This window comes from uncultured Coprobacter sp., assembly GCF_947855755.1.
In the GTDB taxonomy this organism is placed as follows: Bacteria; Bacteroidota; Bacteroidia; order Bacteroidales; family Coprobacteraceae; genus Coprobacter.
In genome coordinates, this window is the sequence record NZ_CANUAR010000025.1 from 1 (window position 1) to 57,671 (window position 57,671).

43 protein-coding genes, 5 tRNA genes and 2 pseudogenes (1 of these 50 running past the window's edge) are annotated in these 57,671 nt (G+C 38.7%); 31 read left to right on the forward strand and 19 right to left on the reverse strand.

What is annotated here, in order from left to right:
• The coding region (locus Q0093_RS12005) for a UDP-glucuronic acid decarboxylase family protein (protein WP_297930805.1) at positions 1-856 on the reverse strand (856 nt) is incomplete at its 3' end.
• Between the two features lie 132 nt (positions 857-988).
• Between Q0093_RS12005 and radC the strand changes: the two genes are divergently transcribed.
• Positions 989-1,687 (forward strand): DNA repair protein RadC, encoded by a 699-nt coding sequence (radC, locus tag Q0093_RS12010; protein ID WP_294176255.1) that lies wholly within the window; start codon positions 989-991, stop codon positions 1,685-1,687.
• A gap of 83 nt (positions 1,688-1,770) precedes the next feature.
• Here radC and Q0093_RS12015 read toward each other — a convergent pair whose 3' ends face one another.
• Positions 1,771-2,292, reverse strand: a complete 522-nt coding sequence (locus Q0093_RS12015) for a gamma carbonic anhydrase family protein (protein WP_294176253.1) — start codon at positions 2,290-2,292, stop codon at positions 1,771-1,773.
• Positions 2,293-2,302: 10 nt separating this feature from the next.
• Entirely contained in the window at positions 2,303-4,090 is a 1,788-nt protein-coding gene (locus tag Q0093_RS12020; RefSeq protein ID WP_297930810.1) for an aminopeptidase P family protein, read from the reverse strand.
• Between the two features lie 506 nt (positions 4,091-4,596).
• Here Q0093_RS12020 and rpsU point away from each other — a divergent pair.
• The 17 genes and pseudogenes from rpsU to rpoC all read left to right on the forward strand — a co-directional run bounded on the left by rpsU (position 4,597) and on the right by rpoC (position 19,027).
• Complete coding sequence (gene rpsU, locus Q0093_RS12025; RefSeq protein WP_009318008.1) at positions 4,597-4,788, forward strand: 30S ribosomal protein S21; 192 nt, start codon at positions 4,597-4,599, stop codon at positions 4,786-4,788.
• A 73-nt stretch (positions 4,789-4,861) separates the two neighbouring features.
• A pseudogene (xerC, locus tag Q0093_RS12030) lies at positions 4,862-5,743 on the forward strand (tyrosine recombinase XerC); the annotation flags it as partial.
• 78 nt (positions 5,744-5,821) lie between these two features.
• Positions 5,822-6,064 (forward strand): annotated as a pseudogene (locus tag Q0093_RS14880) (HPF/RaiA family ribosome-associated protein); the annotation flags it as partial.
• A gap of 94 nt (positions 6,065-6,158) precedes the next feature.
• A tRNA-Thr gene (locus Q0093_RS12035) sits at positions 6,159-6,232 on the forward strand.
• An 11-nt stretch (positions 6,233-6,243) separates the two neighbouring features.
• Positions 6,244-6,326 (forward strand) — tRNA-Tyr (locus Q0093_RS12040).
• Positions 6,327-6,335: 9 nt separating this feature from the next.
• A tRNA-Gly gene (locus Q0093_RS12045) sits at positions 6,336-6,408 on the forward strand.
• A 6-nt stretch (positions 6,409-6,414) separates the two neighbouring features.
• A tRNA-Thr gene (locus Q0093_RS12050) sits at positions 6,415-6,486 on the forward strand.
• A gap of 49 nt (positions 6,487-6,535) precedes the next feature.
• Positions 6,536-7,723 (forward strand): elongation factor Tu, encoded by a 1,188-nt coding sequence (gene tuf, locus Q0093_RS12055; RefSeq protein WP_009318002.1) that lies wholly within the window; start codon positions 6,536-6,538, stop codon positions 7,721-7,723.
• A 40-nt stretch (positions 7,724-7,763) separates the two neighbouring features.
• Positions 7,764-7,836 (forward strand) — tRNA-Trp (locus Q0093_RS12060).
• A 15-nt stretch (positions 7,837-7,851) separates the two neighbouring features.
• On the forward strand, positions 7,852-8,046 hold the full coding sequence (gene secE, locus Q0093_RS12065; RefSeq protein WP_031258964.1) for a preprotein translocase subunit SecE: 195 nt from the start codon (positions 7,852-7,854) through the stop codon (positions 8,044-8,046).
• Between the two features lie 15 nt (positions 8,047-8,061).
• A complete protein-coding gene (gene nusG, locus Q0093_RS12070) occupies positions 8,062-8,604 on the forward strand; it encodes a transcription termination/antitermination protein NusG (RefSeq protein WP_022390109.1) in 543 nt (180 codons plus the stop codon).
• Between the two features lie 60 nt (positions 8,605-8,664).
• Positions 8,665-9,108, forward strand: coding sequence for a 50S ribosomal protein L11 (gene rplK, locus Q0093_RS12075; protein ID WP_009318000.1), 444 nt, complete (start codon positions 8,665-8,667; stop codon positions 9,106-9,108).
• A gap of 15 nt (positions 9,109-9,123) precedes the next feature.
• Positions 9,124-9,822, forward strand: coding sequence for a 50S ribosomal protein L1 (gene rplA / locus Q0093_RS12080; RefSeq protein WP_297930817.1), 699 nt, complete (start codon positions 9,124-9,126; stop codon positions 9,820-9,822).
• Between the two features lie 11 nt (positions 9,823-9,833).
• The gene (gene rplJ / locus Q0093_RS12085; RefSeq protein WP_294178727.1) at positions 9,834-10,346 is read left to right on the forward strand and encodes a 50S ribosomal protein L10; all 513 of its coding nucleotides are present in this window, start codon (positions 9,834-9,836) and stop codon (positions 10,344-10,346) included.
• Between the two features lie 48 nt (positions 10,347-10,394).
• Positions 10,395-10,766, forward strand: a complete 372-nt coding sequence (rplL, locus tag Q0093_RS12090; protein ID WP_294178730.1) for a 50S ribosomal protein L7/L12 — start codon at positions 10,395-10,397, stop codon at positions 10,764-10,766.
• A 105-nt stretch (positions 10,767-10,871) separates the two neighbouring features.
• Positions 10,872-14,684, forward strand: coding sequence for a DNA-directed RNA polymerase subunit beta (gene rpoB / locus Q0093_RS12095; protein ID WP_297930821.1), 3,813 nt, complete (start codon positions 10,872-10,874; stop codon positions 14,682-14,684).
• A gap of 77 nt (positions 14,685-14,761) precedes the next feature.
• On the forward strand, positions 14,762-19,027 hold the full coding sequence (rpoC, locus tag Q0093_RS12100) for a DNA-directed RNA polymerase subunit beta' (protein ID WP_297930824.1): 4,266 nt from the start codon (positions 14,762-14,764) through the stop codon (positions 19,025-19,027).
• A gap of 68 nt (positions 19,028-19,095) precedes the next feature.
• Here rpoC and Q0093_RS12105 read toward each other — a convergent pair whose 3' ends face one another.
• From Q0093_RS12105 to trpS, 6 genes are all read right to left on the reverse strand, one after another.
• Positions 19,096-19,458, reverse strand: coding sequence for a DUF2023 family protein (locus tag Q0093_RS12105; protein ID WP_122304420.1), 363 nt, complete (start codon positions 19,456-19,458; stop codon positions 19,096-19,098).
• Entirely contained in the window at positions 19,455-19,958 is a 504-nt protein-coding gene (locus tag Q0093_RS12110) for a flavodoxin (RefSeq protein WP_294178739.1), read from the reverse strand. Before Q0093_RS12110 ends, Q0093_RS12105 begins: the two co-directional genes overlap by 4 nt.
• A gap of 272 nt (positions 19,959-20,230) precedes the next feature.
• Positions 20,231-21,484 (reverse strand): Nramp family divalent metal transporter, encoded by a 1,254-nt coding sequence (locus Q0093_RS12115; RefSeq protein WP_294178741.1) that lies wholly within the window; start codon positions 21,482-21,484, stop codon positions 20,231-20,233.
• Positions 21,485-21,493: 9 nt separating this feature from the next.
• Positions 21,494-22,393, reverse strand: coding sequence for a cation diffusion facilitator family transporter (locus tag Q0093_RS12120; RefSeq protein ID WP_297930830.1), 900 nt, complete (start codon positions 22,391-22,393; stop codon positions 21,494-21,496).
• Positions 22,394-22,608: 215 nt separating this feature from the next.
• Entirely contained in the window at positions 22,609-23,646 is a 1,038-nt protein-coding gene (locus Q0093_RS12125; RefSeq protein WP_297930833.1) for a hypothetical protein, read from the reverse strand.
• A 247-nt stretch (positions 23,647-23,893) separates the two neighbouring features.
• Complete coding sequence (gene trpS, locus Q0093_RS12130; protein ID WP_294178749.1) at positions 23,894-24,988, reverse strand: tryptophan--tRNA ligase; 1,095 nt, start codon at positions 24,986-24,988, stop codon at positions 23,894-23,896.
• Positions 24,989-25,370: 382 nt separating this feature from the next.
• On the opposite strand from trpS, the gene Q0093_RS12135 reads away from it, so the two are divergent.
• Positions 25,371-25,529: a hypothetical protein gene (locus tag Q0093_RS12135; protein WP_294178752.1), complete on the forward strand. Its 159-nt coding sequence runs from the start codon at positions 25,371-25,373 to the stop codon at positions 25,527-25,529.
• A gap of 55 nt (positions 25,530-25,584) precedes the next feature.
• Here the strand turns inward: Q0093_RS12135 and Q0093_RS12140 are convergent, their stop codons facing one another.
• The 4 genes from Q0093_RS12140 to Q0093_RS12155 form a co-directional block, all read right to left on the reverse strand.
• Entirely contained in the window at positions 25,585-28,830 is a 3,246-nt protein-coding gene (locus tag Q0093_RS12140; RefSeq protein WP_297930837.1) for a malectin domain-containing carbohydrate-binding protein, read from the reverse strand.
• A gap of 207 nt (positions 28,831-29,037) precedes the next feature.
• Positions 29,038-29,808, reverse strand: coding sequence for an inositol monophosphatase family protein (locus tag Q0093_RS12145; protein ID WP_294178756.1), 771 nt, complete (start codon positions 29,806-29,808; stop codon positions 29,038-29,040).
• Positions 29,809-29,886: 78 nt separating this feature from the next.
• On the reverse strand, positions 29,887-30,369 hold the full coding sequence (locus tag Q0093_RS12150; protein WP_294178760.1) for an Lrp/AsnC ligand binding domain-containing protein: 483 nt from the start codon (positions 30,367-30,369) through the stop codon (positions 29,887-29,889).
• Between the two features lie 186 nt (positions 30,370-30,555).
• Complete coding sequence (locus tag Q0093_RS12155) at positions 30,556-31,743, reverse strand: M20 family metallopeptidase (RefSeq protein ID WP_297930840.1); 1,188 nt, start codon at positions 31,741-31,743, stop codon at positions 30,556-30,558.
• A 212-nt stretch (positions 31,744-31,955) separates the two neighbouring features.
• Here Q0093_RS12155 and Q0093_RS12160 point away from each other — a divergent pair, with 212 nt between their 5' ends.
• Together Q0093_RS12160 and Q0093_RS12165 are read left to right on the forward strand one after the other, a co-directional pair.
• Positions 31,956-32,828 (forward strand): zinc ABC transporter substrate-binding protein, encoded by an 873-nt coding sequence (locus tag Q0093_RS12160; protein WP_294178762.1) that lies wholly within the window; start codon positions 31,956-31,958, stop codon positions 32,826-32,828.
• Positions 32,815-33,492: a metal ABC transporter ATP-binding protein gene (locus Q0093_RS12165; RefSeq protein ID WP_297930843.1), complete on the forward strand. Its 678-nt coding sequence runs from the start codon at positions 32,815-32,817 to the stop codon at positions 33,490-33,492. The genes Q0093_RS12160 and Q0093_RS12165 overlap by 14 nt, the downstream gene beginning before the upstream one ends.
• Here the strand turns inward: Q0093_RS12165 and dprA are convergent.
• From dprA to yaaA, 6 genes are all read right to left on the reverse strand, one after another.
• Positions 33,487-34,593: a DNA-processing protein DprA gene (dprA, locus tag Q0093_RS12170; protein WP_297930845.1), complete on the reverse strand. Its 1,107-nt coding sequence runs from the start codon at positions 34,591-34,593 to the stop codon at positions 33,487-33,489. The genes Q0093_RS12165 and dprA overlap by 6 nt on opposite strands.
• A gap of 13 nt (positions 34,594-34,606) precedes the next feature.
• On the reverse strand, positions 34,607-35,011 hold the full coding sequence (locus Q0093_RS12175) for a thioesterase family protein (protein ID WP_294178765.1): 405 nt from the start codon (positions 35,009-35,011) through the stop codon (positions 34,607-34,609).
• Positions 35,012-35,024: 13 nt separating this feature from the next.
• Complete coding sequence (locus Q0093_RS12180) at positions 35,025-37,016, reverse strand: DUF4954 family protein (RefSeq protein WP_297930848.1); 1,992 nt, start codon at positions 37,014-37,016, stop codon at positions 35,025-35,027.
• A 50-nt stretch (positions 37,017-37,066) separates the two neighbouring features.
• Positions 37,067-38,290 (reverse strand): GTPase HflX, encoded by a 1,224-nt coding sequence (gene hflX / locus Q0093_RS12185; protein ID WP_294178767.1) that lies wholly within the window; start codon positions 38,288-38,290, stop codon positions 37,067-37,069.
• A 100-nt stretch (positions 38,291-38,390) separates the two neighbouring features.
• Complete coding sequence (locus Q0093_RS12190) at positions 38,391-38,951, reverse strand: sugar O-acetyltransferase (protein WP_294178768.1); 561 nt, start codon at positions 38,949-38,951, stop codon at positions 38,391-38,393.
• Positions 38,952-38,954: 3 nt separating this feature from the next.
• Positions 38,955-39,719, reverse strand: a complete 765-nt coding sequence (gene yaaA / locus Q0093_RS12195) for a peroxide stress protein YaaA (RefSeq protein ID WP_297930851.1) — start codon at positions 39,717-39,719, stop codon at positions 38,955-38,957.
• Positions 39,720-39,900: 181 nt separating this feature from the next.
• Between yaaA and Q0093_RS12200 the strand changes: the two genes are divergently transcribed.
• From Q0093_RS12200 to Q0093_RS12245, 10 genes are all read left to right on the forward strand, one after another.
• Positions 39,901-43,977, forward strand: coding sequence for a hybrid sensor histidine kinase/response regulator transcription factor (locus tag Q0093_RS12200; protein ID WP_297930853.1), 4,077 nt, complete (start codon positions 39,901-39,903; stop codon positions 43,975-43,977).
• 166 nt (positions 43,978-44,143) lie between these two features.
• Positions 44,144-44,980 carry a T9SS type A sorting domain-containing protein gene (locus tag Q0093_RS12205; RefSeq protein ID WP_278714982.1) on the forward strand — a complete coding sequence of 279 codons (837 nt, stop codon included), beginning with the start codon at positions 44,144-44,146 and terminating at the stop codon, positions 44,978-44,980.
• A gap of 32 nt (positions 44,981-45,012) precedes the next feature.
• Positions 45,013-45,624, forward strand: a complete 612-nt coding sequence (locus Q0093_RS12210) for a hypothetical protein (protein ID WP_297930855.1) — start codon at positions 45,013-45,015, stop codon at positions 45,622-45,624.
• 97 nt (positions 45,625-45,721) lie between these two features.
• Complete coding sequence (locus Q0093_RS12215) at positions 45,722-46,936, forward strand: glycoside hydrolase family 88 protein (RefSeq protein ID WP_297930857.1); 1,215 nt, start codon at positions 45,722-45,724, stop codon at positions 46,934-46,936.
• Positions 46,937-46,954: 18 nt separating this feature from the next.
• On the forward strand, positions 46,955-50,146 hold the full coding sequence (locus tag Q0093_RS12220; RefSeq protein ID WP_297930859.1) for a TonB-dependent receptor: 3,192 nt from the start codon (positions 46,955-46,957) through the stop codon (positions 50,144-50,146).
• A 20-nt stretch (positions 50,147-50,166) separates the two neighbouring features.
• Complete coding sequence (locus Q0093_RS12225) at positions 50,167-51,756, forward strand: RagB/SusD family nutrient uptake outer membrane protein (RefSeq protein WP_297930861.1); 1,590 nt, start codon at positions 50,167-50,169, stop codon at positions 51,754-51,756.
• Complete coding sequence (locus tag Q0093_RS12230; protein WP_297930863.1) at positions 51,756-52,727, forward strand: DUF5017 domain-containing protein; 972 nt, start codon at positions 51,756-51,758, stop codon at positions 52,725-52,727. Before Q0093_RS12225 ends, Q0093_RS12230 begins: the two co-directional genes overlap by 1 nt.
• Before the next feature lie 12 nt (positions 52,728-52,739).
• A complete protein-coding gene (locus Q0093_RS12235; protein ID WP_297930865.1) occupies positions 52,740-55,382 on the forward strand; it encodes a polysaccharide lyase family 8 super-sandwich domain-containing protein in 2,643 nt (880 codons plus the stop codon).
• Positions 55,383-55,408: 26 nt separating this feature from the next.
• The gene (locus Q0093_RS12240) at positions 55,409-56,815 is read left to right on the forward strand and encodes a sialate O-acetylesterase (protein WP_297930867.1); all 1,407 of its coding nucleotides are present in this window, start codon (positions 55,409-55,411) and stop codon (positions 56,813-56,815) included.
• 18 nt (positions 56,816-56,833) lie between these two features.
• Positions 56,834-57,671 carry the 5' portion of an FAD-dependent oxidoreductase gene (locus Q0093_RS12245; RefSeq protein WP_297930869.1) on the forward strand. 584 nt of this gene lie beyond the right edge of the window, so only the first 838 of its 1,422 coding nucleotides appear in the window; it begins with the start codon at positions 56,834-56,836; the stop codon falls past the right edge of the window.

Below are 57,671 nucleotides of genomic sequence, written 5' to 3' on the forward strand. Positions count from 1 at the left end.
TCTCTTTAGCTAAAGAGATGTCGGGTTTTCTTTGAGTGGGATCATCTGCAGGAAGAGGCATAAACACCAATTTTGATTTCGATCCGGTGAGGCGAATGACTTTTTCCGCTAATTCAAGCATAGTAAATTCTCCCGGATTCCCGAGATTGACGGGACCGATAAAGTCTTCATTTTCCATCATTCGAATCATACCTTCTACTAAATCACTTACGTATTGAAAACTACGAGTTTGTAATCCGTTTCCGTAGATTGTCAAGTCTTTTCCCTGTAAAGCTTGGACAATAAAGTTAGAGACTACTCGTCCGTCCTGTGGATGCATATTGGGACCATAGGTATTGAATATGCGGATTATACGAATATCGACATTATTACATCGGTGATAATCCATGAATAAGGTCTCGGCGCAGCGTTTGCCTTCATCATAACAAGAGCGAATGCCGATCGGATTGACATTTCCCCAATAGCTTTCTATTTGCGGATGTATTTGCGGATCTCCGTAAACTTCGCTTGTAGAGGCCTGCAAAACTCGAGCTCCGGCTCTTTTTGCAATCCCCAACACATTGATAGAACCTAATATAGAAGCTTTTATTGTTTGAATAGGATCGTATTGATAATGTATGGGAGATGCCGGACAAGCCAGATTGTATATCTGGTCGGTTTCGAGATAATAAGGCATCGTAATATCGTGGCGGATGACTTCGAAATAGGGATTTTTCAACAAATGAACGATATTTTCTTTACTTCCTGTAAAAAAGTTATCCAAACAGATTACTTCATTGCCTTCGTTTAGAAGCCGTTCACATAAATGAGAACCGATGAATCCTGCTCCTCCGGTAACTAATATTCTTTTTTTCATAAAAAGTATTATTGAATGAGTCTCAAAAGCAAATGTCGTAAAAAAATATGTATGACCGAAATTTATTCCCGGAATCTTTTAAACGAATATAAAAAGGGTTATATTCGTTTTTGATTTATTATTTGCGATATAATGAGAACGAAAGATAAAATGGTGATAACCGATTGGGCTTTGGAGGATCGTCCGCGGGAAAAGATGCTTTTAAAGGGCATTCGCTCATTATCGAATGCCGAGTTGATAGCAATCTTGATAGGTTCTGGTAATAGGAAAGAAACAGCAGTGGAATTGTCGCAACGTATTTTGAATACAATGGGAAATAGTTTGAATCGTTTGGGAAAAGTTTCTGTTCAAGACTTGACCGGCCAGTTTGAAGGTATAGGAGAAGCTAAAGCTATCAGTATTATTGCTGCGTTAGAGTTGGGGCGTAGAAGGAAAAGTGAGGATGTTTCGATAAGACGTAAAATAACTTGCAGTAGGGATGTTTATGATTTGATGTATGCGTCTATGATAGATTTACCTCAAGAAGAATTTTGGATTGTGTTGTTGAATGCCGCCAACACGGTTTTAGATACTATCCGTGTCAGTCAAGGAGGAACGGCGGCGACTCTGGTCGATATTAAATTGGTACTTAAACCTGCGATTTTGCAGCAAGCATCTTCGGTAATGTTATGTCATAATCATCCGTCTAATAATGTTACTCCGAGTCAGGCGGATTATGAGTTGACTGCTAAGATCGTTTCAGCAGCATCTTTTTTAGATATTCGTGTCCTCGATCATCTGATTATTTGTGAAAGTGGGTATTATAGTTTTGCTGATGAAGGACGCTTATAAAGTAGGGACAGAAAATCTTCTGAGCAATCATGAATAAGTTAGTAGTCCGTAGACTACTAACTTATTCATGATTGCTCATTTAATTACTCATTGTTTTTATACCATTCAGAATACATCAGGTAATTTTTTGCAATTTTTTGATTGATTTCTTTTGACTGTTCGGGATCTACCATTTTTATGAATTTAGCGGGCGCACCTCCCCATAATTCGCCGGGTTTTATTTCTGTTTTGCTTAAAACGACAGATCCTGCGGCAACAATAGCCCCTTCGCCCACTATGGCATGATCGAGTATTACCGATCCCATACCTATGAGAGCTCCATCTTTTATTGTAGCTCCGTGTATGGTGACGTTGTGCCCGATTGAGACATCGTTTCCGATTTCTATTGTCGATTTTTGGTAAAGAGTATGGAGTACCGATCCGTCTTGAATATTTACCCGATTTCCGATACGAATGGAGTTTACATCTCCCCGTAAAACCGTATTGAACCATATACTGCAATCGTTACCTAAAACGATGTCGCCTATAAGTGTTGCATTATCTGCCAAGAAACAATTGTTTCCGATGTTGGGAGTGTATCCCCGAACGCTTTTTATAAGAGCCATAGTCTGATTTTTAAAGTTTATCTGTTGCTTTTTTCAACCATTCTTTTGCTTCATTGTCCAGTGCCGGACTTAGTTTCTTGAATACAGTTTGATGATAGTTATCCAGCCATTCTATTTCTTCCTTTGTTAATAAAGCTTTGTCTATGGCACTCTTGTCTATCGGGAAAAGCGTAAGTGTCTCGAATTTATAGAATTTACCGAAATCTGTTTCACGATCTTCAACGACCAAAGTTAAGTTTTCAGTACGAATACCATATTCTCCGGCAATGTAAACACCCGGTTCGTTAGAAGTAACCATACCCGGAGTCAAAGGTGTGGAATTCTCTTCTAAACGGATGTTCTGAGGACCTTCGTGCACATTAAGAAAATGTCCGATGCCATGACCTGTCCCGTGTAGGTAGTTCAGTCCTTCGTTCCAAAGAAATCGCCGTGCCAAAATATCGATTTGAGAACCTCTTGTTCCTTGAGGAAACTGGCAAGTAGCAATACCGATATGTCCTTTTAATACCAATGTGAAATCTCTTTTTTGTTTTGCACTCAGTTCTCCCAAAGCAACGGTACGAGTAATGTCGGTTGTCCCGTCGAGATACTGCGCACCGGAGTCTATTAATAGAAATCCCGCCGGCTTTAGAGCTACATCAGTTTCAGGAGTAGCGCTATAATGCACAATTGCTCCGTGTGCATTGAACCCTGCTATTGTAGAAAAACTTTCTCCGACGTAAAGAGCTTGCTGGGAACGATATTCTCTTAGTTTCTCGCTGATTGTGATTTCCGTAATGTTTCCGTCTTTTATATGAGATTCTAACCACCGGAAAAAATGAACTAATGCGACTCCGTCTCGTATCATTGCATCTTTAAATCCTGCTATTTCGGTCTTATTTTTCAGACTTTTTTCCCATGTGATAGGAGAATTACCGAAAATAATTTTTTGTCCACTTGATATAGCGTTTACCAAGCTGTAATTGATCTTTCGAGGATCTATAAATATGGTTTCTGATTCGGGAAGAGTATTCAGGAAGTCGTAAATTTTTTCGTATTGGGCGAGTTTGATATTATTTTTTTGTAGATATTCGGCTGTGTCTTTATTAATCTTTTGGGCATTAATAAATAATACGCGTTCTTTTTCCGATATATAAGAGTAGCAAATTCCTACGGGATTACATGGAACATCTGTTCCTCTAATATTCAAGAACCATGCAATTTCATCTAATGCTGCTAATAAGATGGCATTAGCGCCCTCTACCTTTATTCTATTTAGTATCCTGGATATTTTGCTTTCAGTAGATTCCCCACTATATTTCTCAGGATACGCGAATATAGGATCGTTCGGAATTGAAGGACGGTCATTCCAGATTTTTTCAAACGGAGTAAAATCTGAGATTAGAGAATATCCCTTATCTTCGAGGAAGTGTTTTAATTGTTGGGCTTCACTATACGAAAACATTGATCCGTCTATTCCGATCACAGATCCTGAAGGTAATGTGTCTGTCAACCATTTTTGAATTGATGGGGTTTCGGGTAACCCGTCTTTAAATAAGGTGAAATCGCTTCCTTCAAGCTGAATCCCAGCTTGAAGGAAGTAGCGGGAATCAGTCCACAGTCCGGCCTGTTTTTTTGTTACGACAGCAGTTCCGGCTGATCCGTTAAATCCTGATATCCATCCGCGAGCTTTCCAATGGTTTGCACTATATTCGCTTAAATGGGGATCTGTTCCCGGAATGATAAAAGCCGATAGTTGTCGTTCGTCCATTGCTTGGCGAAGAGCTTTTACTCGTTCTAAAGTTGGATTTTTAGTCATATTCGGTAAATTTTATTTCTTAAATTAATAGGAGCTATTCTTTATAATTGATATATAAATCATTAACTACTTGAATACAAAGGTATGATTTAATATTTAGAAATAAAAAACAGAATGTGCATATTTGAAAGGATCATTTGTCATTGAGTACTTAATTAAAACAAAGAATAAGTTTGTTGTCTTAAGAGCCTGTTCAAAATTTTCGATAAAAATATATGTCCAAACTTTTCCGACATGTTTCTCCGTTTTTGCAAGTCACATAGTTCTCTACGTTTTCATATCGAATTTGAAAAACATACTTGAGAATAACTCTCAAAAGATGTTTGTGTAAAATTTAAACAGGTTCTAAACTTCGAATGAAATTCTGGACAGCTTCTTTCTGGTGCAAAAAATGTAAAAAAGGACTTTAAACGGTGAAAATAATATCGAAAGGTTTGTTTATCAAGAAACAATGTTTAATTTTGCACCGCGTTTTTAGACGATAAAATCTTTTAATTATAAAAAATATGATAGTAGTTCCAGTAAAAGAAGGCGAAAACATTGAAAAAGCATTGAAGAAATTCAAAAGAAAATTTGAAAAGACAGGTGTGATTAAAGAACTTAGAAACAGACAGGCATTTGAAAAACCTTCGGTTGCTAATCGTAAAAAAATAATGCGCGCCATTTATATTCAGAAATTGCAACAAGTAGAGGAATAAAAACATTCCCTTTAGTTGGAAGATTGAATTCTTTTTTTTACATTCGTAGCGTAAGTCAAAAGCTGCGCTCTTTATGTGTATTGAATCATTTTTAAGATATATTCGGTATGAGAAGAATTATTCTTCTCATACCGTTCTGTCTTATAGGAATGATTTATTGCAGTTTGAAGCCTATTATGTTGAGTGTAAGGCCGAAAAGTTTTCTCCTGAGTCTGTAGATCTGGATTTGGTTCGAGATTGGGTTGTATGTCTGGTCGAAAAAGGTGTATCACCGCGGTCTGTTAGTCGCAAGGTTTCTGCATTACGTTCGTTCTTTAAATTTTTGGTCAAAAAAGGAATTATTTCTGTCACGCCTATACGGAATATTCAGTTGCCTAAGATGCGTAAATCGTTGCCGGCTTTCTTGAAAGAGGAAGAGATGGATTTGTTGTTGGATGGTATTGATTTAGGGAATGACTTTCGGGGTGTTAGGGATAGGCTGATTATAAATATGTTTTATTCTACCGGAATTCGTCGCGGAGAGTTGATTGGGTTGAAAGATGCAGATGTGGATATTTCTATGTCTGTGATGAAGGTTACGGGGAAGCGCAATAAACAGCGAATCATTCCTTTTGGAGAAGAACTCCGTATTCAGATAGAGCAGTATCGAAATGCCAGAGACGGAAATGTGGGTGGAGAATGCGAATTTTTCTTTATAAAAGAAGATTGCAAGCCTCTTTATCCCGAACTTGTGTATAGAATAGTAACTCGTTATTTGAATATGGTGAGTACGTTGACCAAAAAAAGTCCTCATGTATTGCGTCATACATTCGCTTCGGCGATGTTGAACAACGGGGCAGAACTGAATAGTGTAAAAGAGTTGCTTGGACATGAATCTTTAGCTTCAACGGAAGTGTATACGCATATTACGTTTGAAGAGTTAAAACAAAGTTATAAACAGGCTCATCCTCGAGCCGAAAAAAAGGAGGGCGTTATGAAAATTAGTATTCAATCGATTCATTTTGATGCTTCGACACAGCTCGAAAGTTTTATTCAGAAAAAAGTTGCGAAATTGGGTCAGTACTGTGACGATATCATGTCCGCAGAAGTGGTTTTGAAAGTCGTTAAGCCCGAGACCGCTCAAAATAAAGAGGCCTCTATCAAATTGTTGGTTCCGAAGTCTGACGACATTTTTTCAAGTAAAGTTGCAGATACGTTTGAGGAAGCTGTAGATGTGGCTGTAGATGCTTTAGTAAAGCAGTTACAGAAAATGAAGGAAAAAATGAGGGCTAAATAAAAAAAGAGTCTAATATTTTTGTAATTTAAAATTTATCGCTAAATTTGCACCCGTTTCGCATTGGATTGACGATAATGTCGATGGGTGCAATTTTGCCGATGTAGCTCAGTTGGCCAGAGCACGTGATTTGTAATCTCGGGGTCGTGGGTTCGAATCCCTCCATCGGCTCAATAATTTTAGGGCGAATACCAGAGTGGCCAAATGGGGCAGACTGTAAATCTGCTGTCTTACGACTTCGGTGGTTCGAATCCATCTTCGCCCACAATTTATTGCGGGAATAGCTCAGTTGATAGAGCATTAGCCTTCCAAGCTGAGGGTCGCGGGTTTGAGTCCCGTTTCCCGCTCTAAATGCCAATGTAGCTCAGCGGTAGAGCACTTCCTTGGTAAGGAAGAGGTCACGGGTTCAAGTCCCGTCATCGGCTCTTGTTTTGAATGCTAATCATTAATCAAAAATAAATAACAAGTTAAGTTATGGCTAAAGAACAGTTTCAACGGACAAAGCCTCATGTTAACATTGGTACTATCGGTCATGTTGACCACGGTAAAACCACTTTAACTGCTGCTATCACTACAGTGTTGGCAAAAAAAGGTCTTTCAGAATTGAAGTCTTTCGATCAGATCGACAATGCTCCTGAAGAAAAAGAAAGAGGTATTACTATTAATACTTCACACGTAGAATACGAAACAGAAAAACGTCACTATGCGCACGTTGACTGTCCGGGTCACGCCGACTATGTAAAGAACATGGTTACTGGTGCTGCTCAGATGGATGGTGCTATCATTGTTGTTGCTGCAACTGATGGTCCTATGCCTCAGACTCGTGAACACATCTTGTTGGCTCGTCAGGTAAATGTTCCTCGTTTGGTCGTATTTTTAAATAAATGCGATATGGTTGACGATGAAGAGATGCTTGAACTTGTAGAAATGGAAATGAGAGAATTGTTGTCTGCTTATGAATATGATGGTGACAATACTCCTATTATCCGTGGTTCTGCACTTGGAGCATTGAACGGAGAACCGCAATGGGAAGAAAAAGTAATGGAATTGATGAACGCTGTAGATGAATGGATTCCTCTGCCTCCGCGTGATATCGATAAACCATTCTTGATGCCGGTTGAAGACGTATTCTCTATTACAGGTCGTGGTACTGTAGCTACTGGTCGTATTGAAACTGGTGTTATCAAAGTTGGTGACGAAGTTCAAATTATCGGTTTAGGTGCAGACGGTAAAAAATCTGTAGTTACCGGTGTTGAAATGTTCCGTAAACTTCTTGATCAGGGAGAAGCTGGTGACAACGTAGGTTTGTTACTTCGTGGTATCGATAAGAATGAAATCAAACGTGGTATGGTGATTTGCCATCCGGGACAGATTACGCCTCATTCTAAATTTAAAGCTCAAGTTTATATCTTGAAAAAAGAAGAAGGTGGCCGTCATACACCGTTCCATAACAAATACCGTCCTCAGTTCTATATTCGTACATTAGACGTAACCGGAGAAATTACTTTGCCGGAAGGAACTGAAATGGTAATGCCGGGTGACCACGTTACAATTACGGTAGAATTGATCTATCCGGTTGCTATCAATGTAGGTTTGCGTTTCGCTATTCGTGAAGGTGGACGTACAGTTGGTTCTGGTCAGATTACTGAAATCCTTGACTAAAAATAAATTTTTCAATCAGCCTGAAAAGGCTGATTGATATACGGGTCTAGCTCAGTTGGTAGAGCACTGGTCTCCAAAACCAGGTGTCGGGAGTTCGAGTCTCTCGACCCGTGCAAACTCAAAAGAGAATGAAAAAGATACTTGCAAATATAAAAGAGTCTTATAACGAATTGGTTTATAAGGTATCTTGGCCGACCAAATCCGAGTTGAGCAATAGCGCTGTAGTTGTCATGTTTGCTTCCCTAATTATAGCTATAGTGGTATTTGCGATGGACCAGTGTTTTGACCATATCATGCAGTTCATTTATAATAAAATGTTCTAATCGGGGGAGATAAAAATGTCTGAACAAAAAAGAGGATGGTACGTTTTACGTGCCATTAGTGGTAAAGAGAACAAGGTCAAAGAATATCTTGATGCAGAAATCAAGAATACTGATCTTGGTGATTACGTGTCTCAGGTTTTGATCCCAACCGAAAAGGTTTATTCTGTTCGTAACGGAAAAAAGATCACAAAAGAAAAAAATCTTTATCCGGGATATGTCTTTGTTGAGGCGCTTCTTGTAGGAGAGGTGTCACATCGTTTGCGTAATACGACTAACGTTATCGGTTTTTTGGGAGGGACTACTAATCCCGATCCTTTAAGACCTGCAGAGGTTAGCCGGATGTTGGGCGCTGTAGATGAACTTCAGGAAAGTGGAGAAGAGTTGAATATCCCTTATTTTGTAGGGGAGACCGTAAAAGTAAATTACGGTCCTTTCAATGGTTTCAGCGGTGTGATCGAAGAGGTAAACAACGAAAAGAAAAAACTCAAAGTTATGGTGAAAATATTCGGGCGTAAAACACCGCTCGAATTGGGTTTTATGCAAGTAGAGAAGGAGTAGCAGAGTGGTTACGCACTATTGTTATGCCTGGTTTTATAACAAATCAAATTATTAGACAAAATGGCTAAAGAAATTGCTGGACAGATCAAATTACAGATTAAAGGAGGTGCAGCAAACCCATCTCCCCCTGTAGGCCCTGCATTGGGTTCTAAAGGGATTAATATTATGGAGTTTTGCAAGCAATTCAATGCCCGCACTCAAGACAAAGCCGGAAAGGTATTGCCTGTTGTAATTACTTATTACAGTGACAAATCTTTCGATTTTATCGTTAAGACTCCTCCTGTTGCCATTCAATTGCTCGAAGCAGCAAAAGTAAAGAGTGGATCGGCAGAGCCTAATCGTAAGAAAGTGGCTTCGATTACTTGGGATCAGGTCAAAGCAATTGCTGAAGACAAAATGGTCGATTTGAACTGTTTTACTTTAGAATCAGCGATGACGATGGTTGCTGGTACAGCTAGAAGTATGGGTATAACCGTAAATGGGGAATTCCCGGTAAATAATTAATAAACTTCAATTGAAATGGGTAAACTGACAAAAAATCAAAAGTTAGCTTTAGACAAAATTGAAGCAGGGAAGGCCTATTCACTCAGCGAAGCTTCAGCTTTGGTAAAGGAAATTACTTTTACGAAGTTCGATTCTTCTGTTGATGTTGATGTTCGTTTAGGCGTTGACCCACGTAAAGCTAACCAGATGGTGAGAGGCGTAGTTTCTCTTCCTCATGGAACCGGAAAGCAGACTCGGGTATTGGTACTTTGTACTCCCGATCAGGAAGCTGATGCTAAAGCAGCCGGTGCCGACTATGTTGGGTTAGATGAATATATCGAAAAGATCAAAGGTGGTTGGACTGATATTGACGTGATCATCACTATGCCTGCTATTATGGGTAAAATTGGTGCTTTGGGTCGTGTGTTAGGTCCGCGAGGCTTGATGCCTAACCCTAAGAGCGGAACTGTTACCAATGAAATCGGAAAAGCGGTTAAAGAGGTAAAACAGGGTAAGATTGATTTCAAAGTAGATAAGAACGGTATTGTGCATGCTTCTGTAGGAAAAGTTTCTTTCTCTGTTGAACAAATTCGCGACAATGCAAGAGAGTTTATTTCAGCTTTGATAAAATTGAAACCGACAGCTGCTAAAGGCACGTATGTTAAGAGTGTTTATCTTTCAAGTACAATGAGTCCGGGTATTAAGATCGATCCGAAATCAATTGATGAGATTTAAAAAATTGAATTATGAAAAAGGAAGATAAAAGCACAGTAATAGAACAGATCGCAGCCACACTCAAGGAATACAGTCATTTTTATCTGACAGAAACATCTGCCTTGAATGCCGAGAAAACTAGTGCATTGAGACGCGAGTGTTTTAAGAATGATATTAAAATGCTGGTTGTAAAAAATGCATTGTTGCATAAGGCGATGGAAAGTCTGGAAACGGATTATAGCCCGCTTTACGATTGCTTGAAAGGCTCTACGACCATAATGTTCTCTAATACAGGTAATGCTCCTGCAAAATTGATCAAGGATTTTAAGAAAAACTCTGACCTTCTTGGTTTCAAAGCTGCTTATGTTGAAGAAAGTTTCTATGGAGCTGATCAACTTGATGCATTAGTTGCTATTAAGAGTAAAAATGAACTTATCGCTGATGTTATCGCTCTGTTACAATCGCCTGCGAAGAACGTTGTATCGGCACTTCAATCAAGCGGTTCTACAATACATGGAGTATTGCAAACTCTATCAGAAAGATAATTTTTTAGAAAATAAATTAGTAAAAATAACAAATTAAATCATACAAAAATGGCAGATTTGAAAGCTTTTGCAGAACAATTAGTAAACCTGACCGTAAAAGAAGTAAACGAACTTGCTCAAATTTTGAAAGACGAGTACGGTATTGAACCTGCTGCTGCAGCTGTTGCTGTTGCTGCTCCTGCCGCTGCTGGTGCAGCTGCTGAAGAAAAAACATCTTTCGATGTTGTTTTGAAAGCCGCTGGTGCTAACAAGTTGGCTGTTGTTAAATTAGTAAAAGAATTGACCGGTCTTGGTTTGAAAGAAGCTAAAGATATGGTTGACGGTGCTCCTAGCAACTTGAAAGAAGGTTTGGCTAAAGCCGAAGCTGAAGCATTGAAAAAACAATTAGAAGAAGCTGGAGCTGAAGTTGAACTTAAATAGTATTTCCTGATATTCAGGTACTTTGGTAAAGAGTCCTCAGTGAGAGGCCTCTTTACCTTTTTGTGTATATATTTTAAATTAAGTTCAATTAATTCCATTTAATAAATGTCTTCAAATATTGGTAAACAACGGGTAAATTTTGCTTCAATTAAGAGTCCGCTAGAATATCCGGATTTTCTTGAAGTTCAATTGAAGTCATTTCAAGACTTTCTTCAACTTGATACACCCCCCGAAAAACGAAAAAATGAGGGATTGTATAAAGTATTTGCAGAAAATTTTCCTATTGCAGATACTCGTAACAATTTTGTCCTCGAATTTTTGGATTATTACATTGATCCGCCTAGATATACAATAGATGAGTGTATAGAAAGAGGGTTGACTTACAGTGTACCTTTAAAGGCAAAACTGAAGTTGTATTGTACAGATCCCGATCACGAAGATTTCGATACCGTGATACAGGATGTGTATTTGGGTCCTATTCCGTACATGACTGCTAAAGGTACATTTGTTATTAATGGAGCCGAACGTGTTGTCGTATCCCAGTTGCATCGGTCTCCCGGTGTATTCTTCGGGCAAAGTACACATGCGAACGGAACCAAATTGTATTCAGCCAGAATCATACCTTTTAAAGGTTCTTGGATCGAATTTGCAACCGATATCAATAATGTGATGTATGCTTATATCGACCGGAAGAAAAAATTGCCCGTGACTACTTTATTGCGTGCAATCGGTTTCGAAAGCGATAAAGATATTCTTGAGATTTTCGGTTTGGCAGAAGAAATAAAGGTCAATAAGACCAATCTGAAGAAAGCTTTGGGGCGTCGTTTGGCTGCCCGTGTGTTGAAGACTTGGGTCGAAGACTTTGTGGATGAAGATACCGGCGAAGTGGTATCTATTGAACGTAATGAAGTTATTATAGATCGTGAGACCGTTCTCGAGGAGAGTCATATAGAAGAGATTCTCGAATCTGGTGTTCAAAATATATTATTGCACAAGGAAGAACGGAATCTGTCTGATTATTCGATTATTTACAACACTCTTCAGAAAGACTCCAGTAATTCTGAAAAAGAGGCTGTATTATATATATATCGTCAGCTTCGCAATGCCGAACCTGCAGATGATGCGAGTGCACGCGAAGTGATTACAAATCTGTTTTTCTCTGAGAAGAGATATGATTTGGGAGAAGTAGGACGTTATCGGATCAATAAAAAATTGAACCTTTCTACTCCGCCCGACGTGAAAGTATTGACAAAAGAAGATATTATCGAAATTATCAAATATCTGATAGAGTTGATAAATTCGAAAACCGATGTAGACGACATCGACCATTTAAGTAATCGTCGTGTACGTACTGTCGGAGAACAGCTTTATAACCAATTCGGTGTTGGTTTAGCTCGTATGTCACGTACGATCCGTGAACGGATGAATGTACGGGATAATGAAGTGTTTACTCCGATCGATTTGATTAATGCCAAGACAATTTCTTCGGTAATTAATACATTCTTCGGGACGAATGCATTATCACAGTTTATGGACCAGACTAACCCGTTGGCCGAAATGACTCATAAACGTCGTATGTCGGCTTTAGGTCCGGGCGGTTTGTCTCGTGAGCGTGCCGGTTTCGAGGTTCGTGACGTTCACTATACTCATTATGGACGTCTTTGTCCTATTGAAACTCCAGAAGGTCCTAATATCGGTCTTATCTCTTCTCTTTGTGTATATGCAAAGATCAATGATCTCGGATTTATTGAAACTCCTTATCGTAAGGTAGAAAATGGGAAAGTGGATCTGTCCGATAACGGTATTGTCTATTTGACGGCAGAAGTGGAAGAAGGACATATTATTGCACAAGGTAATGCGCCTTTGGATGATGACGGAAAATTTGTTCGTTCACGTGTAAAAGCCCGTTTGAATGCGGATTTCCCTGTGGTAGCTCCGGAAGAAGTTTCGTTGATGGACGTTTCTCCTACACAGATTGCTTCTATTGCCGCATCTTTGATTCCGTTCCTTGAACATGATGATGCTAACCGTGCATTGATGGGATCTAACATGATGCGTCAAGCCGTACCTTTGCTTCGTACAGAGGCTCCTATCGTGGGTACAGGTCTTGAAGGTCAATTGATACGTGACTCGCGTACGCAGATTACAGCTGAAGGAGCAGGAGTGATCGAATTTGTCGATGCTACTACGATACGTATTCGTTATGATCGTACCGAAGACGAGGAATTCGTTAGTTTCGAAGATGCGGTTAAAGAATATACAATACCGAAATTCCGTAAGACAAATCAGAGTACAACTGTCGATTTGCGTCCGATTTGTCATAAGGGAGATCGTGTGGTTGCCGGTCAAATTCTTACAGAAGGATATTCTACCGAAAACGGAGAATTGGCTTTGGGTAAGAATTTAAAAGTGGCTTTCATGCCTTGGAAAGGATATAATTATGAGGATGCTATCGTATTGAATGAACGTGTCGTTCGTGAAGATATATTGACATCGGTACACGTCGATGAATATTCTCTTGAAGTCCGTGAAACGAAACGAGGTATGGAAGAGCTTACTTCGGATATCCCGAATGTAAGTGAAGATGCCACTAAGGATTTGGATGAGCGCGGTATTATCCGTATCGGAGCTCATGTCGGTCCCGGAGATATAATGATTGGTAAGATTACACCTAAAGGTGAATCTGATCCTTCACCAGAAGAAAAACTTTTACGTGCGATATTCGGAGATAAAGCCGGAGATGTGAAAGATGCATCATTGAAAGCTACACCTTCCTTAAAGGGTGTGGTAATCGGAACTAATCTTTTCTCTCGTGCCATCAAGAAACGTAAATCTAAATTGAGTGATAAAGCTATCTTGCCTAAACTTGATGAAGAGTATGAAGTAAAGCAGGCGGCTCTTAAAGATTTATTGATCGAAAAATTGATGGTTCTGACTAACGGTAAGACTTCACAAGGTGTGAAAGATTATTTAGGAACTGAGGTTATCGCAAAAGGTGCTAAATTTTCTCAGAAAGCATTGTCTGAGATAGATTATACATCGATCCAAGTTAGTAAGTGGACTACAGATCCGGCTAAAAATGATCTGATCCGAGCAACTATTATGAATTACCTGAAGAAATATAAAGAAATCGATGCTGAATTACGCCGTCGTAAATTTGATATTTCTATCGGAGATGAACTTCCTTCAGGTATTGTTCAGTTGGCAAAAGTTTATATTGCAAAGAAACGTAAGATTAGTGTAGGAGATAAGATGGCCGGGCGTCACGGTAACAAAGGTATTGTGTCTCGTGTTGTACGTCAGGAAGATATGCCGTTCCTCGAAGACGGTACTCCGGTGGATATCGTATTGAACCCTCTGGGTGTGCCTTCTCGTATGAACTTAGGTCAGATTTTTGAGACTGTTTTAGGATGGGCTGGTGTAAAATTGGGCGAGAAATTCGCAACTCCGATTTTTGATGGTGCAAGTCTTGATGACTTGAATGAGTGGACGGATAAAGCCGGATTGCCTCGCTATGGAAAATCTTATTTGTATGATGGTCATACCGGAGAACGTTTTGACCAACCAGCGACAGTCGGTGTAATATATATGCTGAAGCTTGGTCATATGGTTGAAGATAAGATGCATGCCCGTTCTATAGGTCCGTACTCTTTGATTACTCAACAGCCATTGGGCGGTAAGGCACAGTTCGGAGGTCAGCGTTTTGGAGAAATGGAGGTTTGGGCATTGGAAGCATTCGGTGCTGCTCATATACTTCAGGAAATTCTGACTATTAAATCTGACGATGTGGTAGGCCGGTCTAAAGCCTATGAAGCTATTGTTAAGGGCGAACCGATGCCGAATCCGGGTATTCCTGAGTCTCTCAATGTATTGCTACATGAATTGAGAGGTCTTGGTCTTAGTATCACTTTAGAATAATAAAATAGAAGCAGCGATCCTCCGTCTGTAAAGAACGGAGGCGCTTCAATTCTGATAACGCTTTATAAATTAAATATATGGCTTTTAGAAAAGAGAACAAGATAAAGAGTAACTTTTCGAAGATTTCCATAGGTTTGGCTTCTCCGGAAGAAATTCTTGAAGGGTCGAGCGGTGAAGTCCTGAAACCAGAAACCATCAATTACCGTACATATAAACCTGAGCGGGACGGTTTGTTCTGTGAACGTATATTCGGACCGGTAAAAGATTATGAATGTCATTGCGGGAAGTATAAACGCATACGTTACAAGGGCATTGTTTGTGATCGTTGCGGTGTAGAAGTTACGGAAAAGAAAGTACGTCGTGAGCGTATGGGACATATTCAATTGGTCGTTCCTGTCGCTCATATTTGGTATTTCCGCTCTTTACCCAATAAGATCGGATATTTGCTTGGGTTGCCGACTAAAAAGTTGGATGCAATTATATATTATGAACGGTATGTTGTGATACAACCGGGAGTAAAAGACGATTTGGCCGTGTATGATTTGCTTTCGGAAGAAGAATATTTGGATATTCTGGATTCTCTACCTAAAGAAAATCAGATGTTGGATGATACAGATCCCAATAAGTTTATTGCGAAAATGGGAGCTGAAGCTATCTATGATCTTTTGGCACGTCTGGACTTGGACGAGCTTTCGTATGAATTGCGTCATCGTGCCAGCACAGATGGTTCTCAACAGCGTAAAAACGAAGCATTGAAACGTCTTCAAGTTGTGGAGTCTTTCCGGGCTTCAAAACAGCGAAATCGTCCTGAATGGATGATTCTGAAAGTCGTTCCGGTTATTCCGCCGGAACTGCGTCCTCTTGTCCCTTTGGACGGCGGACGTTTTGCAACGTCTGATTTGAATGATCTTTATCGTCGTGTGATCATCCGTAACAATCGTTTGAAACGTTTGATGGAGATTAAAGCTCCCGAAGTGATTTTACGAAATGAAAAACGTATGCTTCAGGAGGCTGTAGACTCTTTATTGGATAATTCCCGTAAGTCGAGTGCTGTAAAAACCGATGCCAATCGTCCGTTGAAATCTCTTTCTGACAGTTTAAAAGGAAAGCAAGGGCGTTTCCGTCAGAATTTGTTGGGAAAACGTGTCGATTATTCTGCACGTTCGGTAATTGTCGTCGGACCAGAATTGAAAATGCACGAGTGCGGTCTTCCGAAGGATATGGCTGCGGAACTTTACAAACCGTTTGTTATTCGAAAACTGATTGAACGTGGTATTGTCAAGACCGTTAAATCTGCCAAGAAAATCGTTGACCGAAAAGAACCTGTAGTATGGGATATTTTGGAACATGTGATGAAAGGTCACCCTGTATTGCTGAACCGTGCCCCGACACTGCACCGTTTAGGTATTCAGGCTTTCCAGCCGAAAATGATCGAGGGAAAGGCAATTCAATTGCATCCGTTGGCATGTACGGCATTTAACGCCGACTTTGACGGTGACCAGATGGCAGTTCATTTACCTCTGGGAAATGAAGCTATTCTGGAGGCTCAAATGTTAATGTTAGGTGCTCATAATATTCTTAATCCTGCAAATGGAGCTCCTATTACAGTGCCGTCTCAGGATATGGTGCTCGGGTTGTATTATATTACAAAACTTCGCCCGGGTTCTTTGGGTGAAGGATTGGTATTTTATGGACCGGAAGAGGCCGAGATAGCGTATAATGAAGGAAAAGTTTCCCTTCATGCTCCTGTAAAAGTCGTAGTAAAGGATTTGGATGAAAACGGAAATATTGTAGATATACTTCGTGAGACTTCTGTGGGTCGGGTTTTGGTAAATGAGAAAGTTCCTGTAGAAGTCGGGTATATTAATGAAATTCTGACAAAGAAATCTTTACGTGGTATTATCGGTAAAGTAATTAAAGTTTGCGGAGTTGTTCGTGCGGCTCAATTCCTTGATGATATTAAGAATTTAGGATATCAGATGGCTTTCAAGGGAGGTTTGTCCTTTAACCTTGCCGATGTGATTATTCCGCCTGAAAAGGAAGCCTTGGTTAATGAAGGATATGCTAACGTAGAGCAGATCATGGCGAATTATAACATGGGTTTCATTACTTATAATGAACGATATAATCAGATTATCGATACATGGACTCATGTCAATTCAAAATTGTCGGATATTCTGATGAAACAATTGACAAATGATAATCAGGGATTTAACTCTGTATTCATGATGTTGGATTCTGGAGCTCGTGGTTCTAAAGAACAAATTCGTCAGCTTTCCGGTATGCGTGGTTTGATGGCAAAACCTCAAAAATCGGGGGCAGAAGGCGGACAGATTATTGAGAACCCTATTTTGGCGAACTTTAAGGAGGGATTGTCTGTATTGGAATATTTTATTTCTACTCACGGTGCTCGTAAAGGTCTTGCCGATACAGCTTTGAAAACAGCAGATGCCGGATACTTGACCCGTCGTTTGGTCGATGTAGCCCATGACGTGATTATCCATGAAGAGGATTGCGGTACGTTAAGAGGTCTTGTATGTACTGAGTTGAAAAATAATGAAGAAACAGTCGCTTCTTTGGAAGAACGTATTTTAGGACGTGTTTCTGTACATGATATTCAGCACCCGTTAACCGGAGAGGTTTTGGTTCATGCCGGTGAAGAAATAACTGAAGATATTGCTAAGAAAATAAGTGATTCACCGATTGAACGTGTAGAAATTCGTTCGGTATTGACTTGTGAATCGAAGAAGGGAGTTTGTGCTAAATGTTACGGACGTAATTTGGCTACAAACCGTTTGGTTCAAAAAGGTGAAGCTGTCGGTGTTATAGCAGCTCAGTCTATCGGAGAACCGGGAACTCAGTTGACATTGCGTACATTCCATGTGGGTGGTATTGCTTCTAATATTGCAGCTGTATCGAATGTCACTTCACGTTATGACGGTATTCTTGAAATAGATGAACTTCGTACCGTAGATAGTATTGACGAAACCGGAAAGAAAGTGATGATTGTCGTAGGTCGTTTGGCTGAAATGCGTATCATCGATCCGAATACGAAAATCGTATTGACGACAACTAATATTCCTTACGGTTCTAAGCTTTACTTTAATAGTGGGGATACTCTTAAAAAAGGAGATGTCGTTTGCGAATGGGATCCGTTTAATGCCGTTATCGTTTCAGAAGCTACCGGTAAGGTTAAGTTCGATAATGTAATTGAAGGGGTGACTTATAAAGTCGAATCGGACGAGCAAACAGGTCTCCGAGAAAAGATCATTATAGAATCTAAGGATAGAACCCGAGTTCCATCGGCTCTTATTTTGGATGAAAAAGGAGATGTGATTCGCTCCTATTCATTGCCTATGGGAGCTCACCTTATGGTTGATGAAGGTCAGAAAATAAAATCAGGAGATGTGTTTGTAAAGATACCGCGTGCTGTAGGTAAAGCTGGTGATATTACCGGAGGTCTTCCTCGTGTTACCGAGTTGTTCGAAGCGCGTAATCCTTCTAACCCTGCTGTCGTTTCTGAAATCGATGGAGAAATCAATTTTGGTAAAGTGAAACGCGGTAATCGTGAAATTTCTGTAACTTCTAAAACCGGGCAGGTCAAGAAATATTTAGTTCCTTTGTCAAAACAAATATTGGTACAGGAGAACGATTATGTACGGGCTGGGACTCCGCTTTCGGACGGCGCTATTACTCCTTCTGATATTTTAGCGATTAAGGGTCCGACCGCTGTTCAGGAATATATCGTTAATGAAGTTCAGGATGTGTATCGTTTGCAAGGTGTGAAAATCAATGATAAACACTTTGAGGTTATCGTTCGCCAAATGATGCGTAAGGTAATGGTAATAGATCCGGGTGATACCCGTTTCTTGGAACAACAGATTATCGATAAGCACGAATTTATGGAGGAAAATGATCGTATCTGGGGTAAAAAAGTGGTTATCGATGCCGGAGATTCTCAGACAATGAAACCGGGACAGATTGTGACTGCTCGTAAATTGAGAGATGAAAACTCTGCATTGAAACGTCGCGATTTACATTTGGTAGAAGTTCGCGATGCTGTGCCTGCTACTTCTGAACAAATTTTGCAAGGTATTACTCGTGCGGCTCTTCAGACTTCTAGCTTTATGTCGGCTGCTTCGTTCCAAGAAACTACAAAAGTGTTGAACGAAGCTGCGATTAACGGTAAAGTAGATAAACTTGAAGGAATGAAGGAAAATGTAATTTGCGGACATCTGATTCCTGCCGGTACTGGTCAGCGTGAATTTGACAAGTTGGTTGTCGGTTCTAAAGAAGAATTTGACCGAGTATTTGCTAATCGGAAAAATGTAACGGATTTTTAATTTTAGATTTCTAAATAAAAAGAGATCGCCTGAAAATTTTTCAGGCGATCTCTTTTTATTTTATTATGCTATGCAGTTCGTGTTATTGTCTTTTTTTTACAGAATCGTTCACACTGCATTGTAATATCATAGCCTAACATTGCCCCTAATATAAAATCTTCTTCTGGAGAAAGTTTATTTAACGGTTTATCGATGAATGTCCGTACGGTTTCCAGACAAGAACGTTTTCCGAAATATAAATTGACTTTATTTTGTACGACTTCTTGAATCAAATACTCGATTTTCTGCTCCCTTAATCGTTCTGTGACAAGATCGGCGCAAGATTTGCACATCGTACAGAGAACCAGATTACGGACTCCTTTCTTAAATTCATAAATCTGGTGAAGAAATACTTTTATAGAGTCAAAGCGGTTATAATCTTCTACACTCATTCAATTTCTTTTTTGATTAAGTTACACCATTCGTGTATGCGTTCTGATACTTTTTGTGAACTTTCATTACAATCATCGATTGCCAGACCTACGAATTTTCCGTTTCTGCAAATTAAAGAATCCGTTACGGCATAGTCTTTGGGTTCGAAACTACCGATAAAGTTACAACCGCTTTCAGATAATTCATCATAAATTAATCCTACTGCGTCACAAAATGTGTCGGGATATGATTCACCGTCTCCACATCCGAATATACCGACTTTTTTCCCATTCAAATTCTGACTTTTTAATGATTTTATGAAATCATACCAATCGTCTTGTAATTCTCCACACCCCCATGTCGATGAGCCTAATAACAAACAATCGTATTTGTCTGTCGCTTCTACTGGGGTTTCGGATACATTGTGAATATCTGTAGAGGATATTCCTAATTCTTGTGCAATTTGGTTGGCTACGGACTCTGTTGTTCCTGTTGTACTGCCGAAAAATATACCTATCATAATTTAAAATTATTTGTTTTTGGCAAAGTAATAAGATATATCCTCCTGCATCAATCCCCTGAACTTATGAAAATAAGGTCTTTCTATACCTACAAATTATGATAGCTCTGCCAAAATCTTGTCTGAATTTTCCGACAAAAAATATTATCAGGTCATTTGGGCGTTTTCTTCCGGACTGTTTTCACGTTCTTACATGTCTTTAACCCATTCGTTTTTTTATCAGGAAGAAAATTTTTTCAAAAAAAGCTCTCAAAAAAGATTTGTACAAAATTTTAAAATAGGCTTATTAATAACGCTATATTCAAAATCGTAACTAATGTCCCTAAAGATAAAAGGATGATTGTCGTCGATTTTTTGTTGACGTGTTTACCCATTACTTTTTTAGAGGAAGTCAGATAAATTTGTGTGAATACGGTAATAGGAAGTTGTACGCTCAACAGCATTTGGGATATGATAAGCCCCTGAAACGGATCTTTGATGAAAAAGATGAGCAATAAAGCCGGAATAAAAGAGAGTAATGTTCCTATTTTCGTATGAATGTCTTTCGGACTATAAGCCTCGTTGAAAAAACCCGCGAAAATAGAAGCCCCTGCAATTCCCGATGTAATGGTCGATGAAATTCCTGCAAATAATAGGGCAATTGCAAATATGACTCCTGCATTGTTTCCGACGAGGGGGGTAAGTAAATTAGCCGCCTGACTAAGTTCGTCCACAACGACTCCTTGTTTATAAAAAGTTGCTGCGGCAAGGATGATCATTGCAGAGTTAATAGCCCAACCTATTCCCATAGAGAGTAGCGTGTCGTAGAATTCATATTTTAATTGCTTCTTTATTACGTTTTCATTCTCTAAATTCCATTCTCGGCTTTGAATGACTTCGGAATGAAGGAAAAGATTATGTGGCATAACAACAGCTCCGAGTACACTCATTATAATCAATAATGAATTGTCAGGGAAAGATGGTGTTACCCAGCTTTTTGCGGTGTTTGTCCACTCTACATCTATCAATGTCAGTTCATAGAGAAAAGAAAGTCCTATTATTGAGACAAACATGATAATCCACCGTTCGATTTTACTGTATGTATTACTGAACAGCATAATAATACAAGCAATTGTTATGATGACAGCTCCTGCTTTTATCGGAATATCGAACAACATTTCTAAAGCGATTGCTCCTCCGAGTATTTCGGCAAGCGAGGTAGATATGCTTGCTAATATCGCAGAGCCTAATATTGGTCGGGAGACTGTTTTGCGAATATATTTGTTGGTGGCCTCTGCAAGGCATAATCCCGTAACGATTCCCAAATGAGCGACGTTATGTTGGATGATAATCAACATAATGGAAGAGAATGTTACTACCCATAGTAATGCGTAGCCAAATGAAGATCCGGCAGCTAAATTTGTAGCCCAATTCCCGGGATCTATAAACCCGACAGTAACAAGCAATCCCGGACCGATATATTTAAGTAAATCCAGAGCTCCTGATTGGGTTTTATGGGTTGTTTTTAATTTCTTGAAAATATTCATATCTTGTAATTAACAGCAATTCCCTTCGCAATGTTCTCCGGGAAGCTCCATTTCTAATGTGGCGTGTTGGATGTTCGCTTTTCTCAGCATTTCTTTCAAATGGCATTTCAGATTTTGACTGTCGGAGAACGAGTTTATAACTATATGAGCCGTTAAAGCTGTCTGAGTCGTGCTGATTGCCCATATATGAAGATGGTGTATTTCTTTTACTCTATTGTCTTCCAATAGTAATGTCCTGATTTTATCGGGATTAATTCCGACAGGCACTCCGTCTAATGATAGGCGTAGGCTGTCGTGGAGTAGATTCCATGTTGATATTAAAATGACGATAGCAACGATCAGTCCAATAATAGGGTCTATCATGTACCAATCTGTGTATTGTATGATTATACCAGAAATCAATACTCCGACCGAAACAAGAGTATCGGCTGCCATGTGCAGGTAAGCACCTTTAATGTTAAGATCGTGTTTACGATCTTTAAAAAAAAGCCAGGCTGTAAAAGCATTGATTAAAATCCCGATTCCGGCGACCCAGGCAATGGCATCGCCTTCGATAGGCTGTGGATTTTTTAGCTTTTCTATACTTTCAGAAAATATTACTCCTACGGCAACTAATAAAATGATCGCATTTAGCAAAGATACCAGAATTGTACTTTTTTTATATCCGTATGTATAGTTTACCGAAGCCTTTACCTTCATAAGGCGAAAAGCCAATAATGCCAATATGAGACTGACTACATCGCTTAAGTTATGTCCTGCGTCAGATAATAATGCAAGGGAGTTCAGATATAATCCTGCCCCGGCTTCTACAATAACGAATGCAAGGTTCAAACCGATTCCCCATATAAATGCTCGATTTATATTTTCTACATGAGGTGTGTGATGGATATGGTCATGACAATGTCCCATAACTTTAAATTTTTATTTCACAAAGTTATTTAGAATAATTATAAATAAAAAGAAAAAGGTACTTTTTCTTAGGACTTGTTGTCTAAATTTTACTCGAGTCAGTTTTAAGATTTTCTTTCGAGGATGTTTTGTCGTAAAACGAAAAAACATTCTTTAGTTAGGTCTGAGTAAAATTTAGGTAGGCTCTTAATAAAACTTGAGATAATCAGAGCATTCTATTTTAGCTTGAATGTATAGCCTATTGTCAAAGTTGCCATATCTACTTTGTTCCCATAACAGTACCGGATTCGGATAGGCAGTTCACATTTTTTCAAATGTAAGTACATTCCTATGCCGGCTATAATTCCCCAGTTATAAACATTGATTGCGTTATCTGCTTTGTATTGTTGTGCAATGAGATATCCATGATGTACTCCGATTTCAAAAAATGGTCTGGCAGTTCCATTCATTACACGACTTTCTATTGTATAGTAGTTTGTGAGGGTATAGGACCATCCTTTTTGGGTTGAAGGGAATTCTGTCCAATATAAATAATCAGGAGACGTGTTTAGCTCTAATCCGATATTGAAAACAAAGCGATCGGAGAATTTACTTAAATTTGTCGCTACAAATGAGCCGATGGCAAATCCCGGATGCCAACCGTTGAGATCATTATAATGATTTATTACAGCCCCTGCCTGAGGGGAGATCCACCATCTTCGAGGAGAATTTCTCTCTTTATATGATACACAGGAGAAGTCGGAGCATATAATTTTATGAAAATTACTGAATAGTTCGATCAGGCTTTTTCTATCAATTCTGGTATTATCGATTTGTGGCTTAAGTTCTGGATATTCAGCAAAAAGAAAATTTAATTTTGCTTTGTTTTGTTGTCGTGTAATATTTTCGGTCTTTAGATTTTTGTCCTCTTTTAGTTCAATCATTTTTCCTGAAGGAACTTCTGCTATAAAAGAAGATTTTCCGTCAGGATATTCAGAGCAGACTCCTATCTTCAAATAGTATAAATTTATATTTCCGGTCAATAATGTTTCTATAAAAACATATTTTTTGAAATGAGGAATATCTATTTCTTTTGATATGTATGTCAACCCTTTTTCATAACCGTAAGAGATAATTTCTTCAGGTATGTAGGTTATGATTTCCGATTGTGGACTATTTTTAAATAAACATTCTCTCCAATCGCCATCTCCATTTCTATAGCCGAGTATTCCATGTATAGTGTCGTTATTGTGTGTAATTATGTATCCATTCATCCATTCTATGTTTGAGTTTGAGGCATAAATTACAAAATTGAGAGATAAAAGCAAAGATGTAAAAAGTCCTTTAAAAAAATGCGTATTCATGATTTTATGGTATAATAAGGTTAACTTAGCTATATTATAGACAAATTTAGATGAATGAAAACGTCAGTTTGAAGGCATAAATAACCCTCGAAAGTTCTTGTTTTCAACTTTTCGAGGGTTATGATTTTTTGAGATTATTATATAATAGGTGGTAGGGTTATTGTTGCCCAAATTTTTTCGATTGTTCTGCAATTAGTTCATCGTCATCGAAATAATTGATCTTCATTGCTTTGCGAACATCAGAAAGTGTATCGGCTGCCGCTTCTCTTGCTACTTCGCTTCCTTTTTTCAATATATTATAAATTGCTGGAATATCTTTTTCGAACTCTTTTCGTCTTGAACGTATCGGTTCTAATTCTTCCTGCATGATTGCGTTCAAAAATCTTTTAACTTTAACATCTCCCAATCCTCCTCTTTGATAGTGAGCTTTTAATTCGTCAAGGTTAGGATAGTCTGGCAGGTATTTCTCAAAATGTTCGGGTTTGCAGAATGCGTCGAGATAAGTAAATACTGTATTCCCTTCAATTTTCCCCGGATCTTGTACACGTAAATGTCCGGGATCGGTAAACATACTCATTATTTTTTTTTGTAAGTCGTCTGCAGATTCCGATAAATATATGCAATTGTTCAATGATTTGCTCATTTTGGCTTTCCCGTCTGTTCCCGGAAGTCTCAGACAGGCAGAGTTATCCGGCAATAAAATTTCCGGTTCAATCAAGGTTTCTCCATAAACGGCATTGAATTTCCGGACTATTTCTCTTGTTTGTTCCAACATCGGTTCTTGGTCTTCTCCGACAGGAACTGTTGTCGCTTTGAAAGCTGTGATATCAGATGCTTGGCTGATGGGATAGGTGAAAAATCCCACAGGAATCGAGGTCGCAAAATTTCGCATCTGTATTTCTGTTTTTACAGTAGGATTCCTTTGCAGTCGGGAGACCGTTACCAGATTCATGTAGTAAAAAGCCAGTTCGCAAAGTTCCGGTATTTGGGATTGGATGAATATGGTCGATTTTGTCGGATCGATTCCGCATGCTAAGTAATCTAAAGCTACCTCTATTATATTCTGACGAACTTTTTCAGGGTTTTCTGCATTATCGGTAAGAGCCTGAGCATCGGCAATCATAATAAATATTTTGTCGTATAAGTTTGAATTTTGCAGCTCTACTCTTCGTTTCAACGACCCAACATAATGTCCGATGTGTAATTTCCCGGTCGGGCGATCTGCGGTCAATATTATTTTTTCTTTTCCCATTTATATGTTATGTTTAATTATGCTGTTTCGATATTTTGCAAAAATACAGATTTAGCGATTAGTTTTACCTATTTAATTTATTTTTTTGTATATCCTTTTGTCTTTCTTAGAGCTTGTCTAAATTTTGCTCGGGTCAGATTTGAGAGTTTCTTACGAGGATATTTTTCTGTTTTTATGAGGATGATAGCGGGCTATCTGACGAGTGAAAACGGGAAAATAGGCCGGAAGAAAGCGCAAAAATGACTTGATAATATTTTCTAATTGGAAAATTTAGACAGGCTCTTAGAAAATATAAAATTTACATGTTGCTGTATTTTTAGGACGTTTTCCTCTTGAGAGGAGCTTAATGGAAGGTGACTAAAAAAGATGATAACTATAGGACATGAAACAGGCTGCTTTAGGTAAGAATATTAAAGCAACCTGTTTATTTTTAGAGACCGGTAAAAGTTCTATATCCGGATTTTTCGAGTCTTTTCCGGTATGTTCACTCGTTCCTGCACATCTACGCTACACTTTTATCGGGACAGAAGAATGCCTTTGAAAACTATTATCAAAAACTGTCCGCGCAAAATTAAACACTCTGTCTCTGAAATTTTTTATTCAGGGAATATTTCGTAGCCACAAATTTGTGGAGCTCCTGATTTTATATCTTTCAATTCAATTGTGATTTTTTGATCTTTATCGGGAACAATTCCTTTAATTTCTTTAACGAGAGCTTTAAATTTACTTCCGGCTTCTTTAATAACATCTAAATTTGTCAATACGGTTTTGCCGTTGATCAATACGTTGAAGCGACGTTTTCCCGGAGGTGTATTTTTATCCAACTCTGCAAAGTGTAGTCTGACCGTGTAAATTCCATTTGGATTATTCATCAAATTCGGATAGGAACAAGATCCCCAGCGAACCGTCTTGTATATTGCTTCAGGTCCTGACATAGGTGCACTTACATCGACATCTTCAGTACAATATCCTAAAGCTCCTTCAAGAAAGCCCGGATCTTTAGAAAATCCGTCTCTGTTATATCCGGAACAATTGATGCGGATTTCATCGGACGGTTCTAATTTTGGAGCAGTGAATGTAAACTCTGATTTAGGCCAACTATTTACTTCTGCATTTTTATTCGGGGCGATATAAGTTGATGAGGATACTTTGATATTCCATCCGTCGACCAAAACGAGCGGTTTTTCTCCTTTGAGATTAGCAATATCTGCTTCGATTGTTATTTTTTTCTCTTCTTTCGGTGCTAAAGAAATGTAATTGTCGCTGTAATATACCGGAAGTACACGTTTCCCGGTTTTCCCTCGATGCAATTGCAAGTGAGTCATTAAAGCGATGTTTTTACTCGGGTTGCGCAAAATAACATCGATGAATATTTTTCCGTCTTTTGTACGGGTAGAGGCTTTCGTTGCGAGTTTTACGACAGGTATTGATTCAAGAGCGGTGAGGTCGTTTGGTTTTGAAGAGATCCCTCGCCAGTAAAAATTGTCTGAGACCAGTTTCCCGTCAGAGTCTCGGAGTTCGAGTTTTATAAAATGAACCGGAGATAAGTTCGAAGGCCATTCAATGTCGCTTATTTTATTTACCGAACAGGCAGAAGCATTTACTCCATAACTCTTTTCGGCTGCAACAGACCCGTCGATATTGTAAATTGTAATTTTTGCATAAGCCCTGCTTAATGCCTTCGGCTCATGATTAATTACCTGTATTATACCATTCTCTGTTTCGTTGAATTGAATGTGTATTTGTTCACAAGCTTTTTGTAAAGCGAAGAAAGAGGCGTTCGGTTCTAAATCATAGTGGAACATTTGCCAAACAAAGCTCGGTTGGGCGGGAACACTCATCCATAACAATATTCCTTGTGCCGGGGAAAACATTTTACCTATTCGTCCTTCATATAAAGCACGAAAACCTTCATAATTCATCATTTGTGATTTACGGACAAAATCAGCTACATTGACAACTTTTCCATAACGTTTTGTCATTGTTTTCATTAGGTTACGTCCACCTCCTGAAATGAAATTATGTTCTGCCCATGCATCGGTAATACTTGTCCAATCTTTTTCCGGTATCATGCCTTGAATAGATTCCAATGTCGGTATAGATTGAGGACCGATTTCTGTTTTAAATGTTTCTTTTTTATTGAATTTTTTGCTTTCGGAAAAACGATAATAATCTACCGGAGTCTGCCATTCATACGGACCTCCTGAATTGCATCCGCCTCCACCACCGGAATTGGATTGATAATGGCGTAGGGGATCGAGCTCTGCAAGAACGTAGCGTACAGCGTCATCGAGATATTTAGGAGGATACGCTTCGTTGCGCGCACACCATATAACCAGTGACGGATGATTGCGGAAATTTAATATTTTATCGCGGACATTTGCCATGTAAAGATCTTGGTCGAGAGGATCTGCTGCATTGAATTGCCAGAATTCGTCCCAAATCATTATACCGTATTTATCGCAAAGGTCGTAGAGGATTTTGCTTGCGGCTTGTCCTCCCCATAGACGTATCATGTTGAAATTGGCATCTTTATGCATGCGTATCTGAGCTTCTAACCGTTTGGGATCGATTCGCTTCAGGGCTTCATCCAATCCCCAATTGCCTCCTTTACAAAATATGCGTACCCCATTTACCGTAAGACCCAGATTCTCACTTTCGGGGATATCGTATGATACTTCTCGGATACCGAATGTTATCTCTTTCTCATCAGAAACTTTTCCGTCTATTTCAAAAGACAAATGCATAGAATAAAGATTCTGTTCTCCTAATCCGTTAGGCCACCAAAGTTTCGGATTTTCGATATTTAGTTGAGTAAACTCTTTAGGATCGAATGTAAATGTCAGTGATCGCCAAGGGGCGATTTCTACCATTTTTTCGAACTTTACATTGTTGAAACTTCCTTTGATTATACCTTTTTGTGCATTTCCGGTTATATTTTGTACTGTTGTTTGTACAGTTACGGAAGCTTTATCGGTACGTGGTAACGGCAAATCCGATGTAATTAATGGATCTTTCATTAATACGTGACCTGTTGCAGAAAGAAAGACGTCTTGCCATATTCCGCTGTTTCGATCTCGGATTCCGGACAACCAGTCCCATCCGTTGGAACATCCGAAGGTCGGCCCGTCAAGGCGACCCACACCTCCGCACGGACCTCCAACCGTACCCATAATATGTTCGAAAGGAACTCCGGTATTTGGTTGAGGAGAAATACGGACGGCAATAACAGCTGTTTGCCCGGGTTTAACGAATGGCGTAATATCGAAATTGCCTCGTATGAATGCTCCTTTGATCGGACCTACCCGACGTCCATTTACCCAAATATCGGCAGAGTAGTTAATTCCGTCGAAATTGAGCCATATAGTTTTGTTTTTATATGACTCCGGGATCATAACTTCATTTCTGTACCACCAGTCTGTGTGACAAAGATATTCCGGTATTACTTCAGGGCGATTGTTCTCTCCGTATAGCGGTTCGGGATAAACACCGTTATTTACTAAAGTCGTGAGAACGGTTCCGGGAACTGTTGCTTTATACCAACCTGAAGGTTGATATTTTACTGTAGAGATTACTTTACCCTCTTGTGGAACTTTTGCAGCGTTTTCCATTTCCCATCCGGCTTTCATACCTTCTTTGAAAATTATGGCTGCGTCTTGCATTTCCCATCCGGAGTTGATCAGTATCTTATTTGATGCTTGTCCATGAACAGATAGTGACAGTAGCAGCATGGCCAAGGTTGTAAACAAGCTAAGTTTCCCTTTTCTTTGAATGATAATTTGGGGTAGGCGCAATGCTCTGCTAAAGAGAGTATGCTGTTGATAAAAATAAAGTGTTTTCATAAGATTATATTGGCTTTTGATATTAATATACACTTGGGAATTACTATCCTTTATTTCAGATTTTCAGTTATTTTTGAAATAAAAAAACAGCTCTTGATAAAAGCTGTTTACAAAGTAAATTCCGAGTGATTAACGATCGGATAAAATTGTACTTAAATTTGCATTAAGAATCATTCAACCTTATTTTAAGCCGATAATCTGTCATTTTTATCTGATATTTTCTTTTAGTAATAATGTAATATCCGAATTTCCGGCGATGATTGAAATGCCTCTGTTATTCCGAAATGAAATTACTTTGCCTTGGGCTTCTTCTACCAGTAAAATGCCGGCGCAAACATCCCATAAATTCAGATTTAATTCCCAATAACCATCTAAATTCCCGGCTGCTACACAACATAAATCATACGCTGCAGAACCCATACGCCTGATTCCTCTTACTTTGGGTAAGATATGAACTATATTGGCTGAATTGTTATCCGGGTTAGTCCCATGATCGTATGGAAAACCTGTCGCGATGACAGATCGTGATAATTCTGTTTTATCGGAGACTTTCAATTTTTGTCCGTTTCTATAAGCCCCTTCACCTTTTATTGTAGTATAGAGTTCGTTTAAATAGGGAGCGTAAATAACTCCGATAATTGTCTCTTTTTTATATTGCAGCCCTATCGATACACAGAAAACGGGTAATCCTTGGCTAAAATTCGTAGTGCCGTCTAAAGGATCTATGATCCAACAATAATCACTACCTTTTTCATGTATTCCGGTTTCTTCTCCTAACATGTCGTGATCTGGAAAATGAGTGGCAAGTTGATCTTGGAAATATTGCTCGCAAGCTTTATCCGCTGCGGTTACGATATCAAAAATATTCGATTTGGTTTTTATTGATAGATGACTTTTTCTGAAATATGAAAGCTGAATTTCTCCCATCATTTTAGCCCATTCTATCGCTTTTGTTTCTAATTCTTTCCAGTCGTTCATGATGAAACATTGATTAAAAAAATCCGCTATGCCTTTTTTTCTGGTATAGCGGATTTATATGATTTTATCGTCATTTAGTTAGTCTTCCGATTCGTCTTCCAGATCCTCGATCGGTAATTGTCGCTTGAATGCCTCTTTGAAAGAGATTAGAGATTCGGTTCTGGCTAAGCCTAAAGGCTGTAGTTTAGTATGAATTATTTTTAATAAATGGCTATTGTTGCGAGCATATAATTTGATAAACATATCGTATTGTCCTGTCGTATAATGGCATTCTACGACTTCGGGAATTTGTCGAAGTTTTTCCAGAACTTCTTTGAATTGTCCGGGATTTTGAAGATAAAGACCTATGTAAGCACATGTTTCGAACCCGATTTTATTGGAGTCGATTGTGTATTCCGATCCTTTAATGATTCCCAAGTTTGTCAATTTTTGTACCCGTTGATGAATTGCTGCTCCGGATACATTACACTCACGAGCTACTTCCAGAAACGGAATGCGGGCGTTGGATGCGATTAGTTTTAAGATTTTATAATCTAAACTATCTAATTGGTGGTGTCCCATTTATGTATGTACTTTAATTGATTTAAATGCAATTTTATACAAATGTATGGAAAATAGATTACATTTTCAAATAAAAATGGAAGAAAAACGAATTTATTTTTGAAAATCGATCTTACAATTTTCTTTTTATAATATTTTGATATTCTGATTGTAACTTTAATGTTTTATCTGTAAAGAAACGGGCTCTTATGGTTTATTCAAGAAGCGGTATGCCAGCCATGATAATGTTTTTACTCCGGTTTTTAAGGCCGCTTCATCGATTAGGAAATACGGAGTATGCTGGCCTTGACATTCAGGGTTAGCAGATCCTTTTATTCCCAGTCTGAAAAATGTAGAGGGTATAACATGTGAATAAAATGCGAAATCTTCAGAAGTCATCCGTTTTTCTAACGGAATCACGTGTTTCTCTCCTAATAGTTCTATTGCGTAGTTACGGGCTTCTTCTGTGATGTTCGTGTCATTTATAAGTGCAGGATACCCGTCTTTCATATCTATCTCGCAAGTACATCCATAGCTTTCGGTCGTTTGTTTGATTGTTTGCAGAATAAGAGATCTCAACTTCATCCTTTCTTTTTCTTCCATACATCTCAAAGTCCCGGATATTTGAACTTCTTGAGGAATGATGTTTGTTGCTCCGTCTGCAATGAAACGACCTATAGACAAAGTGGCCGGGATAAAAGGATTGCGTCTGCGGCTGATAATTTGTTGCAAAGATATTACGACTTGAGCTGCCGCCAGCACCGTATCGTTCAGCAAATGAGGCATTGCTCCGTGTCCACCTTTCCCTTTTACCGTAATGTGAATCTCGTCTGCAGAGGCCATTATACATCCGTCACGGAACGCTACTGTACCACAAGGTATTTCGGTATGGGTATGTAGTGCCATCATACATTCCGGGCAGATATTATCGAAAAGACCGTCCTGGAGCATTAACCGTGCTCCGCCCGGGTGACGTTCCTCTCCCGGTTGGAAGATGAGTAGCAATGTTCCGCCGAATTCTTTTTTTAATTTATTCATTACAAGAGCACTGCCTAATAAGCAGGCCGTGTGGGCATCATGTCCGCAAGCATGCATTACATGAGGTATTTTTGACCGATATTCGATCTTATTTTTTTCTTCTATTGGCAGAGCATCCATATCTGCACGGAGTCCGATAATGTGTTTACCTTCTTTCTCGCCTTCTATCCGAGCCAGAATTCCGTAGCCTCCTATTCGGTTACGATAAGAAATACCTTCTTTTTTCAATATTTCTTCGATAAAGAGAGACGTCTCTTTTTCTTGGAAAGAGAGTTCCGGATATTGGTGTAGATGTCGATATATCGATATGACATCTTTTTCGATTTGGTCGCTGAGCCGGTTGATAATATTTTTCATATAAATATAAATGATTCACAAACTTACGTATTCTAATAATAAATAACGATGCTTTTTCGTTATTCTTTTGTTACTTTTAATAAGATACGATGTGTTAAAATCGTTAGTTTAAAATATTAAAGGCATCTGAATTTTAGATTTATTTAGCCTTTTGTTCTATATTTGTTTGAATTTTTGCATTTAGCAAAGATTTGTAACACAAAGGAAATAAAATGAAACTATTTTATCCTATATGGATGGTTGTTCTTTTCTCTTGTTTATTATTCGTGTGTTCTTGTATTCGTCAACCAGAACAAAAGAGAATCGTGACCGTTACCATACAGCCTCAAAAATATTTTGCGGAAAAAATTGCTGGGGATAGGTTCGATATCAATTGTATTGTACCTAATGGTAGTAATCCGGAAGCTTATGACCCTTCTCCTTCTCATTTGGTTCGCGTAGGGAAAAGTGTTGCCTATCTGAAGATCGGCTATATCGGTTTTGAAGTAGCTTGGCTTGATAAATTAGCGAAAAATAATCCGGAAATGAGAATTTATGATACTTCCGAAGGAGTGTCTTTATTGACCGGTACTCATGAGTGTCATGAAGAACCACATGCTCTGCATATGGAGAATATAGATCCTCATATATGGAGTTCTCCCAAAAGAGCTCGTATTATTGTGCAGAATATGTATGATGCATTTATCGATATTGATCCTGACGGAAAAGAGTATTATACTAAAAATTATGAAAAGCTTGTAGCGGAGATAAACCGGATAGATACTTTGTTAACTAAGAAGCTTGCTCCCCATAAAGGAGAAATGTTTGCGATTTATCATCCGTCGCTTAGTTATTTGGCGCATGATTACGGTCTGCGCCAATTGAGTGTAGAGTTGAACGGAAAAGGTCCTTCGGCTTTTTATATGAAGAGAGCTATCGATACGGCACGTGAAAATAATGTTCATATCGTATTTATTCAGAAAGAGTTTAATATTAAACAAGCTCTTACATTTGCAGAGGAATTGAAAGGGAAAGTTGTTCAGATCGACCCTTTGAATTACGAGTGGGGAGAAGAATTAATTCATATCGCAAATGCTTTTGATTAAGGATAAACGAATCGAAGTTTCCGGGGTTTCGTTGCAATATGATCGTACACTGGTTCTTGAAAATATCGATCTTATTGTTTATGACCGGGACTTCTTAGCAATTACCGGCCCTAACGGGGGAGGAAAGACGACATTGTTAAGGATTATTCTCGGATTGTTGTCTCCTTTATCCGGTAAAGTTTTGTTTTATCGCGATGGATTGAAAGTCCCGTATTTGAATATGGGATATTTACCTCAAAAGAATACAATAGATTCGCGTTTCCCTCTTACTGTTTCGGAAGTTATTTTTTCGGGTTTGATGGGCGAAAAACGTTTTTTGAAACCATTTACACCGGAACAACGGTTGCGGGTAGAGGAAGCTTTGTCTCTTGTCGGGCTTGAGAAATTTGGAGAACGTCCTATCGGAAAGCTTTCCGGAGGGCAAATGCAGCGTGCCTTGCTTGCAAGAGCTCTTGTTTCGCGTCCGGAAATTCTCTTGTTAGACGAACCGTCGTCTTATGTCGATCAGGAATTTGAGGAACGTATGTATGAAATCTTTCGTGAAATTAATAAAACAACGACTGTTATTTTGGTATCACATGAATTGAACAAGATGGAGGAGATGGCAACTCGTATAGTGCGGATTAATCGGTCTATTCGTGAGGTAAATAACCGGGAATTATGATTTCCGGTATAACCCTCCGGGATATGGTTGGACAAGACCTTTGAATTCGAGTTCGAGAAGAGTTGCCAATACTTGAGATGCAGGAAGATTACCGATAATTGTCAATTGATTTATATGGCATTCTCCTTTTTCCTCCAATATTTTCATCAATAATGTTTCGGTTTCGTTCAGCTCCGGAAAAAGAGATATTTGTTTCGGTTCTTTATTCGGGATGTCCCAACACATGGCATCGGCGATATCCCGAGCCGAAGTTACTAAAGCTGCCCGGTTGTTTCTTATTAACTGATTGCAACCTTTAGAATATTCATTCTGTATGTTTCCGGGCAGAGCGAATACATCCCGATGATAGCTTTCTGCAATTCCGGCAGTAATTAAAGAACCACCCTTTTCTGCTGATTCTATAATCAGTGTTGCATCCGACATTCCGGCAACTATTCGGTTACGGGCTACAAAATTTCCTTTATGTGTCGGATGCTGAGATGAATACTCAGTCAGTAATCCTCCGCAAGAAAGCATTTCTGCAGCAGTCTTTCTATGTGTAGCCGGGTATAAAGTATTCATTCCGTGGGCTAAAATGCCGATAGTTTGAAGCTTATTATTTAGAGCTTCTCGATGTGCGCATATATCTATTCCGTAAGCTAACCCACTTACTATTATTAGGTCAGGAAACCATCTGGACAATTCTTGTAAGAGGGTTTTACAAAAGTCTCGTCCGTAATTAGTCGCATGACGAGTACCTACAATACTTATTATTTTAGAGGAATTCAGGTTTGCCGTACCTCTATAATATAACAATATCGGAGCATCGATACACTCATTCAAACGGGCTGGATATTCAGAGTCGGAGAAGAATATAGGGACAATGTGATTTTTTTCAATAAAATCTATTTCTCTTTTAGCTGTTTCAATGGCTGTTTTTATGGAATCGTCATTAAAGACGGGTGTTTGCAGTTTGCATATATTCTGCAAGTTTTGTCCTTTTTCCTTAAATATTCCTGAAGCGCTGCCTATTGTATCCAGTAATGCCTTTGCCAGTAACAAATTCATACCTTTAATGCGGGTCAAAGCGATCTGATATATTGTCTCTTCGCACAATGCCATAACAATAAAGAGGTTACAGATATTCCTTGAATAGTTTTTCTAATTCTTCTCCTCGACTGATACGTCCGTTTACGATACAGACAGTCTCCACTCGACTTTTGATGCAGAGCTTTTTGTCTGATCGGCGAAAAATGTCTTGATAAAAAACGAATTTTGCTCCTTCTTTTCGTAAAAAAAGCTTACAGGTAAACCAATCTTGACTTTTAAGCGAGGTTTTGTAGTCTATTTCTATACGGCAAACTACCGGTTCTATACCTTGTTTCCTCATATCGACAAAAGCAGTTCCTGTACTTTGCAGAAATTCATGTCGTGCATGTTCCAGATAGTGCTGGTAGTTTGCATTGTTGACGATACCTTGCATGTCGCACTCGTAGTCACGCACTTTCATTTCCAATTCAAAACAATATTTCTTTTCCATTAAAAAGTTGATGCTAATTTATTAAATGGGCGATACGATCGATCAATTCGTTCCCCAATTCTGTTTTTGCTTTAATATGTTCGTTTACGGTTTTTACAAAAGGATTATTCTCAAAAGCTCCTCTGACCTGTTCAAAATCGACATTTTTTTGTTGAGTATTTCCGTCTATTCCGAATCCGGTTTTTGCTGTCATTGAAAATTCTTTTTTTGCATCGGCATATAACATCTCATCGAGGCTTACGACAGCATCTTTCCATATATTGACGATTTCTGTAATATCTTGTGCCGTTATTTGGTCGATAGGTCGGTGATACCATGATTGCATTACTTCATACGCCCACGCCCATTCTAAATCGTAATAGCGTTTGTGTAGATTTATAAATGTTTGTTGTATCGGTTCGAGAGTTTTGATTTTTTCTGTCTCTATTTGGCTGATGAGGTGGTCTATCTCTGATTTGGGGGCTATCAAACCCGAAAGATCAAGCCAATCTCCTGTTCCTATATTATTGTCGGGACGTAATCGTTCTCTTATTTCGTCATCGCTTTTGAACTGAATCTCTTCCAGACGTTTAATAATAGAATTTCCTAAAAATTTGTTGATAGCTTTAGAGTATAAGTTAATTCCTTTGACCAGAGATGTATTTTTGATACAAGCACTTTGATAGGAATATACTTCGGATGTTTCTCCCGAACTTTCCTGTAAGTGGCGTAAAACGTCTATGGCTGTCAGCATTTTCTGTATCGTGTAAGGACTTAGTAGATTAAAATTCACCATGTCGAGGTGTTCCGGATCTTTCCGGTTATCTCGTTTCGGCCATTTTAGTGCATCCCGAATAGTTCCTACACTTTTCAAGTTTACTCCCGGTACGAGGTATGATTCAGAACCTTTCTCGATAAGATAAGAAAAAGGAAGTTTAGACGTGTCCGGATGTCGCACATGCCGACCCATGACAAGAGAAAAAGCACCTATTTTAGCAGGCCAAAGAACATAAGAATCACTTGTCGTTTTAGATCCCCTTTCTACGATACCTTGGTGAATAGGACCGAGTTTATACATGTGGTTGCTTTGGTTAGAACCGCTTCCTGCATTCAGAAAAGAAAACATTCCGGCGATTAAAAGGCTCGACTTGTGCATCGATACGGTATAAGGGCCGGCAAAGATAGCACATGCTTCTCCGTTTTCTCCTTGACAATTACAGAAGAATAAAGAATCGTGTGCCGAAAAAAGATGAGAAAGATGACAAGCTTGTCCGATAAAACAACGCATCATGACAACACCGTCGCTGACATGTGCTCCGGAACTGATAATGAAATCTTCTGCCATTACATTATGCCCGATCACGACGGGATCGTTTTCGTTACTGTTGATAGTGCCGTTTTCCAGTCGTGAAGTCCCGTCGATGGTACAATAACTTCCGATACGGACATTTTTAATTGTTCCGGTATTTATGATAGTTACATGGTCTCCGATAGTTCCTGTTTCTGAGGCGTGATCTTCGGCATACGTGTCGATCATTTTTTTTAACTTCTCTATTAAGAGGGGGCGATGACGATATAAAGCTATGATATAAGCCAGATGAGCCGATAGTTTATCGTAAATGGGAACTTCCCGTCCGCCTGTTTCGCTAAGTACAGAAACCTCTGTCCCGTTTCCGAATTTGCTTTTACCGTCAACTACCAGAATATTTACATTTTGGATGAAACTGTCATTTCCTATTCGGTAATTGGCGATATAATTAGGTACGTTTTCGATTAACACATCATCTCCGATTTCGCAGTTATGTAAAGTCACGTGTCGCAATCCGGAATGTTTTTTTAATCCTCCATCTAATGTAAACTCTTTTTTGAAAGCACCTAATTTTATTTGACCCGAAAAACGGGTATGACATATATGATCGGGAATAAAGTCCTTTGTTACGGATATTGCCGACCAATCATCTGCCATGCAGTTCTGTCGTTTTAATTGCTCGATTTCTGTAATCGTTAATCCTCTGTAAGCTCCCATTGTGTAGTGATGTATGAGTTGTATTTTAAAGTTTGCTTCTTTTTCAGAGCCTATATATTTTCCTCTTCATCATATTTTTGAAAAAGGAAATCGTTATAAGGGAAACGGGTCACGTGTATCTCTTTAACACGTTCGTATAACAGTTTTTTTAGTTCTTCAATATTGTTCTTTTCTTTTGCCGATATGAAAATACAATTTTCATTCATTTTGGCCATCCAAGTTTCTTTCAGCTCGTCTAACGAGATATTCTCTTTCGTTTTAGGCGATAGGTCATCCGGATCTTTTTCTACATACGAAAATGCATCGATTTTGTTAAATACGATTATCATCGGTTTATCGGAAGAGTTACAAACTTCATGCAGCGTCTGATTTACGATTTCTATCTGTTCTTCGAAAGACGGATGTGAAATGTCAACGACATGCACTAATAAATCGGCATCCCGAACTTCGTCTAATGTAGATTTGAAAGATTCGACCAAATGAGTCGGAAGTTTCCGGATAAAACCTACTGTATCGGTCAATAAGAAAGGCAAGTTATCGATGATGACTTTTCGCACGGTCGTGTCTAAAGTTGCAAAAAGCTTGTTTTCAGCGAAAACTTCCGATTTACTGAGCAAGTTCATCAGAGTAGATTTCCCGACGTTTGTATATCCGACCAATGCGACACGCACCATTTTCCCTCTGTTTTTTCGTTGCATCTCTTTTTGTTTGTCTATTTGCTTCAGTTCTGTTTTTAATCGGGAAATTTTATCCAAAATAATTCGTCGGTCTGTTTCGATTTGGGTTTCGCCCGGACCTCGCATTCCGATACCTCCCCGTTGTCGCTCCAAGTGAGTCCATAACCGGGTCAGTCGAGGAAGAAGATATTGATATTGAGCCAGTTCTACTTGACTTTTTGCGTTGGCGGTTTGCGCTCTTTTTGCAAAAATGTCGAGGATAAGACTGGTGCGGTCTAATATTTTTACTTGAAGTTCTTTTTCTATATTTTTTAATTGCTTTGGAGACAGATCATCATCGAAAATAACGAGACCTATTTCATTTTCTTCGACATAATCCTTGATTTCTTGTAATTTCCCGGCTCCGACAAATGTTACGGGATTTGGATATTCTAACCGTTGTAAAAATTTTTTGACCGGTTCTGCTCCCGCTGTTTCTGCCAAGAACGCTAACTCGTCCAGATACTCGTTCGCTTTTGTTTCGTTTTGAGTTTGGGTGATAATACCAACTAAGACCGTGCGTTCAGATTCTTGTTTAGTCAGGATAAATTCTTTCATTGACAATATTCTTATAGTTATTGCAAATATAATGCAAATGGCTTATATTTTGTTCTTCTTGCAGTTATAAACTGTATATATACTAATCTTATTGACAGAATTACAAATCGAGCCGTTTTTTTACTATCGCTGGATTTCCTGCAGCAAAAGAATCATCGGGAATGTCTTTAACTACGACACTCCCTGCTCCGATGATACATCGGTTACCTATTGTTACTCCCGGACAAATTACTACACCTCCTCCGATCCAGCAATCGTCTCCGATCGTAATTGCTTTTCCGTGTTCTACTCCGGTAGCTCGTACTTTAAAGTCGGATGGATGAATCGGTGCATAGATCTGGACATTCGGACCTATCAGTATATTTTTACCCAAAGTGATGGGTGCTGTATCTAAGATTGTGCATCCGTAATTGATAAACCCGTTTTCTCCTCCATATATTAAAGATCCGAAATCACAAAGAAAGGGGGGCTGTATTCGCAATGTCGGATGCGCATTGGGTAATAATTTACCTAATAAAGGGTTCTCTTCGAGACAGTTGACAAAGGATTCTTTATTGTATTGTTCGACTAAAGCTAATGCTTGTTGATGCATTTGTTGTAATTCGGGATCGTAAGGAGTGTATAATTCTCCTGCTAACATTTTTTCTTTTTCTGTTTTCATTCGTTATTCTTGAGTGAAGATAAAATTTGTTTTGTCTGAAAGATTCTCATTAAAAGAAAAACCTTCCCATGAAAAAGCTTTCAAGTCTTCAGGCTTTTCGATTTTATTTTTGATTATGAAACGTGTCATAGCACCGCGAGCCATTTTTGTGTAAATGACGACAGTCGTCCGTTTTCCGTTTTTCCAGACTTTAAATTGCGGAGTAATAACGGTAACGGAAGATTCTATTTCTTTCCAATCGAATAATTGTTTCATTTCGCTACTTGCCAAATTGAATAGAATATTTCCGTTTTTTCTTATTTCCGATAAAAGCGGTTGTGTCAGTCGGGATTTCCAGTATTCGAACATGGAGTCTGTTCCGGTTCTGGGTAATGTGACACTGCCTTCTAATCGATATGGTTTGATGCCGTCTAACGGGCGTAATAATCCGTAACAAAAAGACGTGATTCGTAAATGTTTTTGTGCATATAAAAATTCTTCACGAGTAAAGTCGCTCGGATTGATGTTTTTAAATACGATTCCCGTATATGCAAGCAAAGCTTGCAATGTCGGTGTCTCTTCGGAGTAGAAGAGTCTGTATCGTTCATAGTTTTCCAGAGCTAATCGGGAAGTAATGTGTAACATTCTCTTCAATTCATCGGGCGAATATTCGGTTAGTTGCAGGATAATATCCGAAGCCTCTTTTCCGAATTTCGGAGTAGTAAGAGCCGGAGCTTTTATTCCGGTCGTGTCACACATTGTTTTGGCACAAGATAGAAGTGTCATCATAATCGTGTCAGTAAAATGTTTATTCAGTAAATGTAAAAGAAAAAATCGTATTATGGAAAAACTTCTTTTGGTATGGTTAATATATTATTGTGTATTTTGTTGGATTACAATTTTTTTTATCTTTGTGAAAGTTGAATTCGTCATCAGTCGCTGATTAATACCATGTGCTTATAGTAGGTCTATGAAAATCTCTCAAGTATATTTGATTTTTAGTGTATTCTTTATTATCGGTTTTGGAGAAGCTTATTCTATTTTAGACAAATCTCGGTATTTGTTTCATACGTTTCCTGTATCTATCAATACACATCAAGCTGTTACGTCTATAACGAGAGACCGTCAGGGGAAAATGTGGATAACAACAGAAGATGATGTTATGAGTTTTGATGGATATTCTTTTGTGTCGTTTATTCGTAAAGTGGATAAATTGGAGAATGCCGACCGGATGATGTTTAATCGTATTATCCCTGATTATTGCGGTAATTTGTATTTATCCAGTAGATATGGTGGTCTGTTTCGGATGTCTGCTGACCAGCTTTGTTTTAAGAATTTGTTTAAAGGAAATGTTGCATTCCCATGCGAATCTTCTGATCATAAAATTTGGCTATTATATAATGAGCAACCTTTCGTGTTTGATCCTGCAACTGGTGAACTAATGAAAGTTTCCGGTATGGAACGGGAAAAAGGCAGTTGCCTGTATGTTTTTAATAATGAATTTTGGGCAGGTGGTATTGCCGGTGGAATATTCCGCTTTGATACCGATTCCCAGAGGTTTGTCCCTTTTTCTCAATTGTTTGTTAAAGATATGATTCAGAGAATTGTGAGATATGGAGATTTTGTTTATGTTTTATCTGATCATAGTGGATTATTTAAATATGATATGTCGGGAGTATTGGTACAACATTATCCTTTATCTCATGATGGCAAAACTTCTGTTTATACGAAGGATATGAATATAGATAGTCAGAATGTGATGTGGATTGGAGTACAAAACGGTCTTTTTTTGCTGGATCTTCAAAGCGGAGATGACTTTTTTTTACAGAATGATCCACATCAGTTATATTCGTTACCCTATAACTCTGTTTGGACTATATATACTAATGAAGATGGAGAGGTTTGGACTGGTACATACGGAGGAGGACTGGCATATTTTAATTATTCCGATTCTCATTATCGTTTTTTCACCCAGACGACCGAAATACCGTTAAGTTATAATATTGTCAGTTGTTTTGCCGAAGATCAAGATCATAATATTTGGATTGGAACAGAGGGGGGCGGTCTGAATCGGTTGGACAGGGAATCAGGACGTATTACTTACTATAAACATAATAGTAGGCCGGATAGTCCGGGAAGTAATTTAATAAAAAAGTTGTACTATCATCCTATTTATGGAAAACTGTATGCCGGGTTATATAGGGGAGGGCTGAATGAAATAGATCCACATACGGGTAAGGCGTTTCGTTACCGATTGCCTGACCCTTCAAAATCTTCCCGAAATTTGGACGTTTATGATTTTGAAGTTCTTAATGATAGTATTGTCTTAGTGATAGATAAAGAGAGGGGAGTGTTTTCTTGCAATATACGGCTTGGAACGACCCGCCCGTTGTTTCCTGATGAGAAATTGAAATTTTATAGTTTATATAAGACAAGAGACGGATTATTATGGTTAGCGGGACAGCAAGGTATTGTCGTGATTAATCCTAATAATCAAAAGATCGTAAAGCGTTATGATAAGTATTCTGAAAAGGGCCGGTTAAGTGGTAATAATGTATATACAATTTGTCAGACTGTTACAGGAGATGTTTGGATCGGTACGCGGGGCGATGGGGTGACAGTTATCAGTCCTCGAGGGAATGTGACTTATTATAATCGAAAAAACGGACTTGATGCCGATATTGTATATAGTATATTAGAAGATGCAGAGTTTCATGACCTTTGGTTAACAACTGATAAAGGCATGTTTCATTATGTAACGTCTTCAAAAGAGTTTGTTCGGTTTGATCTGCCTGATGCATTTGTCTCCGGATCTTTTTATCCGAATGCCCAATATAAAACGGCTTTAGGAGATTTGTTATTCGGACATACAAATGGTTTTTTGTGGATTGAACCTTCTCGAATAAAAGTAAATCGGAATAAAGCTTCAGTATATTTTACGGGGTTATATATTAATAATGTTAAGGTAGAGCCGAAAGAAAAAAATTCACCGTTAAAACAAGATATCTCAGTAACCGACAAAATTGTGTTGGATGCTTCTGATACGAATATAGCTTTTAGTTTTGCATCGTCGAATTACCTTTATCCGTCCAGAAATCAGTTTGCATGTAGATTGAAAGGTTTCGATGACAATTGGAGGGTATTGGCTCCAGGGGAGTATAAGACTTATTTTTCAGGATTATCTACCGGCCGGTATGTTTTTGAAGTGAAAGCAGCAAATAATAATGGGATATGGAATGATGCCGTTACTTCGGTAGTGGTGATAAAGAATCCGCCTGTATGGTTTACCTGGTATGCATTTGTTGCTTATTTCTCAGTTTTGGTTTTTCTGTTTTATTGGTTATGGCGCAATTCATCTCGTTTCCGGTATTTGCTTTTGCAGTTGTCGAAAGAACAGGAACAACGGATGCGGATAGAACAAACAACTGAGCAAAAAGTCTCTTTTTTCACGAATATATCTCATGAACTACGAGCGCCTTTGAGTGTGGTTAATGATTTGATTATACGTTTACGTCCCGGTTTGAGGGATAATAAAGAGTCTGAAGAGCTGTTGGGACAAATGCAATCCCAGGTTATAAGGGTAAATAATTTGCTTGATCAGTTGTTGGATATACAAACGATTGAGGGTAATTCTTTAATTATTAACTGTTTTAAGGGGGATTCTGTCACTTTTTTTCGAAAACTGTGTTCTAATTATGAGAATGTAGCGACAGGATATAATATTTCTATAATATTTAAGTCTGCTTTTGCTTCTGCAACTTTTTTGTTTGATCCGCTTATATGGGAAAAGATAATAGGTAATTTATTTATTAATTTGGTTCGTTATCTCCCTTCTGGAAATGATTTGACTTTTTCTTTGGAAGAGCCTGATACCCAGCATTTGGAGCAAAGCGGTTATTCTACGTTAGATAGCAAGAGAAAAATATCTTTAAGAATTTCAGGAAATGGAGTATTGTTATCTTTAGATGAAGCAAACGCTTTGTTTTATAGGTTCTATTCAGAAGCAGGAAATACTATTTCGGGGATAAATGCCGAATCTCGTTTAGGTTTGTCTTTGGTTAAAGAATTACTGGCATTATTGCAGGGGAATATATTTTATACTTATGTGGAGAGAAAGCTTGAATTCAATATCGTTTTTCCTGTAGAGTCCGCTCAAATGTCGTCCGTAAATTCAGAAGACTTCGATTTATCTTCTTATACTTTTTCTTATACGGCTCATTTATTGTCCGGGTTATGTCCCCAAATAAACAAGGAGGAATCGGAAACGATAGAAAAGAAAAAATATTCGATATTAATTGTCGAAAGGGATGCCGTATTAAGGAGTTATTTGACGGATATTTTGTCTTCGAAGTTTTCGGTTATTGCAGCGAAAGACGGGAAGGGAGCTTTAGAGATAGCTTTGCGGGAGAGGATTTCTGTGATACTTACAGAGATCATGATTCCTATAATCGATGGTTTTGAACTATGTAGGCAATTGAAATCCAATCCTACAACATCAAATATACCGATCATTATTTTATCCTCACGTTTATCTGAAAAAGATAAATGGAAGGGTATGGACTCTGGGGCGGACTTATATATAGAAAAGCCATTCGATTCAGCGTTATTGATTCGGCAGATACAGAATTTGATTCGAACTCTTGAAACTCAACGAATGATTTCAGGAAAAACATTGGTACCTGTGCCGACTCCCGTTTCGGTGGAATCTGCGGATAGTATTTTTTTGCAAAGAGCATTAGCGTTGATAGAGAAAAATATGGATGACCCGTCATATGATGTGGAAAATTTTGTTTTAGATATGGCAATGAGCCGTTCGTTGTTGTACAAAAAAATAAAACTGTTGACCGGACATTCTGTGAAAACGTTTATTTTAGAAATAAAGTTGAAACGAGCTGTACAGCTTTTGACCGATACGGATTTGAATATAAGTGAAATATCGGATCGAGTAGGCTTTACCGAATCTCGTTATTTCGGTACTTGTTTTAAAAAACGCTTTGGTGTGACTCCGAGCGAGTTTATAAAGGAAAAGAGAAAAGCCGATAAATAACATCTGTTTATGTGCGGTATTTGTCCATAAAATGTTTAAAAAATGGTATAACTCCGTTTTTATACATCTTATAAATATCTGTAAACCAATTCCTGTTTTTCGTACTTGATATTTGTATTGTCGGAATAGACCGATAAATAATATTAACCTTTAAATATTTTAGATTATGAAAAACAGATTACTGCTTCTTTCGGTTTTTTTATTAGCTGGAGTTATTTCTAAAGCCCAAAATTTAATTACGAATGGAGATTTTGAAAACTCGGATGGCTGGATAGTCGCTTCTCAAATGGTTAGAGGTGATGCCGCAATAGTAGATCATAGTCCTGATTTGCCGTTGGAAGATGGGGGAAGTAAGACTATGAGGCTTCATGGAAATTCAAATATTTTGACTACTGCCAAAACTTATTATAGAAGAGATGAAATAGCTGCTGCAGTAGAGAAACAGGTCTATACACTTACTTTCTGGGCAAAGGGAAAAAATGCAGAAATGGATATTTATCTTGCATTGGTAGGGAAAAATGCCGCAGGTGCGAATAAAGTTGATTTAGGAAATGGCGTGTTTACTATTCCGGCTGATGATGTATGGCGAAAATACACAAAAGTTTTAGATTACTCTTCCGGTAAAGTTATGGCCGGAACTGTAACTGATGTTTTAGAAGAAACGGAATGGGATTTTACTCAGCCTTTTACCTTTCGTATAGGTATTGCCGGTCCGCAAGATATGACGGGTAAAAATGCTTATGTTGCATTGGATAATGTGAGTATTGTTGCAGGAAATACTTCCGGTATAAAATCTTATAGCGACAATTGTGCTGGTGAAATATATGGTAGTTCTTCGGGAATTGTCGTGAACGGTATTGAAGGGAAAGTCTCTTTTTATACAGCAACAGGAAGTCTGGTAAAATCGGCATATGTTGATGGTTCTTCTTCGGTATTTGATTTGCCACAGGGGGTGTATTTGGTGCAGGTGAATGGGAATAAAGTGTATCGAGTTATACGTTAGGAAGGAGTCTTATAGATTAAAATCTAAAAGTGATGAGAAATAAATTATTATTGATTGCTGTTTTGTTAGGGGGATTATCATCTCTTTGGGCACAGGAGAATAAGTTGATGAATGCCGGATTTGAAGAAGGTACGGTAAAAAACAAACGTGGAGGGGTTGAGAATGGAGAATGGTATAAAAATAATTTGCCGAATTCATCGATAATGCCTGTTGTAAATGTTGCGTATGAAGGAGATAAATCTCTACGATTTGTTTGTAATGATAGGATCGATACTCGTTATAAAAATTTTGTAGCTCAGAAAGGTCTTCAATTAAGTCGAAAAAAAATAAAGGTGTCGTTTTATGCTCGGTCAGCTAAACCTGTAATACTGAATGTCTCTTTTGTCGGTTTTGCAGAAGGTAAAGGAAATAAATCGATTGCCGGTCGTGGTGAAAATGTCAATATAACGGGCGATAATGATTGGCATTTATACACCGTAGAAGTGGATTTGGGATCAGGAAAAATCGTTTCGGATAAGAAAACTCATAGTTTAAATTTTGATGAGCCTTTTGAATTGAGAATTGCTGTCGATGGGGGACAAGATTTCAGTCGTGCGAAATCTGTTTTTTATATTGATAACATTTCTGTAAATGAAAAAGTGTAGGTGTTAATTTTTTATTATAAAACTACCGGCTTATTCTTGTCTCATCTGATATTTGAAAGCTTGGGGATAGGTCTGAGCCGGTTTAAGATATACATATATGCAAATACTTGTTTTGAAAAAAATATGTGTTTTGATAGCTTCTTTGTTACTATTTGCGAATAATACAATTGCTCAAAAAAACAGTATGAGCAAAATTATTGATGAAGCTTTCAAAAACGCAAGTTCTCAATATGCAGGATTAATAAAAGAAATGTCTTCTACTCCGGGCCTTTTACCCCATTCTATTTTGCCGGACGGATCTTTACATCGGGTATCTCCGTCTTCTTGGGTAAGCGGTTTTTTCCCGGGATCTCTTTGGTATATTTATGAGTATACGGGAAACGTTACTGTTCGTAAAAATGCTGAGAAATTTACAACTTATCTGAAGACACAAAAAAATAATAATAAAACGCATGATATCGGTTTTATGCTTTATTGCAGCTATGGCAATAAATGGCGGTTATGCGGAAAGGATAAAGAAACAGAAGATGTCCTGTTGGCTGGAGCAAAGGCGTTAAGCTCTCGTTTTAATGTTCAAGTGGGTTGTACGCAATCTTGGGATACCGGTAAATGCGGTTGGAGTTTTCCGGTTATTATCGATAATATGATGAATTTGGAATTATTGATGTGGGCATATAAAACAAGTGGTGATCCGGTATTTAAGAATATTGCCGTCAGGCATGCCGATACGACCTTAAAAAACCATTTTAGAAAAGATAACAGTTCATATCATGTTGTCTCTTATAATCCTAAAACCGGAGCAGTAGAGAAAAAAGAGACGCATCAGGGATATAGTAACGAAAGTGCATGGGCGAGGGGACAAGCCTGGGGGCTATACGGCTATACGATGATGTATAGGGAGACCGGAAATAAGTCTTATCTCGAAATGGCCCGCAAGATCGCATCTTTTATCATTCGTCATAAAAATTTGCCTAAAGATAAAATTCCTTATTGGGACTTTGATGCACCTAATATTCCTCATGCATATCGAGATGTTTCGGCAGGTGCTATAATATGTTCGGCCCTAATAGAATTGAGTGATTATGTAAAGGCAGATGAAGCTGATGAATATCTTGCTGTCGCCGAGACGCAATTGCGCGCTTTGGCTTCTCCAGCTTATACAGCCAAGCCGGGAACAAACAAATTCTTTATTCTGAAACATTCTGTCGGTTATTTGCCCGGGAATAGGGAAATAGATGTTCCTTTGAGCTATGCCGATTATTACTATCTCGAAGCTATGCTTCGTTTCAAAGATAGAGTATTAAAGAAATAACCTAATATATGTCAGGCCATGAAAATAAACGATTATTATTGTATCTATCTACTGTCATTATTACGAAAATGGCGGTTCGTATATATGTTTTTTCTTGTTTTGTTATCCTGTGTTTCTGTTTATGCTCAGCAAAACCGTAATATTTCGGGAAAAGTAATGGATGAGAAAGGGGAAATGCTGCCCGGTGTCAGTATTATGTTAAAGGGAACTTTCCGAGGAACGATGAGTGATGCGAATGGAGCTTTTTCTATTTCTGTGTCTTCTGATACTTCGGTTTTGATATTTTCGTTTGTCGGTTATGAATCTCAAGAAATCCCTGTGAAAAAAAATAAGCAGTTGCGGGTTATTATGACCGAAGATGTGCGTCAGTTGAATGAAGTCGTAGTAATGGGATATGGATCTTTTTCCCGGAAAGATGTGACCGGATCAGTTGCGAAAGTAGACATGGACGAGCTGTCAACCATTCCGGTATCTTCTTTTAGCGAGGCTTTGGAAGGTCGTGTTGCCGGTGTACAGATACAGGCCTCTGACGGGCAACCCGGAGAGACTCCCGGAATATTGATTCGTGGAAATAATTCCTTGACTCAAGATAATTCTCCGTTATATGTCGTAGACGGTTTCCCTATGGAAGATTTTGATGCGGCTTCGATAAGTAATGATGATATAGAATCCTTAAATATTTTAAAAGATGCTTCGGCTACGGCTATTTATGGAGCTCGGGCTGCTAATGGAGTTGTGGTCATAACGACAAAGAAAGGACGGAAAAGTCGCCCGATTATATCGTTCAGTGCATCGTTGGGATGGCAAGAAATCAGCAAACAGATGGAGATGATGTCTCCGTATGAGTTTGTTCGTTATAATCTCGAACTAAAGCCGGATATTACCGAGAGACGCTATTTGTCAGGATGCAATATGACTTTGGACGATTATAAAAATATGAAAGGGATAAATTGGCAAGATGAGATACAGAATGATTGTCCTTTGCTGATGACATATAACTTGAGTATAAGAGGCGGTAATGATCGTACGAAATATTCCGTTTCCGGTTCTACTTATAATCAGAATGGAGTTATTGATAATTCCGGATATGATCGATATACAGGACGAGTTTCTTTGGATCAACGAATAAATCGCTTTTTCTCTGCCGGATTAAATGCCGGATATACTGAAATGACAAAGTTCGGACAAAACCTGGCTACGGGTGATACTGAAAGCAATTCTACGACTTATTTGCTGTATCGTACGTGGGCATATAGGCCGGTAGGAACCGGAGGCAGCTTGGATATATTGGATGAAATTGTAGATGAGGATAATTTGTCGGCAACTGATGTACGGATCAATCCGGTGCTCTCAAATGCGAATGAGTCGAGAAAGACCCGGTTAAAGGTCCTTACGACGAACGCTTATTTGGAAGCAAAACCTCTTAGCGGATTGACTATTCGGATTACCGGTGCTTTGAATAAACGGATGCAACGGCGAGAAACCTTTAATAATTCGAAAACGACACAAGGAAGTCCTTTGAATAAATTGAATACAAGAGGCCAGTGGGGATCGGTTCTCAATGATGAACGTTCGGTGTGGAGTAATGAGAATACGGTAACTTATAATAAAACATTTTCTGGCGCTCATCATTTGAATGCAGTTGCCGGATTTTCGGTACAAGGAGGAAGAAACACGACTTACGGCTCGTCTGCAATTTTAGTGCCGAACGAAGAATTGGGAATCGACGGTTTAAGTGAGGGAACACCTTACACGGTAACGTCGGATAATACGCATTATACTATGGCATCTTTTTTCGGACGTGTAAATTATAGTTTGTATTCGAGATATTTATTTACGTTTACATTCCGAGGTGACGGATCTTCTCGATTTGCACCCGGGAATCGGTGGGGATATTTTCCGTCAGGTGCATTTGCCTGGAATTTTTCAGAAGAACCGTTTATGAAAAGGGTTTCTTTTATTTCTACCGGTAAATTGAGAACAAGTTATGGAGAAACGGGCAATAATCGGGTTTCTGATTTTTCTTATTATCCTTCGATAGGATTGCCTATTGCGAGTTGTTACTCTTTCAATAACGGCACTCCAACACATGGCTTTATTCCTTCGGGGATTTCCAACTCCGAATTGAAGTGGGAAAGGACAGGTCAGTTCGATATTGGAATGGATCTCGGATTTTTTAGAGATAGAGTACAACTGACGGTTGATTGGTATCAGAAAATTACCCGGGATTTGTTACTATTGGCAGATCTTCCTTATACAATGGGTTTTGAATCGGCTTATGAAAATGTCGGAAAAATGAGAAACCGAGGATTGGAAATATCTTTGAAAACCGTAAATGTTAAAACTCGGAATTTCCGTTGGGAAAGTGATTTCAACATAAGTTTTAATCGTAATAAAATATTGTCTCTTACCGGAAATCAACGCAATCTGTATTCTTTTGTTCCTTTGAATACGAACTTTAATAATTCTCCGCTGTATGTTGCGCAGGTGGGGCAACCGACGGGAATGTTTTTCGGATATGTGTTTGATGGAATTTATCAAGAAGAAGATTTTGACCAGCCTTCACCGGGGAAATACATTCTTAAAGATAATGTCCCGACCAACGGAAATGAACGGTCGGTGATACAACCGGGTGATATCAAATATCGGGATTTAAACGGTGATGGAGTTGTCAATACTTATGATCAGACGATTATCGGTCGGGGTCAACCGTTGCATACCGGAGGTTTTAATAATACATTTACGTATAAAGGCTTTTCATTAGGTATATTCTTAAGTTGGTCTTATGGTAACGATGTTTATAACGCCAATCGTCTTTTTCTCGAAGGAAATGCTCTGGTGGCTACAGATATAAATCAGTATAAAAGTTATGAAAACAGGTGGACTCCGGAAAATAGAAGCAATAAATATTTTCGGACAGGAGGACAAGGTCCTGCAGGGTATCATTCTTCTCGTGTTTTGGAAGATGGTTCTTACCTGCGATTGCAGAATCTGACTTTCGGGTATAATTTCCCGCGGAGATGGTTGAAGAGGATATATCTCAGTTCTTTAAATTTGAGTTTTACAGCAAGAAACTTAGTGACATTTACAGGGTATTCGGGGATGGACCCGTCTGTTTCTACAAGAAGCAGTATTTTGACACCTTCATTCGATTATTCGGCCTATCCTTCGGCTAAATCATTTATGTTCAGTTTGAAAACGACATTTTGAAACTTTAAATTTAGAATAGTATGAAATATAAATATTATATTCTTGTAGCCTGTCTTTCGGCTTTTTTATCATCATGTTCAGATTTTTTGGATACAGAGCCGGATGATTTTTTGTCGTTGACTTATTACGAAACGGAGGATCAGTTGGAATATGCATTAGCCGGTGTTTATGATATTTTGGGAAATACGGCTTTCTATGGTCAGCAGTATATCTGTCGTATGGGAAATGAGGCTGATGAAGGTTATTTTAACCGGGAAGAGGTAATGGAAGGTCCTCAAGTATATAATTTTTCTACTTCCGATAATATAGTACAAGGACTGTGGAAAATTTTGTATGACGGAATTAATCGAGCCAATCTCGTATTAGCGAGCCTTGAACGGAAACCTGCTGTCGATCCTTTATTGGCAGACCGGATAAAGGGCGAAACTCTTTTTTTGAGAGCATATTATTATTTTATTTTAGTAGAACATTGGGGCGATGTTCCTTTGATATTGTCTCCTACTGTTGATCTCAAAAATAAAGAAGTCGGGAGAACTCCTTCGGAAAAGGTATATGAACAGATTATCGGAGATATGGATTTGGCTGAAGATTTGGTTCAGTCGGCTACGGAAGCAGGATTCGGCGGTCGGGTCACGAAATCTGCGGTACGAGGTATTTTAGCTCGGGTTTGTCTGCGTATGGCCGGTAATCCGTTAAATGATGAAAGTCGTTATGCCGAAGCTCGTTCGTGGGCAAAAAAAGTAATAGACGATACAGAATCAGGTCATCGTTTACATCCGGATTATAGTCAGGTATTCATCAATTATGCACAGGATAAATATGACATAAAAGAGAGTATTTGGGAAGTGGAGTTTTGGGGTAATGCCCAAAATTCTTATCGTGAGACGGGGCGTGTCGGAGCTTGGCTGGGTTTGCGTAGTGAGAGCGAGGAAATGGGGTTGGCCTATGGGCATATAAGTGCTACAGCATATCTTTACCGTTTATATGATACGGGTGATTTGCGAAGAGATTGGGCAATCGCACCTTATACATACGGTAAGGACGGCTCTCATATTCCGCGTCCGGAAGCCGTAGGTTTTGATGCATGGAAACGTTATTGCGGTAAATGGCGTCGGGAATATGAGACTGTTTATCCGAGAGCGAATAATGCTACTTCACAAAACTTTCCGTTGTTGCGTTATTCCGATGTCTTATTAATGTTTGCTGAAGCTGATAATGCTGTAAATCATGGCCCTACTCAGGAGGCTTATAATGCTATAAATCTTGTGCGTCGCAGGGCTTTCGGGTTATTGGATGTAAACGGTAAAACCGATCTGACACAACCGGAATCCTGTGATTTATCAGGACTCAATGAGACATCTTTCCAAGAGGAAATTATGAATGAACGTTCTCGGGAGCTATGTTTTGAGGCATTGCGAAAACAAGATCTTATCCGATGGGGTAAGCTTGTCGAAAATATGAAAAATATAGAAAATTTGATCGATATGGAATATAGCGGGCAATTTTTTGTATTAGCTTTCCGGAATGTATCACAAAGGCATCTTTTGTTCCCTATTCCGGCACGAGAAATGATTTTAAATAAAAAGTTGACTCAAAATCCTCAATGGTAATGGAAAAAATAAGTATAAATCTAAAAGAGATATTTAGAGCCTCTGTATATATCGGTTCATTGTTTTGGGGGCTGATTGGGGTAACTGCTTGTGATCCTCAGATGGAATTGAGCGGTGATGTAGAAGATTTTACGGTTACATTGCTTACGCCTAAAATAAAGGCCGGCGAACAGGCTGTATTTGAGTTTACCGGAGATCCTGATATTATTTCTGTATTTACCGGTGAAGTATATAGCGAATATTCTTGTCGAGAGCATCGTATATTGGAGAGTGGAGATTATAATCTGTCTTTCAGTACAGCGACTAAGTATGGAGTCCAGGAGAATCATTTTTCGATATTGATTTCATCAGACTTTAACGGAAACTATTCGGATATATCACATGTGAAAGCTGCTACATGGACTGATATAACCGATCGTTTTACGATAGCTACGGGTAATACGAACGGGACTTATGTCAATTCGGGAACTTTAAAGATGAATGAATTTATGGAAGAAGGTAAACCTGTATATATAGGATTACGCTATGTTAATCAGGCTACGGCGATAGCCGGGGCTTGTCGAACATGGTATGTTCGGGATTTCCAGTTATCGACGAAGACTAATTTATTCGGAGAACAAGTTATTGCTGATATGTCATCAGCAGGGTTTTCATTAGTTGATGCCGGAATTGGGGGAGCTTGCCGTTCGACGATTTTATCGGTTATAACATTGCTTGGACCGGCAGGTACTTCATCGCAGGAAGCAAGTGAGAATTGGATGATAACAAAACCTTTAGTTCGCCAATCGCAGATAGATTTAGGTCCGGATCGTCCTACACCGTTGAAAGGCATGACCGAGCAACGCTTGTCGGAGTATAAGTATATTTATAAAGAACCGGGTAAGTATAGAGTGACTTTTGTCGCAACTAATGCCAATGCCGACCGTTCTCAAACTGTTGTGAGAGAAGTAGAAATTGAAGTAGAACCTTAAAATCAGACTACTATGAGTATGAATACCATGATAAAAAAAGGTTTTTGTTTAGTATTTGCGTTCTGTTTACCGTTGTCTATATTGGCTTTGGATTTAAACGATTTACGTCTTAATTGGTATAATGAGTTGACTGGGTATCCCTATGATCCGGAAGTAATAGAAATTAAAAATAAAATTACCAGTTTGACTTCGGCCGGAAAAAAGCAGTGGGATGCGATGATTAAAGATTCCGGCAGATCTCGGTTATGGAACGATCTTTCATATGGCAGTTCTGCCGATATAACTGAATCGTATGATCGGTTGCAGAGCATGGCTCTGGCTTATAATTTGGACGGATCGGACTTGTATCGGAATGAGCAATTGAAATCGGACATTCTTTCGGCTTTGGAATGGATGTATATGAATCAGTATAACGAAAGTACCAATGATTCGGGACAAAATTGGTGGGATTATAAAATTGGAGCTCCTCTCAGGTTGAATAATGTCATTGTTTTGATGTATGATAATATGCCTCCCGATTTACGGAACAAGTATTTGCTTCCGGTATTTCATTTTTGTCCGGATGTAGGATATTACACAGGTGCTAATCTGGCGTGGATAGCGACGGTTATTGCTGTACGGGGCATTATTTCCGGTAATGAAACGGATGTTATTTATGCTCGTAATAGTCTGAATCCTTTGTTTGATTATGTAACTCAAGGTGACGGGTTTTATGAAGACGGTTCGTTTATACAGCACGAACGTCATCCGTACACAGGTGGTTACGGAACATCGTTGTTAGCTACTTTAACCGACTTGATGATATTATATCATGGTTCTTCTATCGATTTTTCTGAAGAGAATAGAAATGTGGTTTCCGAATGGATATGGAGAGCTTTTGAGCCTCTTGTATTTCGGGGAGGCATGATGTCTATGGTAAGAGGGCGGGAGATTGCCCGATCTGCTACTACAGACCATAAAAGGGGACGTTCATTGGTACAGATTCTGATGCGGTTGCGGTATTTACTTCCTGAAGAGAGTTCTTTGAGGATTGCTTCTTTGGTAAAAGACTGGTTGATTTCTGATAAAACTTTTTCGGATTATTATGCGTACATGAATTCTATTCGAGCGATTAAAGAAACAAAAGCGTTGATAGAAAATACCGATATTCCTATACGGGAGGTTTACGAAGTTTATCGTCAATTTCCTTGTATGGACAGAGCAGTGCAGCATCGTCCGACGTATGCGGTAGGAATATCCATGTATTCTTCCCGTATATATAATTATGAGAATACCAATCGTGAGAATATCAGAGGATGGCATAATGCCGATGGTGCAGTTTATTTATATACTCCGGATCAGAACCATTATGAGGGAAATTTTTGGGCAACCGTAAATCCGTATCGTATATCAGGAACGACTGTGGCCGAAAATTCTACGGCAAAGGCTAAAACTTTGTCTGAAAAATCATGGGTAGGAGGAGTCGGTATTTCCGGAAAATATGGTTGTTCCGGCATGTTCTATGAATCGAAAGATCCGGTGGTGAGTGCTAAAAAATCATGGTTTATGTTTGATGATGAGCTGGTCGCATTAGGTGCCGGCATTACAAATAAAAGTCAGGTGAACGTGTGTACTTATATCGATCAGCGAAAATTGGTTTCGGATAACCGAAATGTTTTTACAGTAGACGGTGTAAAGCAAAATGCATTATTCGGATCGGATACAGCTCCGTTGAATTTGACCGGTGTTACTTGGGCGCATTTGTCCGGAAAGTATTCTGGAATGGAAGTCGGTTATTATTTCCCGGAATCTATGGATTTGAAAGCAATACGGCAACAACAAACAGGATCATGGAGAGATATAAATGAAGGTGGTAGTACGGCGGTACAGAAAGATTATTATTTGACTTTATGGAAAGAGCATGGGAATTGTTCGGATGATACTGATTCGGATGAAAATCGTTATAGTTATGTACTGATCCCGTCGTGTACTACTTCTCAGTTAAAAAATTACTGTTCCGATCCTGATATAAAAATATTAAGCAATACGTCATCCGTACAAGCAGTAATGGAAAAAACATTGGGGATAATAGGCGCGAATTTTTGGAACAATTCGACTTCTCAATATGTCGCTATAGATGGTGTTCCTTTTTTATATTGTGATAAAAAGGCTTCGGTTATTGTACGTGAAGGAAAAAACGAGATTGAGGTTTCCGTGTCAGATCCGACAATGTTGAATACCGATGAAATTATGATACGGTTGGTTTCTTTGGCTGCCGGATCGATCATAAGAAAAGATGAGCGGGTAACTGTTCTTTCTTATGAACCTTTGGTTTTGAGTTTTAATGTAAGAGATTTATCGGGGAAAGGGTTGAATGCCGTTTTTCAAAAAAAAGAACTTTCATCTGTCGAACGGATACAGACCGATACGGTTTCTTTTGACCTGAAGTATGTTTCTGAGAAAGGAGATATAAATCTTTCGGTATATTCTCCTAAAGAACAAAAAGCTTTGTTCAGAGTTACGGATATGAATGGGAGATTATTTGTCGAGCGGGAACTGTCTCTTGTTTCCGGAATGGAAAATTATCATCTCCCTTCGAAGTATTTCTCTTCAGGGTGTTATCTGCTTTCATTGATTTTATCGGACAGGGTTATCAGTAAAAAATTTATCCGATAGGGAAACTATTATAAAATAAGAAGTCTATGAGTCGATTTATTTTATTATGTATAACCGGCATTTTGTCTTTCTCTGTTGTTCATGCAGAATTGAAACTTGCATCTCTGTTTTCTGATAATATGGTTATTCAGAGAGATTCCTATGTGCCGGTCTGGGGTTTTGCAGATCCGATGACCGAAGTTGCGGTACGAGGATCTTGGTGTAAACAGTGGAGTAGGGTAACTTCTGATTCGGTGGGTAAATGGAAAGTATATATAAAGACGCCTCCTGCCGGAGGACCATTTTCTATTTGGTGTAAAAGTAAATCCGGTAAGGCAGAAGTGCGGAATGTTCTTTCGGGTGAAGTGTGGTTATGTGGAGGTCAGTCGAATATGGAAATGACGGTCAGAGGAAGTTTAAACCAACCTGTTCTACATGCAAATGATATTCTTATGGATGCTGAAAATGAACAAATTAGGCTAATACGTATAGCTCGTAATGCACAGTTGGTTACTCAAGATACCTGTAGAGGGCAATGGAAAACGGCATCTTCCGTATCGATCAGGTATTTTAGTCTTGTCGGTTATTTGTTTGCAAAAACTTTACAAAAACAACTTAAAGTTCCGGTAGGAATGATTGAAACTTCTTGGGGCGGTTCAGCAATACAGCCGTGGATGAGTAGGGAGAGCTTAGAATCGATGAATATTTCTGTCCCGGATGATTTCCGTAATTTTAAAGTGCATCGTAGAGCACCCTCTTCTTTATATAATGGAATGGTTGCTCCGATTGCCGGTTTTGGGATACGGGGTTTTCTGTGGTATCAGGGTGAATCGAACGTGGAAGATCCGAATTTGTATAGAAGATTACTTCCTGAAATGGTAAAAGATTGGCGTAAATCATGGAATAACGATACTTTACCTTTTTATTATGTTCAGGTTGCTCCGTATGATTATCCGAATGGGAATGGTGCATTGCTACGAGAGGCGCAGTTGAAAGCATATAAGAATATTCCGTATAGCGGTATGGTTGTCATTACAGATGCCGGAATCGAAAAGTGCATTCATCCGTCAAATAAATCTATTGTAGCAAAAAGGTTGGTCTATTGGGCGATGAATCGGACATACGGGAAACGTGCTATAGCCTGTGATTTCCCGGAGCTGGATTCTTATGTTGTAAAGGATGGTAAAATGCTACTTCAGTTTAAAAATGCTCCGAACGGACTGACATCGTATAATAAACCGATTACGCTTTTTGAGGTCGCTGGAGAGGATAGGGTATTTTATCCTGCAAAAGCTGTAATTGGCAAAGAAAAGGGTATTGTAGTTTGGAACGATCAAGTAAAGAATCCGGTTGCAGTGCGTTATGGATTTAAAAGTTGGATTAAGGGAGAATTATATAGTACGGAGGGGATTCCTGTTCCTTCATTCCGTACAGATAATTGGAATGTTGAATAATTTAATGTAAAGAAAAATATGGAAGAAAATAGAATATCACGTCGGAATTTTGTGAAACAATTGGGTATAATGGGTGTTGCCGTATCGGGAATTGCATCTGTTTCTGCTGCGTTGCCCGTTAATTCAGAGGATAGAAAAAAAATGTCTTTAAAAAAATGTTCTGTCCCGATATCAGAGGGTTGGGATGTAATTGTTGTCGGAGGAGGACCTTCTGGATGTACTGCTGCTATTGCCGCAGCAAGGGAAGGAGCGAAGACGCTTTTAATTGAATCTACGGGAATGCTGGGAGGCATGGGTACTGCCGGATTGATGAATGCTTGGTGTCCTTTTACAGATGGTGAAAAAATAATTTATAACGGATTGGCTGAAAAGGTGATGAGGGCTGCTAAAAAAGGTGTACCTCACGTCCCGGAAAACAATTATAACTGGTTACCGATAAATACTGAGCAGTTGAAAAGGGTATATGATGAAATGGTTTTGAGTTCGGGAGCTTCTGTATTGTTATTTACCCAGTTATCTGCTGTGGAAATGAAAAATGATGAAATGATAGATTCGATTATCGTGTCGAATAAAGCCGGATTGACAGCATATAAGGCAAAAGTATATATTGATTGTACTGGAGATGGAGATATGGCAGCTTGGGCTGGAGCAGATTTTCTGCATGGAGATGAGTCGGAAAAAGTACAGTCTGCAACACTCTGTTTTTCTATGGCGAATGTGAATCAGCAAAATTATAATAAAGCTCGTTATACGATAGAGGGTGCTAAACCGCAAAGTCCCATTCATAAGATTTTGGCTTCGGGTAAATATCCTTTGATTCCTGATTCGCATTTTAATGTAAAGATGTCAGCTCCCT

Coding starts and splice junctions, on each gene's coding strand:
- Q0093_RS12015 (WP_294176253.1), bottom strand. CDS start 2,292: ATGGCTCTTATAAAAAGCGTTCGGGGATACACTCCCAACATCGGAAAC.
- hflX (WP_294178767.1), bottom strand. CDS start 38,290: ATGAAAGAATTTATCCTGACTAAACAAGAATCTGAACGCACGGTCTTA.
- Q0093_RS12155 (WP_297930840.1), bottom strand. CDS start 31,743: ATGAAAAATATTATCAACCGGCTCAGCGACCAAATCGAAAAAGATGTC.
- Q0093_RS12225 (WP_297930861.1), top strand. CDS start 50,167: ATGAAATATAAATATTATATTCTTGTAGCCTGTCTTTCGGCTTTTTTA.
- rplA (WP_297930817.1), top strand. CDS start 9,124: ATGGGTAAACTGACAAAAAATCAAAAGTTAGCTTTAGACAAAATTGAA.
- Q0093_RS12220 (WP_297930859.1), top strand. CDS start 46,955: ATGAAAATAAACGATTATTATTGTATCTATCTACTGTCATTATTACGA.
- rplL (WP_294178730.1), top strand. CDS start 10,395: ATGGCAGATTTGAAAGCTTTTGCAGAACAATTAGTAAACCTGACCGTA.
- Q0093_RS12200 (WP_297930853.1), top strand. CDS start 39,901: ATGAAAATCTCTCAAGTATATTTGATTTTTAGTGTATTCTTTATTATC.
- Q0093_RS12240 (WP_297930867.1), top strand. CDS start 55,409: ATGAGTCGATTTATTTTATTATGTATAACCGGCATTTTGTCTTTCTCT.
- Q0093_RS12140 (WP_297930837.1), bottom strand. CDS start 28,830: ATGAAAACACTTTATTTTTATCAACAGCATACTCTCTTTAGCAGAGCA.
- rpoB (WP_297930821.1), top strand. CDS start 10,872: ATGTCTTCAAATATTGGTAAACAACGGGTAAATTTTGCTTCAATTAAG.
- Q0093_RS12145 (WP_294178756.1), bottom strand. CDS start 29,808: ATGAACGACTGGAAAGAATTAGAAACAAAAGCGATAGAATGGGCTAAA.
- Q0093_RS12180 (WP_297930848.1), bottom strand. CDS start 37,016: ATGGGAGCTTACAGAGGATTAACGATTACAGAAATCGAGCAATTAAAA.
- secE (WP_031258964.1), top strand. CDS start 7,852: ATGAAAAAGATACTTGCAAATATAAAAGAGTCTTATAACGAATTGGTT.
- Q0093_RS12160 (WP_294178762.1), top strand. CDS start 31,956: ATGAAACTATTTTATCCTATATGGATGGTTGTTCTTTTCTCTTGTTTA.
- Q0093_RS12110 (WP_294178739.1), bottom strand. CDS start 19,958: ATGATAGGTATATTTTTCGGCAGTACAACAGGAACAACAGAGTCCGTA.
- rplK (WP_009318000.1), top strand. CDS start 8,665: ATGGCTAAAGAAATTGCTGGACAGATCAAATTACAGATTAAAGGAGGT.
- yaaA (WP_297930851.1), bottom strand. CDS start 39,719: ATGATGACACTTCTATCTTGTGCCAAAACAATGTGTGACACGACCGGA.
- dprA (WP_297930845.1), bottom strand. CDS start 34,593: ATGGCATTGTGCGAAGAGACAATATATCAGATCGCTTTGACCCGCATT.
- Q0093_RS12150 (WP_294178760.1), bottom strand. CDS start 30,369: ATGGGACACCACCAATTAGATAGTTTAGATTATAAAATCTTAAAACTA.
- Q0093_RS12235 (WP_297930865.1), top strand. CDS start 52,740: ATGAGTATGAATACCATGATAAAAAAAGGTTTTTGTTTAGTATTTGCG.
- Q0093_RS12125 (WP_297930833.1), bottom strand. CDS start 23,646: ATGAATGGATACATAATTACACACAATAACGACACTATACATGGAATA.
- Q0093_RS12210 (WP_297930855.1), top strand. CDS start 45,013: ATGAGAAATAAATTATTATTGATTGCTGTTTTGTTAGGGGGATTATCA.
- Q0093_RS12230 (WP_297930863.1), top strand. CDS start 51,756: ATGGAAAAAATAAGTATAAATCTAAAAGAGATATTTAGAGCCTCTGTA.
- radC (WP_294176255.1), top strand. CDS start 989: ATGAGAACGAAAGATAAAATGGTGATAACCGATTGGGCTTTGGAGGAT.
- rpoC (WP_297930824.1), top strand. CDS start 14,762: ATGGCTTTTAGAAAAGAGAACAAGATAAAGAGTAACTTTTCGAAGATT.
- Q0093_RS12105 (WP_122304420.1), bottom strand. CDS start 19,458: ATGAGTGTAGAAGATTATAACCGCTTTGACTCTATAAAAGTATTTCTT.
- rplJ (WP_294178727.1), top strand. CDS start 9,834: ATGAAAAAGGAAGATAAAAGCACAGTAATAGAACAGATCGCAGCCACA.
- Q0093_RS12165 (WP_297930843.1), top strand. CDS start 32,815: ATGCTTTTGATTAAGGATAAACGAATCGAAGTTTCCGGGGTTTCGTTG.
- nusG (WP_022390109.1), top strand. CDS start 8,062: ATGTCTGAACAAAAAAGAGGATGGTACGTTTTACGTGCCATTAGTGGT.
- Q0093_RS12120 (WP_297930830.1), bottom strand. CDS start 22,393: ATGGGACATTGTCATGACCATATCCATCACACACCTCATGTAGAAAAT.
- Q0093_RS12020 (WP_297930810.1), bottom strand. CDS start 4,090: ATGACTAAAAATCCAACTTTAGAACGAGTAAAAGCTCTTCGCCAAGCA.
- Q0093_RS12215 (WP_297930857.1), top strand. CDS start 45,722: ATGCAAATACTTGTTTTGAAAAAAATATGTGTTTTGATAGCTTCTTTG.
- Q0093_RS12205 (WP_278714982.1), top strand. CDS start 44,144: ATGAAAAACAGATTACTGCTTCTTTCGGTTTTTTTATTAGCTGGAGTT.
- Q0093_RS12115 (WP_294178741.1), bottom strand. CDS start 21,484: ATGAATATTTTCAAGAAATTAAAAACAACCCATAAAACCCAATCAGGA.
- tuf (WP_009318002.1), top strand. CDS start 6,536: ATGGCTAAAGAACAGTTTCAACGGACAAAGCCTCATGTTAACATTGGT.
- Q0093_RS12135 (WP_294178752.1), top strand. CDS start 25,371: ATGAAACAGGCTGCTTTAGGTAAGAATATTAAAGCAACCTGTTTATTT.
- rpsU (WP_009318008.1), top strand. CDS start 4,597: ATGATAGTAGTTCCAGTAAAAGAAGGCGAAAACATTGAAAAAGCATTG.
- Q0093_RS12190 (WP_294178768.1), bottom strand. CDS start 38,951: ATGAAAACAGAAAAAGAAAAAATGTTAGCAGGAGAATTATACACTCCT.
- trpS (WP_294178749.1), bottom strand. CDS start 24,988: ATGGGAAAAGAAAAAATAATATTGACCGCAGATCGCCCGACCGGGAAA.
- Q0093_RS12175 (WP_294178765.1), bottom strand. CDS start 35,011: ATGGAAAAGAAATATTGTTTTGAATTGGAAATGAAAGTGCGTGACTAC.